The sequence below is a fragment of the Patiriisocius sp. 208BN25-11 genome (assembly GCF_058147145.1).
Genome location: NZ_JBYVJY010000001.1, coordinates 403,701 through 461,371 on the forward strand (window position 1 = coordinate 403,701; position 57,671 = coordinate 461,371).

At 35.7% G+C, this 57,671-nt stretch carries 26 protein-coding genes (2 of these 26 cut by a window edge); 5 read left to right on the top strand and 21 right to left on the bottom strand.

From position 1 onward, the window contains the following. The 3 genes from ACY2RS_RS02015 to ACY2RS_RS02025 form a co-directional block, all read left to right on the top strand. Nucleotides 1–440 carry the 3' portion of a YceI family protein gene (locus ACY2RS_RS02015; RefSeq protein WP_490096923.1) on the top strand. 106 nt of this gene lie to the left of the window's left edge, so only the last 440 of its 546 coding nucleotides appear in the window; its start codon lies beyond the left edge, outside the window; the stop codon is at nucleotides 438–440. Next, a complete protein-coding gene (locus ACY2RS_RS02020) occupies nucleotides 430–1,326 on the top strand; it encodes a DUF5777 family beta-barrel protein (protein WP_490096924.1) in 897 nt (298 codons plus the stop codon). Before ACY2RS_RS02015 ends, ACY2RS_RS02020 begins: the two co-directional genes overlap by 11 nt. 293 nt (nucleotides 1,327–1,619) lie before the next feature. Then, nucleotides 1,620–3,320, top strand: coding sequence for a helix-turn-helix domain-containing protein (locus ACY2RS_RS02025; protein ID WP_490096925.1), 1,701 nt, complete (start codon nucleotides 1,620–1,622; stop codon nucleotides 3,318–3,320). Nucleotides 3,321–3,382: 62 nt separating this feature from the next. Here the strand turns inward: ACY2RS_RS02025 and ACY2RS_RS02030 are convergent, their stop codons facing one another. The 3 genes from ACY2RS_RS02030 to ACY2RS_RS02040 all read right to left on the bottom strand — a co-directional run bounded on the left by ACY2RS_RS02030 (nucleotide 3,383) and on the right by ACY2RS_RS02040 (nucleotide 10,830). Beyond that, nucleotides 3,383–8,272 carry a zinc-dependent metalloprotease gene (locus ACY2RS_RS02030; protein WP_490096926.1) on the bottom strand — a complete coding sequence of 1,630 codons (4,890 nt, stop codon included), beginning with the start codon at nucleotides 8,270–8,272 and terminating at the stop codon, nucleotides 3,383–3,385. Between the two features lie 6 nt (nucleotides 8,273–8,278). Beyond that, the gene (locus ACY2RS_RS02035) at nucleotides 8,279–10,006 is read right to left on the bottom strand and encodes a S8 family serine peptidase (protein WP_490096927.1); all 1,728 of its coding nucleotides are present in this window, start codon (nucleotides 10,004–10,006) and stop codon (nucleotides 8,279–8,281) included. Between the two features lie 89 nt (nucleotides 10,007–10,095). Continuing rightward, the gene (locus ACY2RS_RS02040) at nucleotides 10,096–10,830 is read right to left on the bottom strand and encodes a hypothetical protein (protein ID WP_490096928.1); all 735 of its coding nucleotides are present in this window, start codon (nucleotides 10,828–10,830) and stop codon (nucleotides 10,096–10,098) included. Between the two features lie 301 nt (nucleotides 10,831–11,131). On the opposite strand from ACY2RS_RS02040, the gene ACY2RS_RS02045 reads away from it, so the two are divergent. Continuing rightward, nucleotides 11,132–11,887 (top strand): DUF481 domain-containing protein, encoded by a 756-nt coding sequence (locus tag ACY2RS_RS02045; protein WP_490096929.1) that lies wholly within the window; start codon nucleotides 11,132–11,134, stop codon nucleotides 11,885–11,887. 75 nt (nucleotides 11,888–11,962) lie between these two features. Here ACY2RS_RS02045 and ACY2RS_RS02050 read toward each other — a convergent pair whose 3' ends face one another. The 3 genes from ACY2RS_RS02050 to ACY2RS_RS02060 form a co-directional block, all read right to left on the bottom strand. Continuing rightward, on the bottom strand, nucleotides 11,963–14,254 hold the full coding sequence (locus tag ACY2RS_RS02050; RefSeq protein ID WP_490096930.1) for a T9SS type A sorting domain-containing protein: 2,292 nt from the start codon (nucleotides 14,252–14,254) through the stop codon (nucleotides 11,963–11,965). A gap of 23 nt (nucleotides 14,255–14,277) precedes the next feature. Continuing rightward, entirely contained in the window at nucleotides 14,278–16,494 is a 2,217-nt protein-coding gene (locus ACY2RS_RS02055) for a leucine-rich repeat domain-containing protein (RefSeq protein WP_490096931.1), read from the bottom strand. A gap of 472 nt (nucleotides 16,495–16,966) precedes the next feature. Then, nucleotides 16,967–19,483, bottom strand: a complete 2,517-nt coding sequence (locus ACY2RS_RS02060) for a beta strand repeat-containing protein (protein WP_490096932.1) — start codon at nucleotides 19,481–19,483, stop codon at nucleotides 16,967–16,969. Between the two features lie 419 nt (nucleotides 19,484–19,902). On the opposite strand from ACY2RS_RS02060, the gene ACY2RS_RS02065 reads away from it, so the two are divergent. Then, nucleotides 19,903–21,561, top strand: a complete 1,659-nt coding sequence (locus tag ACY2RS_RS02065) for a 7TM diverse intracellular signaling domain-containing protein (RefSeq protein WP_490096933.1) — start codon at nucleotides 19,903–19,905, stop codon at nucleotides 21,559–21,561. Nucleotides 21,562–21,906: 345 nt separating this feature from the next. Here ACY2RS_RS02065 and ACY2RS_RS02070 read toward each other — a convergent pair whose 3' ends face one another. From ACY2RS_RS02070 to ACY2RS_RS02140, 15 genes are all read right to left on the bottom strand, one after another. Beyond that, nucleotides 21,907–24,240 carry a T9SS type A sorting domain-containing protein gene (locus ACY2RS_RS02070; RefSeq protein ID WP_490096934.1) on the bottom strand — a complete coding sequence of 778 codons (2,334 nt, stop codon included), beginning with the start codon at nucleotides 24,238–24,240 and terminating at the stop codon, nucleotides 21,907–21,909. A gap of 258 nt (nucleotides 24,241–24,498) precedes the next feature. Further along, nucleotides 24,499–28,653: a T9SS type A sorting domain-containing protein gene (locus ACY2RS_RS02075; RefSeq protein WP_490096935.1), complete on the bottom strand. Its 4,155-nt coding sequence runs from the start codon at nucleotides 28,651–28,653 to the stop codon at nucleotides 24,499–24,501. Between the two features lie 377 nt (nucleotides 28,654–29,030). Then, on the bottom strand, nucleotides 29,031–31,649 hold the full coding sequence (locus ACY2RS_RS02080) for a leucine-rich repeat domain-containing protein (protein ID WP_490096936.1): 2,619 nt from the start codon (nucleotides 31,647–31,649) through the stop codon (nucleotides 29,031–29,033). Between the two features lie 352 nt (nucleotides 31,650–32,001). After that, nucleotides 32,002–33,663, bottom strand: coding sequence for a hypothetical protein (locus ACY2RS_RS02085; protein ID WP_490096937.1), 1,662 nt, complete (start codon nucleotides 33,661–33,663; stop codon nucleotides 32,002–32,004). A gap of 144 nt (nucleotides 33,664–33,807) precedes the next feature. Continuing rightward, nucleotides 33,808–34,167 (bottom strand): hypothetical protein, encoded by a 360-nt coding sequence (locus ACY2RS_RS02090; RefSeq protein ID WP_490096938.1) that lies wholly within the window; start codon nucleotides 34,165–34,167, stop codon nucleotides 33,808–33,810. 143 nt (nucleotides 34,168–34,310) lie between these two features. After that, nucleotides 34,311–40,040 carry a leucine-rich repeat protein gene (locus tag ACY2RS_RS02095; RefSeq protein WP_490096939.1) on the bottom strand — a complete coding sequence of 1,910 codons (5,730 nt, stop codon included), beginning with the start codon at nucleotides 40,038–40,040 and terminating at the stop codon, nucleotides 34,311–34,313. Nucleotides 40,041–40,474: 434 nt separating this feature from the next. Then, nucleotides 40,475–45,526, bottom strand: a complete 5,052-nt coding sequence (locus ACY2RS_RS02100) for a leucine-rich repeat protein (RefSeq protein WP_490096940.1) — start codon at nucleotides 45,524–45,526, stop codon at nucleotides 40,475–40,477. 333 nt (nucleotides 45,527–45,859) lie between these two features. Next, a complete protein-coding gene (locus ACY2RS_RS02105; RefSeq protein WP_490096941.1) occupies nucleotides 45,860–52,540 on the bottom strand; it encodes a leucine-rich repeat protein in 6,681 nt (2,226 codons plus the stop codon). A 362-nt stretch (nucleotides 52,541–52,902) separates the two neighbouring features. After that, complete coding sequence (locus ACY2RS_RS02110; RefSeq protein ID WP_490096942.1) at nucleotides 52,903–54,552, bottom strand: tetratricopeptide repeat protein; 1,650 nt, start codon at nucleotides 54,550–54,552, stop codon at nucleotides 52,903–52,905. A gap of 245 nt (nucleotides 54,553–54,797) precedes the next feature. Continuing rightward, nucleotides 54,798–55,193, bottom strand: coding sequence for a hypothetical protein (locus ACY2RS_RS02115; protein WP_490096943.1), 396 nt, complete (start codon nucleotides 55,191–55,193; stop codon nucleotides 54,798–54,800). Between the two features lie 165 nt (nucleotides 55,194–55,358). Continuing rightward, on the bottom strand, nucleotides 55,359–55,580 hold the full coding sequence (locus tag ACY2RS_RS02120; RefSeq protein WP_490096944.1) for a hypothetical protein: 222 nt from the start codon (nucleotides 55,578–55,580) through the stop codon (nucleotides 55,359–55,361). A gap of 13 nt (nucleotides 55,581–55,593) precedes the next feature. Then, on the bottom strand, nucleotides 55,594–56,466 hold the full coding sequence (locus ACY2RS_RS02125; RefSeq protein ID WP_490096945.1) for a DUF5777 family beta-barrel protein: 873 nt from the start codon (nucleotides 56,464–56,466) through the stop codon (nucleotides 55,594–55,596). 21 nt (nucleotides 56,467–56,487) lie between these two features. Continuing rightward, entirely contained in the window at nucleotides 56,488–56,886 is a 399-nt protein-coding gene (locus ACY2RS_RS02130) for an OB-fold protein (RefSeq protein WP_490096946.1), read from the bottom strand. Nucleotides 56,887–56,892: 6 nt separating this feature from the next. Continuing rightward, nucleotides 56,893–57,432, bottom strand: a complete 540-nt coding sequence (locus tag ACY2RS_RS02135; RefSeq protein ID WP_490096947.1) for a YceI family protein — start codon at nucleotides 57,430–57,432, stop codon at nucleotides 56,893–56,895. 32 nt (nucleotides 57,433–57,464) lie between these two features. Next, a protein-coding gene (locus ACY2RS_RS02140; protein WP_490096948.1) for a c-type cytochrome domain-containing protein crosses the window boundary here: on the bottom strand, nucleotides 57,465–57,671 show its 3' portion. Its footprint extends 180 nt past the window's final position; only the last 207 of its 387 coding nucleotides appear in the window; its start codon lies beyond the right edge, outside the window; it ends in the stop codon at nucleotides 57,465–57,467.

Here is a 57,671-nt window from a genome sequence, read left to right on the forward strand (position 1 = left end):
CTTCTGTTGAAAACATAAAAGCAGAAAACAATCAAGTGCTAAGCATCATTGATCTAAGCGATGGAAGTATTGCGATAAGCATGCTTATGAATACCTTTATTTTTGAGAAAGCTTTAATGAAAGAACATTTCAATGAAAGCTATATCGAATCAGATTTGTATCCTACCGCTACTTTTGAAGGCACTATTCTGAAATTTGATCCAACCATAGAAGGGAAGCAAATTAAAATGATTGAAGGCGAGTTTAAAATGCACGGGGTTACGAAAAATCTTGAAATAAAAGCAATGATCGAAAATAAGAAAGGTACCTATGCCATCACTGGAACTTTTGAAACATTCGTTAAAGATTACAATATTAATATACCCCCATTATTGGCAGGAAATATTGCGAAAAGCATTGAAGTGAATTTTAATTTTGAATACCAGCCTTATGAAAACTAAAAAATTCATCTTCACAGCTGCACTGCTCCTTGGAAGCATTCATTTTTCGTATTCTCAAGATCTTTTAGACATTCTAAAAGAAAAGCAAAAAGACACTTTAGGATATGTAACGCCAGCCTTTAAAATGACACGTATTGCTTTTGGTCATTCTACCGAAGTGCGTACTAAAAATGTCCTAGAACTAGTCACCTCAACCCGCTTTTGGAATACTCCAGCAGAACGATCTCAAAGTTTTGCTGCCGATAAAATGAGTACCAGAATAGCCTTAGAATATGGTATTACAGATCGCTTATCTGCAGGGGTTGGAGGCACCACTTTTGATGGACTTTTTGATGGCTATTTAAAATACAAACTATTTTCACAAAAAAAGGGGAAGAATAGATCTCCATTTAACATAACGCTTTTTCAAAATGTGAGTTATAATAGCAGTGGTATTCCAAATCCAGCTATTGCTGATGACACTTCAGATCGACTCGCTTTTACATCACAAGTGTTAGTCTCAAGGAAAATTTCTCCAAAATTTTCGGTGCAAGTGGCACCAAGTTTTGTTCGCAAGCGTCTTTTCTTATCTGAAGAAGACCCAGAAAACATTTTTGCTGTGGGTATTGGAGCGCGCTATAAATTAGGACCGCACCTATCGGTGATGTCCGAATATTATGCTGTAGCAAATCCAGTCACCTCTTTTGATACCTATGGCCCTTTTGCTATAGGAGCCAATTGGGAACTTGGAGATATATTGCTACAATTTATGCTCACCAATGCATTGCCTATGGTAGAAGATGCTTTTATTACACAAACGCGTAATAATTTCAATTTCAGAAACCCGAACCTTAATTTTGGGTTTAATGCTACCTATGTATTTCACTTTGAAAATAAATTAAAATAATAAGCATAGCCAAATAATAGTTTAAAAAGCGATGTTGTATTGGTTTTATTAAAAAAAATTATTTGTACAAAATTTAGGATTATTTTAAAACATCAATTATAAACTACATTGATGCTGTTCTAACTAAAGAAAGTCAATTAGAATTTTCCTCATAAGACTAGCCTGTCTTTTTCTTACAATTTTCATCAATTATTTGATGCTAATTTTAGTAGCGTAATAGTTACTCCCCATATATAGATTTTTACAATATTTTTTTTAATGCATGACCTACATTAAATATGCTCACCAAACTCATGAAGAAGAATTACTTATACTTTTTTTTATTCACTAACCTCTTATTCTCTCAAGATAATAAAACGCAAATTTCTTATAAAGATTCTATCAAAACATATCAATTTACAGATACTTCAAAAGCAATTTTTTTTGCAAATTCGAACTTAAGTCAAATTGATCAAAAAGCAACTATTATTGAGAAATTTGAAAGTCTTAATCTAATTTTTAAAATCTATTATAACAACATCATTTTTAAAAATAAAAATGATCTGATACCAAAAGCAATAAGACAAATTGAAATTTTAGAAGCTTTCGCCAAAAAACATAAACTAAAGAAAGAATTAGCAGAAATTTATTACCAAAAATCTAATGTCATTTTAGCGAAAAATTCAAAAGAAGAAATCTATGAAATATATCAATGGCTTTACTCGTCCATAGAACTAGCAAAAGAAATAAACGATTATCCACTTGAATTAAAAGCGCAAACTAGTCTCCTCAATCTAAAAATGATGGGAGATAATTTCTTAGAGGTGATTAATGAACTTAACATATTGCAAATAGAAATCAAACGAAAAAAAGTTGACATCTTATTTACTCCTAAAATTAAGTTTGAATATTTAAGTTGGGTCTATAACAATTTAATTAAAAATTACTTAGACATAAAAAATACTGAACTAGCTGAAATCTATAATGAAGAACTTCATAATCATTTTCGTAGCACTTCCGTTTCGCACTTTAAAAGTTCTAGTAGTCAAAAACGCTTTATGCATTTTTACAATAAAAATAAAGGCGAAATTCACTTTGTAAAAAATGAATTTGATGATGCCGAAAAATACTTTAAGAAATGTGTTGCAAACAAAATAGCAAACCACAATATTAGTCTTGATAGTATTCGATTATTAGGTAAGGTAGCTTGTATGAAGCAGGAATATGAGAATGCAATTGCATTTTTAAAACCTTATGAAGATATTAATTCTGATGTGTCACTTAATGATTTATACCACACAAAAGATGAAATTAAATACTTGGGGTTATCTTATAAGGGACTTTCTAAATACAAAAAAGCAAATTTTTTTCTTGAAAAATATATTGAATTAATATCTATTAATAACATTTATAAGGACAGTATTAATTCTAGCATTAAAAACATGGAAATCAATGCAATGCATGATAGGATTAATGAAATTAAAAGTTTGGCTTTTAAAAAAAACATTTCAAATATTTTTATAATATTAATTTCGTTTCTGATTACAACTAGCTTGATTTATTATTTTTCTGAATCGAAAAAAAAGAAACAAAAACACGAAGAGTTACTAAAAAAACAGATCGTAAAACCAATACCCAAAAACAGTTTTACAATTAGTGATTCAGAAATACAACGAGTACTATCAAAATTGAAACAATTAGAATTAAAAGAATTTTACTTAAAGCAAAATTGCACATTAATAAACACTGCTAAATCAATTAAAACAAACACAAGCTACCTTTCTAAAATTGTAAATATTTACTTTGAAAAAACTTTTAATTCGTATATAAATGAATTAAGAATTAACTATGTATTAGCAAAGCTAAAAAATGACTCCAAATTTAGAAAATACACTATTAAATCTATTGCTAATGATGTAGGCTTTAGAAGTACAGAATCATTTAATTATAATTTTAAAAAACAAACTGGTATTTTACCATCAAATTATATTAAGAAGATAGATAAGATGCTTTAGGGCCATTAGTTATTAAAAAAAGTAATGCAGCATTTGCTGCATTACTTTTTAGCAAAAATGAATTAGTGTTTTATAATACGCTTAGTATAAAGTCGGTTTTTATGGGTATATAATTTAAAGAAATAAACACCGTTTTCAAAAGTTGAAATGTTTAGGGATTTTTGATTTTGTTTCTCTATTCGCCTTATGACTCTTCCATTAATATCATAAACCTCAACCAAAGTAATGATATCGCCAAAATCACTCAATATGAACTCTACATCACCTTTTGTAGGGTTTGGATACAAGACAAGAGTATTATTTGCATAAATACTTTCTTGTATTTCAAGATTATTATCACTTCTTGGCAAACTACTAGAACCTTCTATACACTCTTCAATATAGGCTTCAAAAGAAGTACCTTCTTCTGCTAAAAACCCAGGAAGTAATTCTATACTTGTATTAGCAACATAATTTGATGATGCTCCTGACTCAATTATATTTGTCGCAGTGATAGTTGTAAATCCAGAAAAGTCAATACTATTGGTTGTCAATACATCGTAATTTGGAGAAGTCAATACTATAGATTCATCCCAATCACAAGGCTCTGATGATGTGCAATTTCCAGAAAAAACGAATTGCAACTGAACTTGATTTCCTGCAGGATACATTTGACACCACTGAGACCATTCATCGCAACCCTCAACTCGTATTCTCCAGCTAAAACATTTTCTCTGTAGATCATTAACAACATCTAATAAATCTATGCTATTATCATTTTGAATGTATGTCTGACTTGTAATTATTCCAATATCATCATTTGGACAATCATTATTAGACATAAATTCAATGACATAATCATCATCAGTAATGTCGGGCCAAGAAAGAACTGTTCCTTCTATGCTACCATTAATTGATAAAATAGATGCTTCACAAGGATCTATACAATTCTCAATAGTAATAGTTATAACAGAGGTAGCACGATCGCAATATTCATCTCCAGGAATTGTGTAAGACACTAAGATTAATTCTTCAATACCATCTAAAGTAGGAGTAAACAAACCTGGACCATTAGCACCATGTGACCAAATACCTCCTTCATCATATTCGCCTATATATTCTGTCAAATCATATGTAGTATCATCATTATTACAAAAAGTTATAGTATTGTTTGTACCTGCATTTTGAGAATTATTTACTTCAATAATTAAGCTTACAGATTGAGCACAACCATTATCGTCTGGAGTGAATGTATATGTAGTGGTCTCTTGATTATTTATTACTGGAGACCAATCTCCTGTTATTCCATTTGTGGATACTGTTGGTAATGGTTCTAATGGTTCACCAACACAGATTGGGTCTACTGGATTAAAAGTAGGAACCAAAAGATCGACATCATCAATTGGCACTACATTACTATACGAACCATCATCTGGACAATCGTCTGTAGTAGGAAAAGGTTGCGAAAAACGTCTTATATAAACCGGAAGTGAATTAAACATACTTGTATCTACATTTTCTATAGTACTATTCAATTCTCCAGGAATCACAAAAATATCAGAGTTAAAATTTTGATCATATGAATATTCCCATAAGTAACCTCCATTAGTGAGTCCATCGTCTATACTTTCAATACTTATTCCACAATCTACAACTGGAAAAATTTCTCCTCCCACAGATATGGGTGCAACATTAATAGTACTATCATATCCAGAAAGAACCCTATTAGATGTATTTTCACAACCGTTAAAATTTGTACTTACTTGATAACTGATGATATGCTCACCAAGACTTAAATCATTTATTGATTCAAAACTTACTGTTTGTGGATCGAAATTAAGTCCATTTGGATATTGCACCTCAACACTATCATATGGTACATCATCTATAAGAAGCGTGTAAATTGCATTACCTGGAATTTCATCAAGGTTGTTAGTTTCCACAAATCCTTCAAATATATTATTTATACAACCACCTGTAATATTTGCATCTATAGTCAAATCAAAAGAATTACCTAAGCAAATATCATCAATACCTTGACCAGTATCAATATTTATGGTGTAGGCATTTAAATCATAAAAATTAAAATATTCACTTTGATAGTAAATTAGACTACTACAACTAGGGTCTGTGTATTTTACTCTTCTATAAAAATATGTCCTGCACCTGTTAGCTGGTAAATCATTCACAGATACTGTTAATGATGCACTATTAGCCCCAGGAATTTGACTTCCGTTTGAAAACCAACTAAATTCATATCCTTCTGAATCAGGATTAAAACAAGGGTCTGTAAGATTCAGCGTTATTTCTGTAGGATCATCATCATCTGGATCCACACATATAAAATAATTTTCTTGGCTTAAACCATCTATAATATCTCCTCCAATATTGTTTAAACCTATTGTATCACAAATATCAGTATTATCGTATGCAAAATTTCTTACTACTAAAAAAGTGTCAGATACTTCATCATGCATTGATTTTGCTGTTACTCTATAGAATCTGCTTGGTGGATCATCTGGACCAAGACAAGGCTTAACATACATTCTATTTTTTCTTATTCGACTTGTATCTATTGTAACAAAATCTACTGAAGAAGGTATAAATGTAATATTATCATCAGATTCTTCTATAGTAATAGTGGTATAATTGTAGGTATCTAAATTTATATAGTACGCATAGAAATTATCAGTTTCTACACAGCCTATATTTGTATCACTTTGACAAGGCATTACCATGTCTACAAATTCCATCGATGTTTCTTGAGGTAATCCACCTCCTAAGCATTCTACTCCAAAATAGGCATAAGCATGTGCTTTAGCAACGGGGTCATTATTCGTTCTTGCAACAAAAGTAATTGTAATACCCGTATTCAAACCATCATCAGTAAGTGAATTTGGATCATTAATAAACTCACTAAAATCAAGATCAATATATTCCCAATCTTCCATCACTTTGTATTCTAAACCAGCAATTGTAGTTGAAGATAATCCATTAATAAAAGAATTGTTCGTGTACAATGTAGCATTAGTATTTCCGAACAAAAAATCATTAAAAGGATGTCTATTTTCATCACTTGCATTATTCTCTACAGCTCCTATTTTTGTAGTACCTCCAGATGGATCTAAAGGACTATTATATTGATATTCACAAAACCATCCAAACGTAGCAGGAAAATTAGGATCTGTAAAATATTCGCCAGGTCTAACAAAAGAAAATGAAGATTGATTACCAGCCATGCCTGTATAATGAATTCTAAAACGAGCATTTTCTGCAGTAGGAAAGAATGTATAAGAAACATAATTAGCAGCTCCATCTTCCAGATTAGTTTGTCCGTCTATAAAATTTCCAACTCTAATAATGTTACTGCCATTTAATACCTCTGGTGGACTGGCAAAATTAGAATCATTAAAATCAAGAGCTGGTATAATTTCAAAATTGTCGGAATCAACAGATGCTCCTATTTCGAAACGACTTGTATTTGGAAAAGCATAGTCACTTTGATTTGCAGCTCCAGGATCCCAAAAACCTTCAAAGTCTTCTCTTAATGCCCAACCATCTGTATAAGAAACTCGATTCCACTCATTCCAGTTATTAATTTCAAAAGCACAACTACCTTCTATAAATTCTGGAATAACTTGAAAATAAATATTTGACTCAATGTTTTCAAAACATGTACCGTTACTTGCTACAACAGAAACAGCATAATTTCCAACTAAATTTGGTGTAAATGATACCGTTTCACCATTTCCCTGAGCCATAACTGTATCTGTTGTTAAGTTTGTTAGAACCCAGTCATAATTCACTACAATTTCATCAAATAAACAGTTACTTTGCTCTATAGTAAAATTAATTTCTTGATCCACTTCGATATGTTGATTAATATCAGAAATAACTTCAAAGTCACACCCATCTAATATAGAACAGTCTTGACATGTTTCAGTACCTAATAATGTTTTTCTAGGACCAAATTCAGGATCTAACATAAATCGCATTCTATCTATTTGTCCAGGAGTAAATACATTTCTACAAGACAGATTATAATAATTCATATAATTCTCGGCAATATTAGAAATATCTGTAGCAGATGCCCCCGCACTTTCATCAGGACAGATAGTATTTTGAGGGCAGCCACCATCTATTAACGGAGGTAAACTTGGCAAGGTATCCTCAACCATATCGCCATGAAATAGGGGATTGGAATTCTCGCAAAAACAACTTTCGTCACTTGAATCCACATCACAAAGACCAAACGTATGAAAAAGGCCTAAGTAATGTCCCATTTCATGAGCTAGAACAGAGATATTTTCTTGAAAATCAGTATCATTTTGCAATACATCTCTTTCTATATAAATTCCATCTCTTTGAGTACCATGTGATGGAGGCAATGTAGAAAAACCTACTTGACTTCCCAATATACTATCTACTATATATAAATTTATATAGGAATTTTGATTAAAATCTAATGTTGAAGAAGTAATTGATACCAGATCATTCCATCCTGCTATAGAAGATTGATCAAGGTTTTCTCCAGTATCTGAATCTATCTGTAACTCATCAAGTTGGTACGTATCACCATTAGATTTTATTTGAGCCAAACAAAATTGAATATGTGTATTATTAGAATTTCCAGATTGATTCATAAATCTCACATTTAAAGCCTCCACAATATATTCGTAATCTAAAATAGTTGTTGCCGGAATATGGCCTCCAGAAGCAGAAATATCATGCATTGCAATAGTGACATTTATAGTTTCAAGCTCTTCAAAATTCACCAATTGTGATCTATTATTCATGTAGGTTTCCCACAAGCTATTTATATCATTAAATTTATTTTGATATTCATTCGATTCATTCAAATTATATAAATGAATTGCATCTGTTTTACATTCCTGATTTACAACCGATTGAGCATCACTCAAATTGGGTAAGAAACTAAAAAAAATCACTAAAAAAAATACATTATACTTCATAAGGTTCTAGGTTTTTAATATTTGTTTATTGAAGACATGCCCCTGAACTGTAAAGATTTTTAAAAAGTAAATCCCTGTTTCTAAACTAGAAACATTCATCACAGATTGACCATCCATATCATAATCAGCAAGTACTAGTTCAGATTGGAAGTTATAAATTAAGACTTGAGTAACTGCATCGTCATCATCATATTCTAAACTAATCGTAAATGAATCTCTAACCGGATTGGGAGCAATAGAAACATCCTGGTCTGTTGGTCCACCAGTACCAGGATTTACGGGTGGTGTTGGATTAGTATATGGTACAACTGGGTCTGGACCATCACAACTTAATGCGATTGTACTATCAATACTTAAATCAATAAAGCCTGTTAAATCTGGAGCATACTCCCCACTTAAAATTTCAATAGTGTTTTTAGCTTTAAACTCTAGTTGAGCACCACTAGTTACATTATTATTCGTCATTTTAATTTCATAAGGCGCAGTTTCAAGCACATATCTCCACCGATACAAAACCCTATCTTTAACTTCAACTATTCCATAGTTATTTGCCATGTCTTCAGACATTTTCACAGCCTCATAAGCATCTAAAACACCAGAGCCAATTTGCCCATAGTATGCATTGTTTACAGGTAAATCATCAATCTTTCTTGAAGATAATTTTAGTATGGTTTCTATTTCATCTTGGCTTAGGCAATAGTTCTTATCTAACATAAGTCCAACCGTACCTGCTACCATTGGTGCTGCAAATGAAGTACCTCCTCCATAATAATATGTTCCATCTGGATCACCTATACGTTGAGTCAGTACTCCTTTACCTGGTGCACTAAGGTCTACCCTATCATTATAGGTAGTAGTAAGATTAGGACTTCCAACAGATTCGAATCTATCTTTTTGATTATTGTGGGCTGGATCAGGATCATTTAATTCATAAAGATGTCCAACACTTGTAACAGCAATAACATTATCATTTGCTGCTGGAAAATGGTAAAGATTTGCTCCATCGGGACAACTAAACTCTCCATTACCAGCTGCAGCAATTAAAACCGCTCCAAGTGCATGAGCTTCATTCATTGCCATTTGATAGTTATTAAGTGTAAAACTAGTTGGATTACAATGTCCCCAACTCATATTAATCACCTTAACACCATCTTGAGCAAGTTGAACTACCGCATTTGGACCTCCAGCCCTACCTCGAATAAAGCTATTAAAACCAATAGCAGAAATCCCGGTATTATTATCTGTAATACCTCCAGCCAAAAGAGCTACACTCGTACCATGTCCGTTATAAGAACTGGTAGACGTACCATATAAGGCGTCAGATTGGGTAACTAAATCTTCATGGTTAATATTCACGCTTTCTGAAATTCCAATGATTATATCACTATTCCCTTCTGAAATTTCCCAAGCTTCAGGTCCACGTATGTAATTAAGTTCTTCTTGCTCTTGAAGCTCTCCTCCATTTGTTCCAAAATCATCAGGAATATAGAGTAATTGAATTTCTGGTTTTTCTTCAATGTTCAAAAAAACATGTGAAAATTTTTCTTTGATATCTGCAACTAATTGTACATCCATCGTTGTAAACTCATAAACTTCTAACAAAAGTGGATTCTTAGAAGAAGGTATAGATTGCTGAAACTTCAAAACATCATATTTTGAAAACATCTTATTAAGTTCAGGCTGTCCAAAATCTAAAGAAATATATGGGTTCCCTTCAACTACAACTGGAATCATTGTAGGGTCTTTTAAACTAAACCAATAGGTCGAGCTTTTTGCATAGTTAAAAACTAGCAAAAAACAACATAAAGTTAACACTCTCATAATTAGTCAAATTTAGATTTAAGTGCCTCAATCTCTTTATTCAACTCTATTGTATATAGTGTTAACTCCTCTACTTTTTGTAATAATAGTTTATTCATTTCACCAACATCAATTCCTTTCTCTTCAACTTCTTTCGCACTTGGAATATCCATTAAATGACCATTTTTTTGAATGAAATTTTCAACTTCAATTAAAGAAGGTAACTCATAGTCTTTTTCAAAAACATAATCTGCCCAATCTGTATATACCCTTACCGCATGGGCTCTTACTCTTCCATTAACAGACAGCAAATAGTCATGATTTTCATCTTGAAAAGAACTCATTCCAATACCAACATTTCCATTCGGAAACAATACATTATCTATATTGGCACCAGTTCTATTAACCATTAAAGCTTCTTCTAATGAAGATAAGTCGTCGTTTTGCGCGAAAAGTCTGAAAGTGCCATTAATAGCAGACCAACCCCAAAGCTTTTCATTCGTTGCAGAAATTTCTGAATTAAAATATAATTGAGCAGCAAAATCAGAATTTAACCAAGCCGTTGCGAAGAAAGGAATTTCATCTCGATCTCCTACTATCAATTGACTTGTCCTTGAAGTTCCTGTAACATCTAATTTATGGTCGGGATCAGGAGTGCCACCAATACCTACATTATTGGTTGTAGGATCTACATTAATTTGCGCATTTAATGTCATAGCCATTAAACATAAAATCATCATAATTGTAAGTTTTCTCATCTTTATTATTTTTTTAGAATTAAAATTATTTGAGAACTAAAGCAACTACTAAAAAGAGAATAAAACAAATAGTAAATGCCTGTTTTTATAAAAACAAGCATCTATTACATGATTTCAATTTATTGATTTTCAGTTTATTACATTACAAACGTTTTAAAATATCACTTTGCTTATGTTGTAAGTATATATGACTGAAAAATGAAAAAAAATAGTATATGCCGACAAAGAGTTTCTTTAAAAAAAATAATTATACTTGTTGGAGCTTTAGATTTGTATGATTAAATTAACGTCAAAGTCCTATATGAAAGTTGTTACTGTTTTATTTTTATTAATGTTTTCTATTAGTTCAAGTTTTGCCCAAATCCTTAATGCAGAATCGCTTCGTAAGGTAACAGATACTTCTGGCTTTTCTGGAAATGCTACGATCGGTTTTGCTTTAAAGCGAAATGTTAATGACATCATTAAATTGTCTAATAACATTCATGTGCAATACAAAACAAAGAAGCATTTAATCTTGTTTAAAAATGACATTGCATTTCAGAAATTAGAAACAGAAGATTTTGAGAATAGTGGGATACAGCACTTACGTTATAATTATAAAATTTCAGAAAGAATTATTTGGGAAGCATTTACACAAACCCAATACAACAAAGTCTCTAAAATTGATTTTAGAGGGCTGCTAGGAACGGGACCAAGATTTAAACTCACCAAAAGTAAAAACTACAAAGTGTATCTGGGTACGCTAGCTATGTATGAATATGAAGAAGTGGATGATGGTATTACACCCATACAAAGAAACCTTAGGGGAAGCGCCTATGCATCTTGTAGTCTCTACCCAAGTGAAACGGTTAGTTTTATTAGCACGACCTATTACCAACCTAGACTAAATAGTGTAGATGATTATCGCATTTCTAGTCAGTCATCATTAGCAGTCGCCCTCTTTAAAAATTTCGCCATCGAATTGCAATACACCTTTACCTACGATGCCTTTCCTGCCATAGGGATTCCTAATTCCCAATACGATTTTAGTACAGGGCTTAATTATGCTTTTGATTAAAAAAAGCCTGCTAGCAAGAGGATTATGCTAACAGACTTTTCAACTCAATCTAACTAATTAATCTTGAACAGATTATTATTCTTTTATAATTCTCTCTACCACAGATCCATTTTCTGTATGCATTGTTAGAAAATATATTGCGCTATCTAAATCACTTATATCAAAACTGAAACTGTTCTTTTGGATTCCTTTTTCTTTTTTGATAACTCTACCCTGTATATCTAACAAATAAACATCTTGAATCAAAACATTTGGGGATTGAATGTTTACAATTCCATTTGTTGGATTAGGATATACAGCAATAGCAGTATCTGCTAAGTTTTCTTGTGTATTTAAAACAGTTTCGTTCTCAAATTGTAATACAAAACGGTCTTTGTGATTGCCTGCTACTGCAGTAAATGTGTAACCACTTTCATTTAAGTTGGTTACCGTATTTGTTGCTCTGTCTGCTAAATACACTGTATTTGTATCCAAAGCCAATCCTTCCAAATCGGCTAGTGTAATGGTATAGGTAGCATTTTCTTCCACTAAGGTTTGGAAGCCTAATGGGATGGTCATTGAACTTTCAAAAGCTTCTCTTCCTTGAATGGCATAGCCTTGGTCTTCTCCTGCAATCATAGAATATAAAGAAACGCTTGCCGTAAGACGTTTGCTATCATAGGCAGCTTCGTATCCTGCGGTAGCCTCTGGGGTAAAACCTACTAACATATTGCTCTTTAAATCGTATGCCTCGTTGGTGACTTCTAGCCATAGTTTGTTTGTGGTTTCTTCTGGGTTTCTAAGGGTTGTATTTCCTGTAAGCACACGCATGGCGTTGTTAAATACAATTGGGTCATCGTTCACTGCTTTCACTCCAAATCCTTGTCCGGTTGCAATAACAGAGGGTCCTGTTTGCGAACCACCTAACGTATTAAATACTGAAATGTCTGCCATATTATAATACGAATCATCTGAACCAGGATAGCTTGTACTTGGGTTGGTGTCATGATTCCAGAAATACACCTCATTTACTGCCGTATTTCCATTGATAAATAAAGCAGTATCAATTCCTGAAGGGTATGGATTTGCTAGTATATTTGGACTGTCATTTTGATCAGTACCAAAGGTGGTGGCATAGTTTACAATACCATTATTTAGAGTTCCTGTATTAAAAGCTAAGTCATAACTCCCTCCTGTTTGTAAATCTGGTCCTGGAATATAGTAGAACCCTTCTCCTGGAGCTAGCATCCCAGTTTTTGTTGTCCAATCAAAACCAGCTTGGCCTGCAAGATCATCATCTGTAAAGTTCGTTCCATCGGCAAATAAGGCTTGAATGGCTGGATTTGGGTTAAAATTACTCGTACTGTGTTGTAACATTCTAAAACCTGCTAGGTCTTCTCTCACTTCTGCCGTCATAGGGCTCCCTATTAGCATAAAATCTCTCGCTTCTAGATTTGGAGTTGTTACTTGTACTTCAATACTTCCATTGTTTGTTACTGATGCCGTATCATCTATTTGTACCAAGCTTCCTTGGTGTGCAATCACAATGGCACCTCCAACATCTACAGTAACATCGTTATCTACAAGTATATGTTCTCCAGCATTGATGGTTAACGTAGCACCATTTGCTACCACAATTTGGCAGGCTGTAATATTTCCGAGGGACGTATCATAACTATCTTGAAAGATAGCTTCTGTCATGTTATCTGGTGTACCATTGTCCCACCCACCCATGATTGTGTAGGTACTGGTGGTAGCACATGAAACTGGGAGCCCTGCATTGTCACAGGTATACATATCATCTTCTATCACCACAGGTAAGTTTGCGCCTGTACAATCTGCAGTCTCAAAAGGATTGGCAGAGCTAAAAGGACCACAGGCTTCTGTATTTTGACCATCGCTTAAGTCTACATCAAAACAAATCATAGGGTCTTGACTTGTGTCTGCATATTGTATTCTGAAATGTAATAACAACCTTGGTGTAGCTGTGACATTATCATTGGCTATGGTCGATGCAGCAAAGGCAGGCTGCCAATTTATAGAGATGATACCAGGGGTATTATCAAGCTGATTAAAACCAGTATAAAATTTTGCTAAATCGGTCGCATCAATCCCTTGATCTAATAAAGATCCAGTAGGTCGGGTATATTCAAACCCGCCACTATCAACTGGGGTTGTGATAAAAGCATCGGTGTTATAGGTAATGTACAATTGACCAAAACCATATTTAAATTCGCTGGTACTTGATATATACACATCGGCTTCGTAATAATCGTTCATACCATCGTTGGTGATCTGTGGATTTTCAATGGTAAACAACACATCTTCTACCTGGCCTGTGACGGCTAAGGATAGAAACAAAGAGAGTACTAGTAGGTAATTTTTCATAATATATAATTTAAGGGGTATACTTAATCGTTAAACTGTTGGGCTTTTCCAACATTAGGTAATGTTAATAAGATATCTGAGTTTTGTGTTTGTCCATTGAGGTCTACGTCTTCTAATAGATATCCAGGGGAGCCAACTAGTGATAGGATATTTAAAATATCTGAATTCTGGATCTGTCCATTACTATCAGAATTCCCTGCATGCATCGCGTAGAGGCCATTATCAAGCTCGCTAAGAGAGAGGCTGCCTCCTTGTGTTACCGTTACATCTTGTGTAAAATCTACTACATTTGTTGTATAAGATAATGCAACTGTATTTGCCGTCATTACTCCTAAATGGTTTCGATGTTTGATGGCTACATAATAGTTACCGTGTGCAACATCAAATTCGAGTGTTTCATATGCTGCATTTAGTACATCTCCATCACGTTGTAACAATGCAGATTGACCAGCCACCACTTGTGTAGTATCGTTTCCATCTCTCAACTCTATCCAAACCCAATCTACAATGGCATTATCTCCTGTGGTGTTAAATAGTGAGGCATCACAGGTTACCCCATCTGTATACGGACTTGTAGTTGGAAGTAATCCTGCCACACGTAAATCATCACGCATTAAATTCTCTTCTCCCATGTATGGGTTTAGAGCAGCACCTTGTAAAAACACTTTTGGATTTACAAGAACAGAGTTACAGGACGCACTAAAACTAGTTTGTGGATCAATGTTTGTCCAGTTTGCAGCACTATATGCTGGGTCATCTACAGTTATACAGCTTAGGTTTGAATTTCCCGTAGCATTAAAGGTCGTTATGTTTGTATTGTTACCATTTTTAACATTCAATATCTCAAGATTAGGACAATTACTAGCTTGAATAAAACTTAGGCTTGAATTGGTTATTAGAGAGAGTGATGCAATAGCAGTATTACTAACAAATAATTGATCAAGGTCTATATTGTTAGTCGTGTTAATTTCTGAAATAGCAGTACCGTTAACTCGAAGCCTTATCAGGCTTGGATTATTTGTTACGTCCAGTTGTGCTAAAGGTGATACATTGGTTAAGTACAACTCACGTAGCATAGAAAATTGAGTGACATCAATTGCACTTATTTTACTATTACTTAATCTTAAGTTTCTTAAATCAGAGTTATTCCCATGAACAAAATTTGTTAAAGAAAAATTATTTGAAGCAAAAAGCGTCCGTAAGTTTGTTTGTGCAGATATATCTAATGATGTAATGTCATTATCCCCTATATTTAAAGTAGTTAAAGCCACAAAATCTTCTATACCAGTAAGATCAGAAATGTTTTTGTTAGAAATATTTAATGAAGTTAAGGTGTTAATGTTTTCTGTTAGTACATAATCATCTAATATATCGTCATAGCCTAAATCGATTAATGCTTGCTCAAAATTATCGTCTGGCACGTACGTGAATTGATTTAAACAAAACTCACTAAAACTAGTTTGCGCATCAATATTTGTCCAGTTAGCGGTACTATATACTGGGTCATCTACAGTTATACAGCTTAGGTTTGAATTTCCCGTAGCATTAAAGGTTGTTATGTTTGTATTGTTACCATTTTTAACATTCAATATCTCAAGATTAGGACAATTACTAACTTGAATAAAACTTAGGCTTGAATTGGTTATTAAAGAAAGCGATGCAATAGCAGTATTACTAACAAATAATTGATCAAGGTCTGTATTGTTAATCGTATTAATTTCTGAAATAGTAGTACCGTTAACTCGAAGCCTTATTAGGCTCGGGTTATTTGTTACGTCCAGCTGTGATAAAGGTGAGACATTCGTCAAGTACAACTCACGTAGCATAGAAAATTGAGTGACATCAATTGCACTTATGTTACTATTGCTTAATCTTAATTGTCGTAAATCAGAGTTATTCCCATGAACAAAATTTGTTAAAAGAAAATTATTTGACGCTAAAAGCGTCCGTAAGTTTGTTTGTGCAGATATATCTAATGATGTAATGTTATTATCCCCTACAACTAAATTAATTAAAGCTGTAAAATCTTCTATACCAGTAAGGTCAGAAATGTTTTTATTAGAAATATTTAATGAAGTTAAGGTGTTAATATTTTCTGTTAATACATAATCATCTAATATATCGTCATAGCCTAGATCGATTAATGTTTGCTCAAAATTATCGTCTGGAATATTTGTTGTTTGAGCAAAAGTTGAGGATGTTAAAATTGTAAAGAAAAAAAATAGCAATGCTTTGTTCATAATATGAAAGTTTAAGAAAAGAGTTTTGTTTTATTTATTTAGGCAGTGGTTGTATACATATTTGACTGAGCCAATTTATTGTTTGAAAGTTGATGTACTTGGATTAGTACATCTGTAAAAAAACTTGAATAAAAAATCAAAGCCCTAAAGCTTGACGAACAGAAAATAAAAATGCAATGCATCTAAAAAAATAAAACGGTCTCATAATAAAAATGGGGTTTTGTGTGTTGCAAAAATAAATACTGAAGCTAGGCACCTATGTTAAAAACCTATTTATTTCAAGAAAGAAACACCTTTGTTTATAGGAGTTTAGACAATGTACCCTTGTTTGTACCCTATGTCAAATTTTGAAACAATACTCATTCTAGGGCTATCGATTTTAATGTATGATAATTTTAAAATGCTTACAGCTCATCTTTTTGAGTGAAAACAAAAAAAGAGATTTTCCATTTTGATTTAGAAATACTACATTTTAATCAACTCTAAATGAAATACCATCTAGCGACACCCAATTTTGCCCTCCATTTTGGTTGCCCGCAATCATACGCACTTGTCCATTCGGGAAGACATCCACACGGACGGCTCCAAACTGAGAATGTAAACTGAATATACGGCGCTTTACAGGACGATATCCCGGAGGTAATGTAACGATATGATCATTATTGTTAATCGCAGAAGATTTGCGCACTAAGCCCGCTAGATGCACTCTACTATCGTGTCTATAATATCTAGCATTCTCGTAGTCTGTACCAAAATTCACACTATAGTTTTCCCAGTTTCCAGCAAAAGAGGGTGTAGAGACAGCCTCTACGGAATTGTCATATTCTACAAGATCGCCATCGGCTTGCACCCCTACAAGATATGCAGGAGCTGTATCTGTATTATTGCCTAGGCCGTAATCGTGTAGTCGTATGGTTCCGTCATCCTTAAAGGTTGCAGTAGTGCCAAGGTCGGTTGCCGTGGCTTGATTCCCTATAGTCGCAATCGCAATACCATTTTCGAAGCCATCTGCAGGAATAGTATGGTAAATCATCGCTCCGTGCGCCCCTCCAGAATTTTGGAAAGCAATCCCTTGTCTATTGTTGTTATCAGTACGGCGCATCGTAAAGGCCGTAACATCATCTGAGTTGGTATTGATATGTATGGCGCCATTCCCAGTTTCTTCATCAATTTGCAATTGCGCACTTTGATTTGCCGCCGTACCTCCTATGACCAGTTGCCCCTGCGTATAGATATTGTCTGTAATGGCATCTGGCGCATTAGAAGTTCCTATTTCGTAAAAATCTACATCACTCCCTGGAAGAGCCTGCGTACTTAGATCCCCATCATTATCAACCACCACCATTTGATCTCCAGATCCTCCCAGACTGGTCATACGAACATCCCCTATAAAATACCCTGCGAAACTGCCTGTTTTTTGAACATCTAAATATACACCATAATGCGTTCCACCTGCCGTAGTTGCTATTTCTGCCCAATACCCAAATTTATTACCATTTGCAGTTCCTGCAAGACTCGTCCAATGTCCATAATGTCCACCATTTCCTGTATTTTGGATACTCGTGTATGTACCGTATTGTTGTCCAGTAGCAGTTCCTATAAGGTTGGAAAATAGACCTCTTTGTGTTGTACTGCCTCCATTGTTAAGCAAAGTTTCCATTCCAGTAGCAGTACCTCTTGAACTGCGTGACATAGTGTTTTCAATACCAATTTTAGTTGGATTTGTACCCGCTGCAATATGATTCAAAAGATTAAAAACACCTACACGTTTTCCGTTATTCGCAGTAGCGAAAGTATTCGCTATCCCAAATCGAGTATCCGAAGCACCACTAGCATTAAATGTATGTATACTGCGGTTTCCTCCAGTTTGTATATCCAAAGGATAATCTGCCGTATTTTTTCCGATGGCCACATTTCCTTGGGTGTAGATATCGTCTGTAATGGCATCTGGTTTTGTAGTAGTACCTTCCTCGTACCAGTCAACTTCATCAGTAGGTAATCCTTGGGTGCTTAAATCTCCATCATTATCCACCACGACCACTTGATTTCCTGACCCTCCTAAACTTGTCATACGTACATCCCCTATAAAATATCCGGCAAAACTTCCTGTTTTTTGAACATCTGAGTATACCCCATAGTGCGTTCCTCCTGCAGAGTTCGCTATTTGTGTCCAGTATCCATATTTATTACCTGTTCCAGTTCCTAGTATTCTAGCCCAATGACCATAATGCGCGCCATCTCCAGAGTTGCTAATTTCCGTGTAAGTTCCATATTGTAGTCCAGGTGAATTTCCAACAAGTTGGGCAAATAAACCTGTTTGTGCTGTGGTACCCGAGTTGGAAAGTAAGGTTCGTATGCCAATAGCACTCCCCCTTGAACTATTTGTAAGGACATTTGAAATACCCAATTTGGTTGGATCTCCTGAAGGTGTATTATAATTCATAAAGTTAAAAACACCAGTACGAATTCCATTATTCGAGGCGAAAGTATTGATCAATCCAGCTCTAGAACTACCAGCGGTACTGGTATTGTGTGTATTTATACTACGATCTCCATCAGTTTGTATGTCCAAAGGATAATCTGCCGTATTTTTCCCAATAGCTACATTTCCTTGAGTATAGATGTCATCCGTAATAGCATCTGGTGAGGTAGTGGTACCTTCTTCGTAAAAATCTGCATCGGCACTTACTTCATTAGAAGTAACCAATTTTGACCAAGCACTCCCATTAAAAATATAAAAGCCTGTTCCGTTGCCCCCAGTTACTGAAGCATTGGTATTGTAAATTAACAGTCCTTCTGCTGCTGTATTGACTCCATCAATAGAGGCTGTTGAAATAGTAGACAAAGAAACTCTAGGAATTAAAATTCCCTTATTGCTGGATGCAATATCGAGTATTGAAGAAGGGTCTGGAGTAGAAGTATCTATACCAACCTGTGCGTGAACACTGTGTATAATAAGTAGGAAAAAAAGTACTATGAGTTTATTCATTTTTCTATATTTTTTTTGGGCGCTTTACATTTTTTGGTAGCTGCATAAAATTTATAGGCTCAACATTGTAAGCATAGTTGTAGGGATGAATAGCTACAAGAATTACAGACACTTCATTAGGTTTTGTAATTCGAATAATAAAAATCTTGCACTTCCCTAGCAGAAAATACAAACGCTTAGCGTTTGAAAAGGCAAAGCTTTCTAGTGATACATTTGGGATTTTATACCTTGCAAAAATAAAAACCGAAGGCAGGTACTTGTGTTAACATTTCAACTATTTTAGAAACTCAATCCCTTTATTTATAGGGGTTTTGATAATGTGCCCTTATTTGTACCCTAGGAGTAACATCTTGTTATCGTTGTTTTTAAGAAAAAAGATGCTAGTTCATGTATTTTTGTATTTCCAATACACCCGACTCTTGAAAACATCTTATCACTTTTTATTTATATCCCTTTTTTGTTTTTCGGTAGCTTGTATCTCTCAAAATGTAGCCTATGATGTTATTCCGATAGATAAAGTATCCTCTGAAGATGTGCTAGGAAAATATATATCTGTGGCTGAAGACCCCACATTAAAGGTAAGTATCGAAGAAGCTGAGACTATTGAGTTTAAAAAATCTAAAAAAGATATTATCAATCTAGGATTTACAGATACTAATGTTTGGCTGAAATTTAAAATTAAGAATGAGAGTGCTAGACCAATACAGCGGTTGCTTAGAGTTAGAAAGCCTTTGTTAGACTCGGTGAGTTTATATTTCAAACAAGGAAATCATTGGAAAGTATACCACACAGGTGTGATGGTAAATCAAAAAGACAAGCTTATTAAAGCGACATCTTTGTATTTTCCATTAGAATTTGAGGAAGGTGAGGCCAAGACTTTTTATATGAGAACGTACAGTCAATATGGAAAGGCTTATGCCATAACACTCGTAAAAGAATCAGAATATTTGGAAAGCGAGCAAAATGAATTATTAGCGATTGCTTTGATCATTGGGGCGCTGGTTATTATTATTTTTTACAACATTTTATTAAGTGTAGGCCTAAGGGATAGTGTCTATTTTTTGTATGCTGGCACCATCTTAGGAGGTCTTTTGGTTCAGATAACCGTTCGCGGTTTTATGAAGAAATATTTGTTAGATGGAATGCCTTTTTTTCAGGAATGGTGTACTCCAATATTTCTGACATTTGGAACTGTAATCACAGCACAATTTTGTATTCGCTTCTTGGAAACAAAGAAGTATAGTACGTCATCACATTGGTTATTGAAGGGTATTTTATATTATGAACTTATCGCCTTGGCTTATGTTATGATTCGACAAGAACTATTTGGACATCCCCCCAACAATAGTCCTGTAGCGTTGGGACTAATGCTTTGTAGCTTATTAGCCTTGTATTCAGGAATTAGGACGTACATACGAGGAAATTCATTTGCAAAATATTTGGTAATTGCTTGGGCTTGTTATTGTACCACAGTTATTATTTACACACTTACGGTATTTGTTATTCTTCCAGAAAACATATTTACGCTAAATGCCTATATGATTGGCTCTGTATTAGAGGCTATTCTTCTCTCACTCGCTATTGTAGATCGATACAAAACGTTAGAAAGAGAAAAACTAGATGTAGTTACTCAGTTAATTTCAAAGGAAAAGGATATTTCATTAAAAACGAAGGAAATTATGTCGTTACAAATGGAAAGCGTAAAGCAATTGAGAGCTAAGCTAAAGATCGCAGAAGATTTACAAAAAATTGTAAAACAAGACACTGAAGTTGATATTCAATCTACACTAGCAGATATTCGCTCTAGCAAATTAGAAGACAAAAAAATACTGGTTATTAATGAGCAAATTGCAAACTACAACAAAAGTTTCATCTTTCAACTTACTTCTAAGCATCCTAATTTATCAAAAACAGATATAGAGATTGCCACATTTACTAAAATGAAACTAACTCGTAAAGAAATTGCAGAACTTAGAGGAACCACAGTACATGCAGTAAAAATAGCCAAGGCACGTTTAAAAAAGAAACTCAATCTTGGTTCAAAAGAGGTGTTAGAAGATTTTTTAGACGGGGTTTGAAAGAATTATATACCAGATTACTACAAACAGTGAAAGTATTCACTACCAAGAAGTTTTACTCGACACCTAAATATGACATTATATATATTGCTTTTACATTAAAATTGGATGAAATCCTAGTACCTCATGGAAATGCTATAGTTGAAAATGGATTAAAAGGATAAACACCTAGAATATAATATAGACTTGTTCCATCACTTGACGGTTGTATTAGGAAATCTATATATTCATAATTAGACTTTAGCACCAGACTTAACTAAGCTTTTGATAAAAAAGCCTGATAGCAAGAGGAGTATGCTACCAGACTTTCAACTCAATCTAACAAATTAACCTTTCAACAGATTATTATTCCTTGAGAAACCTTTTTACTAAAGTGCCATATTCCGTAGTGATGGTTACAAAATATACTGCACTATTAAGAGTACTTATATCCAAATGCAATGCATTGTTTTGGATGTTTTGTTGCTGCATCATAATTCTACCCTGTATGTCTACCAAAGAAACATCTTGAATCAAAACATTTGGGGAATGAATGTTTATAATTCCATTCGTTGGATTAGGGTATACAGCAACAGAATTATCTAATGCATTTTCTAGTGTATTTAAAACTTCTTCGTCAACAAATTGTATGGTAAAACGATCGTTGTGAACACCATAATCTCCAGTAAATGTATAACTTCCTTCAGACATATTTGTTAGAATTCCAGTGGCATGATCCTTTAAGTATATTGTTTCATTAGCAATAACATCTCCATCAAAATTACTGAGGCTTATAGTATACGTCTCTGTTCCTTCAATTAAAGTAGAAAAGCCCAAAGAAACAGTGATTTGATTGTTAAATGCCTCTCTAGATTGAATGGCAAACGCCTTATCTTCATTTGGTATTCTTGAAAATAAAGAAACATATTTTCCAATTTGTTCACTGTCGTATCCAGCATCAAAACCTAACGTAGCACTAGGTGTAAAAGCAATAAGTGTTTCTGTGTTTAAATCATAGGTTTGGTTTTCAATTTGCAACCAAATTCTATCTCTATTTATACTAGGATTTCTTAGCGTAGTATTACCCTCTGTAACTCTCATACTATTATTAAATGTTGCTGTTCCAGCTGCAGAAGCTTTTACACCAAATCCTTGAGAAGTTGCTATAATTCCGTTGGGTGCTGTGCCGCCATTTGCAGCCGCAGTACCTGTACCAACACCACCTGCTAAATTATACATAGAAATATCTTCCATACTAAAGTTAGCTGAATTTCCGCCTGGAAACGTTGTATTAGGCTCGGTAATATGCTCCCAAAAATAGATTTCATCAATTTCATCATTTGCTTGAATAAACAGGTCGGCATTTATTGCAGAAGGATATGGATTTGCAAGCATACTCGGACTTGAATTTTGGTCTATAGTAAATTCCATATTGTACGTAATAATACCGTTATTCAGGGTTCCATTTGTATAACTAAGATCATAGGTTGTATTACCATCTTGTATATCTGCTTGAGGAGATACTAAATAGCCTTCGGCTGGATTGATAGTTCCAGAATAGGTTAACCAATCGTTAAAATTATCATCCATGAAGTTTACTACTGTATTTGGTAGATAGAAGTCTTCTACATCTGGATGTGGCAAAAAATTTGTTGTTGAGTGTTCTAATACCCTAAAAGCATCTGCATAAACACCATCTCTAGTCTCTGTAGACATTGGGCTTCCCATAATCATAAAATCTCTTGGTTTTAATGTAGGGGTTGTAACTTGTACTTCAATGCTTCCATTATTAGCTACAACTGCCATATCATCAACCTGCACCAAGCTTCCTTGATGTGCTATTACTATTGCACCACCCGTATCGACAGTAATATTACCCTCTATTTCAGCAAAATCACCAGCATTAATTGTTAGGGTAGCACCATTTTGTACTACAAGCTCACATGCATTAATATTTCCGAGAGAAGTATCATAATTTTCAGCAATGATAGCTTCTGTTGTACTGTCTGGATCCCCATTATCCCAATCTCCGTCTATAGTATAGGTCGTTGTTGAAGCACAATTTGCCCCTCCAGGCAATAATGCTCCAGAGCAATCGCTACCATCATAATCCAGTATAGTTTCGCCAGGAGCACCGCTGCAATCTGGAAAAGGATTTCCTCCACAAGCCGTTTGAAATTGATCATCAAAGTTAGTTCCTAAGGTATTGAAGCATACTTCTGGAGCGATAGACGCATTTTCATAACGCATCCTCACTAGGCCCAATAAAGTAGGAGTGGTTAACACATTGTCACTAAAAACATCACCTCCTATCGCTTGTTGGAAAGCAATTGAAATAGTTGCTAAATCACCATCAGGTACTCCGTTATTACTAATTATAAAATCATTGTATACAGGAAATGCACCCGCAAATGTTTGCGCCAAAATACTGCCTGAATTAGCAACTAGCTCCACACGAGCTCCATTGGCATCTGGGGTCGCAATACTATTGCCAAAAGCATTAACATCGTAGAATAAATAAAATTGGCCACGACCTTGTTTGTAGGCTACATCGCTAGTAAGGTATACTTCTACTTCGTACCAATCAAAGGTACCGTCGTTTACTATTTGAGCATTGTCAAATGTGGCAGCAATATTCTGCGAAAACACAGTAGCACTAAACAATAAAGTTAGCATAAAAAATAAGGCTCTTTTTTTCATAATTTATAGTGTTTATTTTTTAATAATTTGGGGTACGACCTCTAGTTATAAGGTTTTATAATAATTAGTAAATACTTTTGCAGGTATTAAGGAGATGCTAATACACTCATAGCTACAAAAATATCTTTAGGCTCAATAAAAGGCTATAACAAAACCGCACAATGCTATTACAGAAACGACATGTTTTTGACATTTTAAATCATTGATTTGAGATGATATTACATCAAAACCCTCTGCGTATTCACAAAATTCCTAGTATCACTCTATAATTAGTTGTTTAGTTAGCATGCCGCTATCTGTCTCTATGTGCACTAGATACATCGCTGCATTTAAATGAGCAACATTGATACTATAGATACTAGAAACAGCTACAGTATTATAGGAGTTTATAAGTCTTCCTGTGACATCATACATGGTTATACTTTTAAGTAGAATTCCATCTGGATTTGCAAAATTCACAATAGTACTAGCAGGATTAGGATACATTTTTATACTGCTTAATGCAAGAATATTATCCCCTATTTCAAGAGCAGGTTCAAGGGTTAAGTCAAACTCACAACAGGTTTCGTTACCCGATGCATCTATAGCACATATGGTAATTGTTTCTGTGCCTTCTTCAACTATAGTGCCTGGCGATGGATCTTGTGTTGTGGTTACACCATCTTCACAGTTATCTGTTATTAATATTTCACCAAGGGCAACGTAATCTGGAATCTCAAAAGTTGTAGTACCTTCTTCCAAAACAACAGTTTCATCTTCAGGACATTCAAGTTCTGGAGAAAGAGTATCAATAATGTTTACAAGGGCTTCACAAGTAGCGGTATTTCCGCTACTATCCGTAACCGTTAGGATCACCGTATTTGCCCCAATGGTAGTACAATCAAAAGATGTTATGTCAATATCAAGATTTACATCACAATTATCTGTTGAACCATTATCTATAAGATCTGGTGTAATGGTAGCTTCTCCGTTTTCATCTAATAGTAATGTTATATTTTGACATTGAGCAATTGGTGAAATACTATCTTCTACAGTTATTATTGCAGTACAAGTATCAACATTTCCACTTGTATCTGTTACCGTTAGCGTCACCGTATTCGCTCCTAAATTTGAGCAATCAAAACTGGTTTGGTCTATTACTATTGAAGCAATACCTACATTATCTATAGAACCGCCATCAATTTCGGCTGCAGTAATAGTTGCAACCCCTGAGGCATTTAATTGCAGGGTAGTATTTTGACACACCGCTACTGGGGCACTGTTGTCTACCACTGTTACCGTAGATTCACAAGTAGCTGTATTTCCGTTGGAATCAGTTACTGTGAGTACTACTGTATTAATTCCTAAATTAGATTCGTCAAAAGTATTTGGGAACACAGTAATAGTGGCAATATCGCAATTATCTGAACTTCCATTGTCTATTTGTCCAGTGGTAATGGTTGCTTGTCCATTAGCATCTAGGGCTGCAGTTATATCTTGGCAAACTGCATCTGGCGCCATGCTGTCTTCAACGGTTACTGTGGCAGTGCATGTATCTGTATTTCCACTAGTATCTATTACAGTAAGGGTTACAGTATTTACTCCAATATCTGAACAATCAAAATTTGTTTGATCTATTGTTAAGGATGCAATACTTGTATTATCTGTAGAACCTCCATCAATATCTGAAGCTGCAATAGATGCATTTCCATTAGCATCTAAACCAAGTGTGATGTTTTGACATACGGCAATAGGTGCTATGTTATCAATAACGGTAATAGTAGCTTGGCAGGTATTGGTATTTCCATTAATATCTGTAACGACTAAGACCACTGTGTTTGTTCCTATATTATCTCCGTCAAAAGTATTAGGCGAAACTGCTAAAGAAGCAATTTCACAATTATCTGTACTACCATTATCTATTTGTGCCGCTGTAATACTTGCTTGGCCATTTGCATCTAAAGATATTGTGATGTTTTGACAAAGCGCTTCTGGATCAGTAGAATCTTCTACCGTCACAGTTGCGGTACACGTATCTATATTTCCACTTGTATCGGTAACGGTTAATGTTACTGTATTTGCTCCCACATTAGAGCAATCAAAAATTGTTTGGTCTATTGCGAGTGACGCAATGCTCACATTATCTGTGGAGCCCCCATCAATATCAGCGGCAGCTATTGTGGCATTTCCTGCAGCATCTAGTTGTACGGTAATATCTTGACAAAGGGCAACTGGTGCTTCCGAATCTAATTCTGGTATTGCGCCTGAACAATCGCTACCATCATAATTTAAAATTGTCTCACCTGGAGCACCGCTGCAATCTGGGAAAGGAGCTCCTCCACAAGCGGTTTGAAATTGGTCGTCAAAATTAGTTCCTATCGTATTAAAGCATACATCTGGTGGAATCGTCGCATTTTCAAATCGCATTCTTACTAGACCTAACAAGGTTGGTGTGGTTGCAACATTATCATTAAAAGCATCACCGCCTATTGCTTGCTGGAAAGCAAATGAAACAGTTGCTAAATCACCATCTGGAACTCCATTATTACTAATAATAAACGTATTGTATAAAGGAAAGCCCGATGAAGTTTGTGCTAAAATACTACCTCCAGATGCAACTAGTTCAACACGCGCACCATCTGCATCTTCATTAGCAATGCTATTTCCGAAAGCGTTGATATCATAGAACAAATAAAATTGACCACGACCTTGTTTATAAGCAACGTCACTTCTAAGGTATACTTCCACTTCATACCAATCAAAAGTGCCATCATTTACTATCTGTGCATTATCAAAAGTAGCGGCTAGGTTTGGCAAAACAGGTGTGTCGTTTTCTTCTACCGTTACAGTAGCGTTGCAGGTATCAACATTTCCTTGCACGTCTGTTACGGTGAGTATAACTGTATTAGCTCCAATATCTGAACTATCAAAGTCTGAAGGAGCAACCGAAATAGATGCAATCCCGCAATTATCGGAACTTCCATTGTCTATTTGCGCTGCGGTAATACTAGCTTGACCATTGGTATCTAGCGTTACTGCTACGTTTTGACATAGTGCCTCAGGCGCAATAGTATCTTCTACAGTTATTGTTGCAGTACAAGTGTCTGTGTTTCCACTAGTGTCTGTTACAGTAAGTGTGACAGTATTTGCACCCACAGTTGAACAATCAAAACTAGTTTGATTAATCTCTAATGAAGCTATTGCTATATTATCTGTAGAACCTCCATCAATATCAGCTGCAGTTATTGATACATTTCCAGCAGCATCTAATTGTACTGTGATATCTTGGCAAACCGCCACGGGATCTTCTGTGTCTGCAGCATTTGTAACTGTAACAGTTGCAGTACAAGTATCACTATTCCCATTTACATCTGTTACGGTGAGTGTCACTGTATTGGCTCCAATATCTGAACTATCAAAGTCTGAAGGAGCAACCGTAATAGATGCAATCCCGCAATTATCAAAACTTCCATTATCTATTTGCGCTGCGGTAATACTAGCTTGACCATTGGTATCTAGCGTTACTGCTACGTTTTGACATAGTGCCTCAGGCGCAATAGTATCTTCTACAGTTATTGTTGCAGTACAAGTGTCTGTGTTTTCACTAGTGTCTGTTACAGTAAGCGTGACAGTATTTGCTCCCACGTTTGAACAATCAAAACTAGTTTGGTTAATTTCTAAGGAAGCTATTGCTACATTATCTGTAGAACCTCCATCAATATCAGCCGCAGTTATTGATACATTTCCAGCAGCATCTAATTGTACTGTGATATCCTGGCAAACTGCAACAGGATCTTCTGTGTCTCCGCCACCTAATAAAGCACCGGAACAATCACTACCATCGTAATCGAAAATAGTTACCCCTGGTGCACCACTGCAATCTGGGAAAGGATTTCCTCCACAAGCCGTTTGAAATTGATCATCAAAGTTAGTTCCTATGGTATTAAAGCATACATCTGGAGCGATAGTGACATTTTCAAAACGCATTCTCACAAGGCCCAATAAGGTAGGTGTGGTTAGTACGTTATCACTAAAAACGTCACCACCAATTGCTTGCTGGAAAGCAAATGAAACAGTTGCTAAATCACCATCAGGCACACCGTTATTACTAATTATAAAATCATTATACAGAGGAAATGCACCTGAGAACGTTTGTGCTAAAATACTCCCTGCGCTGGCCACTAACTCCACACGTGCCCCATTTCCATCTGCAGTGGCAATACTATTACCAAAGGCATTGATATCATAAAACAAATAAAATTGACCACGGCCTTGTTTGTATGTTACATCACTGGTAAGATATACCTCAACCTCATACCAATCAAAGGTACCGTCGTTTACTATTTGAGCATTGTCAAATGTTGCTGTTAAGTTTTGCGAAAACACAAAGGTGCTTGTTAAACAAAATAGACTTAGGAGTAGTATTTTTTTCATGATCTTAATTTTGAAGTAGATTCAATGTTGAGCGCTGGCTTTTCTGAAATATTCTGGGGTTTTTTAATATGTTTAGAATAATGTAAACACATCTTGTGATTCCAAAAACTTCGTTTTGAAGCCGAAATTTTAAACCAAAAAGGATTTCAAACAGATACATCGTTTCCTTTTTTTGTTCCTATTTTAAGGGGTTCCCTTTTCAGAAGAAAATTCAATGCAAACCTAGGACACACTTTAGTCGATCACTATAACAAAAACGAAAAATGCTAGCACAAAACCGACGTCTTAGCGATTAGGTTGCACTAGCATTTTTCGTTTTTATTATAGTACCAAGAGAATTTGCTTGTTACAATTTCTCTATAATAGTGCATGTGTTATTACCCCCTCCCAAGATTAGGAATCACAATATCTGATAAATCTTGGTTTTGTATTTGTCCGTTCATATCTGTATCTACACCCAAATAACCAGAGGTTCCCAATACATTAATCAATACAGATATATCATCGTTTTGTATTTGCGTGTTTCCATCAGCATCACCAGCAAAAATTGCGAATGAGCCATTTAATACTACTGTTACTACATCTGCACCACCTTGAATGAGACTGGCATCTGTAGTGAGATCTAATAGTTCTGAAGTTGATGATAGCGCCACAGGAGTTGCAGTTACTATCCCTATATGGTTTCGGTGACTTATTTTTATAAAATAACTACCTTCATCCACCGTAAACGTTATTTGTGAACTCCCATCGGTACCCACCACATCGCCATCACGTTGAAGCAATCCAGAAGTACTTGCTACCACTTGCGTTTGGTCTGCTGCATCACGTAACTCAATAAATACCCAATCTACGATGGCATCTGCGCCTGTAGCATCAAAGACAGAGGGATCTACAGTCGTGCCATCGCCGTAGGGAGAGATTGAAGGTAAGAGGCCACTTTCGCGCAAGCTATCACGCATTAAATCTTCTTCTCCTGCAATAGGATTTAAACTGGCGCCTTGTAAGAATACTTTTGGAGCCACCGTAATATTAATTGGTATCTCGTTTATAGAATTAAAACCTGTCCAACCTGCATTGATATATGCTTGTGTCGTGCCTTCTGGAATGAATAAATCGATATTACTTCTATTTCCTGTAAATGTGTTTGTTTGAATAGACGCAGGTATATTGCCAACTGCCGTTATTGTAGCTAAAGGATTAGCTCCAAAGGCACTTTCGCCTATGGACAATACAGTATTTGGAAAAATGAGATCCGATAAGTTGTTAAATCTAAAGGCTCTTTGACCAATGGTTTCTAGACCTTTAGGGAATTCAATCGTAGCAAGTCCATTATCATCAAAAGCAAAATCTCCGATACTTCTTATACTACTAGGTAAGCTTACACTTGCAAGCTCTGCATTTTGAAAAGCACTCTCAGCTACGTGTATTAGTGTATAATCAATACCATTAACAGTAACTACTTCTGACAAAACCAAATCTGTAGAGATTGATGAACCCCCTATAACTTCAACTTCATTGGGTGCTAATAAAGTTACTGTATAGGATAATCCGTTGACTTCAAAATCTTCGCCTACTAAAAATGTCCCAATACTATTTACAGAATTAAAGCCTGTCCAAGTGGCATCTATATGAGCTTGTTCTGTGCCTTCTGGAATAAACAAATCAGTATTACTTCTATTTCCAAAAGAATTGCCTTGTATCACAGGTGGCACTAAAGCTTCTGAGGTAATCCGATTTATAGGATTAGCATCAAATGCTTCTGCACCTATTGTTGTTAGATTTGCTGGTAAGGTAAGTTCTGTTATATTGTTATCCTCAAAAGCAACCCCTTGAATTTCGGTGACTGTATTAGGAATAGCAATGTTTTCAATTTCATTTCTTTCAAAAGAGCGAAAATCAATGCGTTGTAGGCCTTCGGGTAGTGTTACATTTACTAAATCATTATTACCAAAGGCACGTTGAGAAATCTGCGTAACACTATTTGGTATGACAACCTCTGTCAACGCATTGAATCTAAATGCCGCGCCTCCGATGATTCTTAAAGTCATTGGAAATGTAACACTAGTGATACCTTCGTTTTCAAAAGCACTCGCACCAATACTAACAACACTAAATACTATGTCTTGAATGGTAACAGATTCTGGTATCATTAAATTAGCAGGTATAGATGTGCCTCCAGTAATAGTGACCTCGTTAGGTACTAAAGCTGTAATTGTATAATTCAATCCAGCTACAGTAAATGAATTTCCAATTTCTAAAGGGATTTCTCCGTTTATTGTAGCAAAACCAGTCCAACCATTATCAATATAATCACTTTCTGTACCAAGAGGTACGGTTAAATTTATATTAGCTCTAATACCGAAAAAAGGATCATCACTACCTCCTTGAATACTTGGAGGTGTGGTATTTAAAACGATTACTTCTGTTAATGGGTTACTTCTAAAACAACTTACATCTAGTGCATTTACGTTTGCGGGAATAGTTACTGTAGTTAATTCATTATTTCGAAAAGCGTTTTCATTTATGGTTGTTATATTTTCAGATATAGTAAGATTCGAAACGTTATTTGCTTCAAACACTCCATTACCTAGCGTAGTGACGCTATTTGGGATAACCAGATTTTCAATTTGATTCAAACGGAAAGCTCTAAAACTTATACTTGTTAAGTTTTCTGGTAGTACCAGTGAAGAAATTAAGTTATTTTGAAACGACCTTGCTCTTATTTCTCGCAATGTACTTGGAAATTGTACACTTGTTAAATTGGTATTTTCAAAAGCATTATTTGAAACAATGACCAATGTATAATTTTCACCTTCGAAGGAAACTATTTCTGGCAACACCAAATCTGTTGGTATAGCTGTACCACCCGTCACGCGCACTTCATTCGGGTTTATAGAAGTCACTACATAATCAAGACCATCAACGGTAAAGGTTTGTGCTAATGAAGTTGTGATACCAAAAAATAAAAAACATATAATCGTAATTCTTGTTTTCATCATCATTGAGTTTTTAGTCTAGTCAAAATTTTCAGGGAATTATTTTGTGAAATACTTTTTCACAAAACCCAATAAATAGCGCTAGAATTCTTCAATTCAAAATTAGGTGCAAAAACAATTTATTACCTAGAAAACAAGGGCCTCAAATAAGCCTCGTTTGTTTTAATTAATTGACATTATGTGTTTTATGAATTTAAAAAAGAGATAATTGTTGGTGTGAAGACGAATAATTAGGGTTAAAGCGGAAGATCTTGCTGTTTTTTTTTTGACTTCTGTTTTATTCAGGCTAAGGCGAATATAAAACGTCACAATCCACTCTTATTGCGAGGAGCGTATGCAATATAAAATAAGATTAGTTATACTGTTCAATATGGGGTATAATATCTGCTTCAGGTTCGATAGCCAATTTCTTACGGATTCGATATCGTTTTGATTTTACTGAAGAAAGTGTGGTGTTAAGCAACTTCGTGATCTCATTCGTGGTTAATCCTATCTTTATTAAACATAATAGTTGCTTTTCATTGGTGTTTAGTTTAGGAAACTTCTGATCTAGCAAAATTTTAAACTCCATCTCAACTTCATCCAAATAAGATTGTAAGCTCAACGTATCTTTTTGTGCCGATTTTTCAGACAGTAGCGAAACAGATAAGGAACGTAAGGCCATTTTTCGTTCACGCTCATTCTCAAAAGTGATAATTTCCTTGATATCATCTAATGTTTTATTCAATACTTCTTCGGTAATGGAATTTTCAATAACAACTTTTTTAAGTTCATTTTCTCTATTCGCTAAAGCGAGTTCTGATTTTATTTTTTCTGTTTCTTTAAGGGCTACTTCTTTTTTTGCCAGTGCTACTTTTTGTTTTTTATCCTTTATTAAAAAATACACAGTGAGCAATCCTAATAGCAGTACTACAAATAGTAAGATAAAGTACAGTCGTTTTTTGGATTCTTGTGATTGTAATTCTAACGCGGCAAGTTCCTTTTCTTTCTCGAATTGGTAATTGAGATCTAATGCTGTAAATCGTTTTACTTCATCGATATTGGTTAACGAATCAGAATAAATTTTGTACTGTTGGTGTGCTAAAAAAGCTTCTTCAAATTGCTTTGATTGTGCACTTATATAATATTTCCATCTATAATTATCCTTTAATCTACTTTTATCATTCTGTTTTTTAGAATAGAAAATGGCACTATCTATAGCTATTAGTGCATTATCATAATCTTTAAGGGCCGAATACGAACTTGCCAAATTATTGTATATAGAGCTAATATTTAAATGATTAGAGGGGTCAATAATTTTGAGATTATCTTTTTGAATCGCGATTGCTTTGTCATATTCTTCTCCATAAATGTAGGAGGTACCAATGTTTGCATTGGCTCGGACAATTCCAAGTGTTGTGGGATTATACCTTTTAGCTTGTGTAAAGAAATATCGTGCAGAGTCTAGTTTTCGATAGCTGTTATAAATATGGCCTAATTTGGTATAGGAAAATGCAAGGTCTTTAGGCTTCCCTTTTTTTAGTTGAAGCGCTATGGCTTTCCTAAAATACTTTTCCGCATTTATGGTATCATCCTTTCTTTGATAGATTGTACCTCTTCCGGTATAGGCCTTCCCTAAACCTATAGTATCCTTAATTTTTTGACAAAAATCAATCGTTTTTTGTTGATATTTTAAAGCGTCGACTAAATCACCTCTAATGATCCCACAATTAGCAAGACTTTGTAGAATTTCGACTTTTAATTTTTGAAATCTAAAATCACTGTAGGTAGTTTGATCTGCGATTTTTTTGGCCTTTAGAATAGTATTACAACCTAGGTCTATATCGTAGGTATACACTTCATCAGACAAATTAAGGAGCAATTGCACCTTAGTAGAATCTAGGGTTGCAGTTTCGATCTGATCTCTAAGTGCTTTAACAATGCTGTCTTTTGCTGATTTTTGACCAAACATAAAGAAGTGAGAAAAGCAAAGTAAAAGCGAAATCAAAACTTTAAATATCAAATTTCTATTCATACCTACTTTTTAAAATGAGCCTTAATAATTGATACTATCGTTAGGGCTCGATTCTTAATTGAGCCTCAAAAATAGGTTATTACTAGGCTTAATGTATGTATAAAATGTAAAACGAGGCCTAATTGAGGCCTCGTTTTATTCAATTTACTTTCCTTTTCCAAGGTTAGGAATCACAATATCTGATAAATCTTGGTTTTGTATTTGCGTGTTTCCATCACTATCTCCGGCAAAAATGCCAAACGAGCCGTTTACTAACACCGTGAGTGCTTCTGTACCACCTTGAATGAGACTGGCATCTTTAGTGAGATCTAATAGTTCCGAAGTTGATGATAGCGCCACAGGAGTTGTAGTTACTATCCCTATATGGTTACGGTGGCTAATTTTCACAAAATAGTTACCTGCATCTACGATAAACGTTATTTGTGAACTTCCATCGGCATCACCTACGATCATTGCAAAGGTGCCATTCACTTCGGTGAGGACGTGGTTGGTCCCGGCGTCCAAAGCGGTATCTTACCTTTACTTTGTGTGACAACTTCTAAAAGTACACATAGTAAATATGTGTAGTGAGAAATAGTATGTCATAAACATAAAAAAGCCCTAACTATTTTAATAGCTAGGACTTCTTACCTTTATATAGCTTACAACTACTTGATAAACTTTTTAACTACTATTGGCGCATCTACAAACTGCATATGTACCATATACAGCCCTGGTAATAAATGACCCACTGAGACAATCTCGTTTGTACCGCGTGCCACTTCTTCTCCAGAAACACTATAGATCGTGTATTGCTCTAATCTAGCTTCTGTAGTGATAATGCTTAACATCTTATCTGCTGAAATAGCTAAAACGACCTCGTTGTTTGTACTACGACCCAGTGCAGCTCCATCACTCGAAACCCCAGTTTGATCCTGTTCATTTGAAAGTGTTATAATATTTACATTGTTAAGATTTGTTGGTTCTATCTCGGTAACAGATCTAAAGCCTGTCCACGCTGCTGCTTCATAAACTTCTGAAGTGCCAAAAGGAATAAACAAATCTGTTTGGTCTCGATCTCCAAAACTATCAAATTCTATACTCGCAGGATTTAAGGATAAAGAAGTTAGTTCGCTTAAAGGATTTTTAGCAAAGGACTCTCTGCCTATAGAAACTACACTTTCTGGAATAATTAGGGTCTCAATATTATTAGCACCAAAGGCCCTATCTCCAATATTTAAAACGTTTTCTGAAATACGTACCCTATTGATATTACTATCTATAAAAGCTTCTTCTGCAACAGAGGTCACGGTAAATTGATTCTCGTTAGGGTCTAGCACTGTATTTGGCATATTGATATCTTGTATAAACTCTGCAAAACCAATTATTGCAACAGTATTAGGACTTACTCCTGTTACTTCGTATCTAAAATTTCCGAAGTCAAAGATATCTCCTATTACAATTTGGTTTTCATTAATGTTTGCAAATCCTGTCCAATCGGCAGCAAGATACGCTTCTAGTCTTCCACTAGGAATCGTTAAATCTATCACACTTCTATTGCCAAAACTATCATTTGTTCCTGTAACAATTGTCGCCGGGTCAATACCTGTGGCAATTACTTGGGTTAATGGGTTGTCGGCAAAGGCCTCAAATCGAATTATGCTTACACTATTTCCTAGTGTTACACTGTTTATTTGATTACTGGTAAAACTAATAGCGCCTATATCTATAACACTATCTGGAATGGTAACACTTGTAAGATTGTTGCCAAAAAAAGCGGCTTTACCAATAGAAGTAAGATTATTGCTTAATGATATGGCTACTAAATCATTGTTTTCAAAAGCCAATTCGCCTATTTTAATAATGCTATTTGGAAGTACAGCACTTATGAGTTGTCTTTCTTGAAATGCACCTTCTCCAATAGATGTTACTGCAAACTCAGTATCACTATCAACTACGCCGCTTGGTATTACAATGTCTTGAATAAAGGATGTTAAACCAATTACAGCAACCTCATTAGGACTCAAACTTGTGATTCTGTATAAAAAATCTCCAGACTCAAACGTATCGCCTACAGCAATCGAACCATCATCGATACTATTAAAATCTGTCCATTCTGCTGCTAGATATACCTGTGTGGTCCCTTCTGGAATAAACAAATCTATAGCGCCTCTATCATCAAAAGCATTATCTGGTAAGTTGGCAGGGTTTACACTCAATGATGTGACTGTTGTGATATCTGGATTACCTTCAAAAACTCGAGCCCCTATAGTAGTGACCGATGTACCAAAAGAAACAGTAGTTGTAGGATTAAAAGCAAAAACTTGATCTCCAAGAACAGTAACAGTATCTGGTATTATAATACTTTCTAATAAATTATTAGCAAATGCAGCTCTCTTTATAGTGGTTACAGAAGCCCCTATCTCAATACTAGACAACGCATTGGTATTAAAAGAAAATTCTCCTATAGTGGTTATAGAATTAGGAATTATAGCACTCGTTAATCCGTCCTGAAGAAAAGCATTATCACCTACTGATGTTACTGTAAATGAAGTATCGCTAGCATCTACTACCTCACTAGGGATCTCTATAGCAGTAATTGCACTTACCAAATCGACCACAGCAACCTCATTAGGCGCTAAACTTGTGATCTCATATAGAAAGTCTCCTGCTTCAAACGTATCTCCCACAGCAACTTCACCATCAGTGATACTTGCAAAACCAGTCCAATCTGCGTCTAGATAATCTTGCACTAAACCTGTAGGTACCGTTAAGTCTATCACACTACGATCTCCAAAACTATCTCCGGATCCAGTAACAATACTAGCTGGTATGGTGCCTTGAGCAATAACTGCTGTCAATGGGTTATTATTAAAAGCTAAAAAATCAATCGTTGTAACACTATCAGGTATAGTAACACTCGTTAACTCATTATTTGCAAATGCAGTATTACCAATGATCGTTACACCATTTGGAATACTTACACTGGTTAACTCATTATTAGCAAACGTAAACTGTTCTATAACAGTAATATTGTTTGAGATAACAACGGTGGCTAATTGATTGTCTGTAAAAGCAAGACCTCCAAGACTCGTTACACTGTTAGGTATAGCAACATTAGTTAATTGATTATTTGAAAAAGCACCTGATCCTATAGTAGTCAAACCATCAGATAGAGTAATGCTCGTTAATTGATTTGCACTAAAAGCAGATTGACCAATACTTGTTACACTAGTAGGGATAGAAACACTCCCTAATAGGTTATTGGTAAAAGCAGAACCTTCAATAGTTATAACACTATTAGGAATGACAACACCCGGTAATTCATTATTTTCAAAAACAGCAAATTCGATACTCGTAAGACTCTCAGATAGAACAATACTCGTTAAGTCATTATCCTTAAAAGCAGATTGACCAATACTTGTAACACTATTTGGAATAACAACACTGGTTAAAGCATTTGTGAAAAATGCCAAAGCACCAATACTAGTCACACTAGCAGGAATAGTAACACTTGTTAAGCTTTTTGCCAAAAAAGCATTATCCCCTACAGAAGTTACACTAAAAGAATCATCACCACTAGGTTCAACTGCAATATTTGGGATAACGATATCGGTAATTGGGTTCACTAAATCGACCACAGCGACCTCATTAGGACCTACACTCGTTACTTCAAATAGAAAATCTCCAGAGGCAAAAGTATCTCCAATAGCAATACCATCTTCTGTAATACTCGCGAATCCTGTCCAATCTGCGTCTAGATAGTCTTGTGCTAAACCAGAGGGTACTATTAAATCTATCACACTACGATCTCCAAAGGTGTCTTCTCCACCAGTTGTAATACTTGCAGGAACTAATCCCTCTGAAATCACCTCTGTTAATGGATTAAGTCTAAAAGCACTGAACCCAATACTTGTAACACTATTAGGAATAGTAACACTGTTTAAATTATTGCTAAAAAAAGCTCCATTACCAATAGAAGTAACACTATTAGGAATGACAACACTCTGTAATTGATTATTTCTAAAAACAGCTCTGCCAATAGAAGTAATACTATTAGGGATAGTAACACTTGTTAATTCATTAAATGCAAAAGCACTATCACCAATACTTGTAACACTATCAGGGATAGTAACACTCGTTAACTCATTAGTTTCAAAAGCAGCATTTCCAATAGAAGTAACACTATTTGGTATACTAACACTGGTCAAATTATTGAAGCCAAAAGCGAATCCATCTATAACGGTAACACTATTCGGAATGACAACACTCTCTATATCATTGTTAAAAAAAGCTCCCGGTCCTATAGACGTTACAGAAAATGAATTATCACCACTAGGTTCAACTGCAATATTTGGTATAACGATATCGGTAATTGGGTTCACTAAATCGATCACCGCCACTTCATTAGGCTCTACACTCGTCACTTCAAATAGAAAATCTCCAGAGGTAAAAGTATCTCCAATAGCAATATCATCTTCTGTAATACTCGCAAAATTTATCCAGTCTGCGTCTAGATAGTCTTGTGTTAATCCATTAGGTACCGTTAAGTCTATCACACTACGATCTCCAAAGCTGTCCTCTTCTCCACCAGTTGTAATACTTGCAGGAACTGTCCCTTCTGCAGTAATAGAAATTAATGGGTTGTTGAAAAATACACCAGGACCAATACTCGTGACACTACTAGGGATCACAACACTAGTTAATGCATTAAATCCAAAAGCTAAACGTTCAATACTTGTCACACTATTAGGGATAGTAACACTTGTTAATTCATTAAATCCAAAAGCTAAATCTTCAATACTTGTAACACTATCAGGAATGACAACACTAGTTAATGTATTAGAATGAAAAGCGCTTTGACCAATTGTTGTCACACTATCAGGGATAGTAACACTCGTTAACTCATTGACTTCAAAAGCAGCTCTTCCAATAGAAGTAACACTATTCGGAATGATAACACTCTCTATACCATTGTTAAAAAAAGCTGCAAATCCTATAGACGTTACAGAAAATGAATTATCACCATCATCTAACACAATACTTGGTATCTCTATATCTTTATTGGCACTTATTAAATCGAAGACCTTAACCGTATTAGGGTTTGCACTCGTTACTTCAAATAGCAAATCTCCTGAAGCAAACCTGTCTCCAACAGCAAAAACATCTTCAGAAATACTAGCAAAACCTGACCAGCCTGCATTCAAGTAAGCTTGTATAGTTCCTATAGGTACAAATAAATCTATTGTATTACGATTACTAAACGAACTACCTGCTATACTTGGAGGGGTCGTATTAAAAGATGTGACTTCTGTTATAGGGTTGTTTTCAAACGCTTGTATTCCTACAGTATTTACGTTGGCCGGCAAAAGGACCTCTGTGAGTTGATTGTCTCTAAAGGCGTTGTTATCTACTTTGGTGGTAGTACTAGGAAGGTGAATACTGCTCAATTGATTAAACTGAAATGATTGCTTTCTTATGATGGTAATTCCTTCAGGTAAGAAAACGCTCGTTATATCATTCGTACTAAAGGCCCCAAAACCTGTTGTTGTTAACGTATTTGGTAATACGACACTTGCTAAATTTTTATTGGTCAGGGCATTGTTTGCAATAGCAGTGACTGTAAATTCTTCAGCATTAATAGTAACCGTATCTGGTATCACCAAATTGCCCGTTGTTAGACCACCTATAACTGCTACCTCATTGGGATTGGTCGCGGTTATTTCATAAATCAAATCCCCCACTATAATACCCGAAGTAATACTAGCAAAACCTGTCCAACCTGCATCTTCATAAGCGGCTGTAGTTCCTAGAGGCACTACTAAATCTATCGTATTACGATTACTAAACGAACTACCCGCTATACTTGGTGGCGTAGTATTTTCTGAAATGACCGTCTCTATATTGTTGTCTTTAAAAGCAAATAGCCCGATAGATGTTACACCCGATGGAATAGTAATTTCGCTAAGCTGATTATCTCGTAAAGCATTATTAGCTATCGTAGTTAACCCCGAAGGAAGATCAATACTAGTCAATGCATTTGATGAAAAAACTTGCTTGGATAACACTGTAAGACCTTCTGGAAGAACAACAGCACTGATATTATTATTTGAAAAACTTGCGCGACCAATACTGGTGACACTATTGGGAATCACCACACTGGTAAGCCCATTATTTTTAAAAGCTTCGCTACCAATGGCAGTCACACTAAATTCTAAATCAACAACATTTACTGTTTCTGGTATCACCAGATCGCCAGTGATTGTACCGCCTACAACTGTTACCTCGTTGGGATTGGCATTAGTAACGTCGTACGTGAGTCCGTCTTTATCAAAGGTTTGTGTGTAGCCTGTGGCTATACACAAAAACAACAAAACATGGAATAATTTAAATTTCATAATAAAAAGTTTTAAGAAGGGTTTATAAATACTGTATGATTATCATCAGCTTTAGTTGGATATTTTTCGTTTGTGCTATTTTCTTTTTTTTAAGGCTATTTTATATGCTGTAATGCTACGCTTTCGCGAAATCGAACTTGTGAGATTCACGACCAGCGGGAGAGCGTAGCGTTAAAGTGTACTTAGAACATTTATAATTCATAGCTCCCGCTAGATACTGAAACGAGTTCAGCAAACAGCGTTTCATTACTCAAACTGCTGCACTGTACCAGATTTTACTAGCACCAATAATTGTATATCTAAATTCAATACAAAGCCATTTATATTGGTATCTAAGGTTTAACAACTTCTTTCATATTTCCGAAGCATAGCGTATTAAATCAAATTATTTCTTCCTTCGGAAATTTTAAACTTAAATACCGTAGCTATTCAATTTACTCCCCCCTCCCAAGATTAGGAATCACAATATCTGATAAATCTTGGTTTTGTATTTGTCCGTTCATATCTGTATCTACACCCAAATAACCAGAGGTTCCCAATACATTTATCAATACAGATATATCATCGTTTTGTATTTGCGTGTTTCCATCTGCATCACCAGCAAAAATTGCGAATGAGCCATTTAATACTACTGTTAATGCATCTGTACCACCTTGAATGAGACTGGCATCTGTAGTGAGATCTAATAGTTCTGAAGTTGATGATAGCGCCACAGGAGTTGCAGTTACTATCCCTATATGGTTACGGTGGCTTATTTTTATAAAATAATTACCTTCATCCACCGTAAACGTTATTTGAGAACTCCCATCTGTACCCACCACATCGCCATCACGTTGTAGCAATCCAGAAGTACTTGCTACCACTTGAGTTTGGTCTGCTGCATCACGTAACTCAATAAATACCCAATCTACGATGGCATCTGCGCCTGTAGCATCAAAGACAGAGGGATCTACAGTCGTGCCATCGCCATAGGGAGAGATGGTAGGTAAGAGGCCACTTTCGCGTAAGCTATCACGCATTAAATCTTCTTCTCCTGCAATAGGGTTAATGGCAGCACCTTGTAGGAATACTTTTGTTGCTACCGTGATATTGATCTCAAATTCTACAATACTTGCAAATCCCGTCCAACCTTCATCTATATAGTCCTGTCTCGTCCCTTCTGGTACGTTTAAGGTAATTTGATCGCGATTGGTAAAACTACTCCCTGCAATACTTGGTGGTGTAGTATTAAAAGACGTGACTTCGTTGATAGGGTTATTTTCAAATGTTTGTGAACCTATGGTGTTTATAGTAGCTGGTAAGGTGACCTTAGTGAGTCGATTATTTCGAAAGGCGTTGTTATCTACTATAATGGTTGTACTAGGAAGCTCAATACTACCGATTTGATTATCCTGGAAGCTTTGCTTACTTATCGTGGTAATCCCTTCAGGAAGCACAACACTCGTTAAATTATTATTACTAAAGGCTGCAAAACCAGTTGCAGTAATTGTATTAGGCAACACCACACTGGTTAAATTAAGCTCAGATAAGGCATTGTTTGCGATGGAAGTCACGGTAAACGTTTCTACTCCGTTAGATACCGTACTTGGAATGCTAAGATCAGAAAGAGGAATCCCACCAATTACCTGTACCTCATTAGGAGCTGTGGAAGTAATCCTATAGAATATAAATGCATCTGTTATAAATTCTTCAATACCTGCAAATCCAGTCCAACCAGCCTCTATATAGGCCTGTGTAGTTCCTTGGGGTACGTTTAAGGTAATTTGATTGCGATTGCTAAAACTACTCCCTGCGATACTTGGTGGTGTCGTGTTTAAAGACGTAACTTGTGTTATCGGGTTGTTTTCAAATGTTTGTGAACCTATGGTGTTTATAGTAGCTGGTAAGGTGACCTCTGTGAGTTGATTGTTTCTAAAGGCGTTGTTATCTATTAAAGTGGTTGTACTAGGCAGTTTAATACTACCGATTTGATTGTTCTGGAAGGATTGCTTGCTTATGGTGGTAATACCCTCAGGAAGCACAACACTGGTTAATACATTATTGCTGAAGGCCGCAAAACCTGTTGCAGATACTGTATTAGGTAATGTGACACTCGTTAAATTATTATTAGTTAAGGCATTGTTTGCAATAGAAGTGACGGTAAAATCTTCTGTCCCGTTAGATACCGTACTTGGAATGCTAATAGTAACACCCGTTGTAGGAGGAACCCCACCTATAAGAACTACCTCATTAGGAGTTGTGGAAGTAATGTCATAGAATAAAAAGCCATCTGTAATATCACCTCTGTCCACTTCATCAATAGTCTCAAAATCTGTCCAACCCGCATCTAGATAGGCTTCTTGGGTGCCTTGTGGTACTATAAGTTCGATGCTTGCTCTTGAATCAAAAGGGTCTTCGCTTCCACCTTGAATAGAAGGTGGTATAATACCTAAAGGAATTACAAAATCTAATAAATTATCTTTAAAGGCCTCAGCACCCATAGATACAAGTCCTGCAGGAATAAAAAGGACCTCTAATTCATTATTTTGAAAAGCGAGTGCACCAATCTCTGTAATATTAGCAGATAAATTAAGCTCGGTTAAGCCATTTCCTCGAAAAGCCCGATCACCTATCGTTGTCAATCCCTCAGGAAGGGTAAGACTAGCTAATTGATTATTTTGAAAAGCTCGAAAACCTATAGTTACGAGACTAGAGGGTAAGTCTACACTTGTGAATTGATTATTTTCAAATGCTCGGCTATCTATAACTCTAATACTAGAAGGCAAATCAACCGATGTAAGACCCGCACCTTCAAAAGCTTCATTACCCACACTAGTCACCGTATACGTAACAGTACCATCAGAAACAGTTTCTGGAATACTCAAATCTAGTGATGCTGGTGTACCCCCTATAATTTCTACTTCACTAGGTACTATTGAGGTGACTGTATAATCAAAATTATTTTCTGTAAATGTACTACCCACTATAAAATTACTACCATTTATAGAATTAAACCCTGTCCAAGTAGCAGCTTCGTAGGCGGCTTCGCTTCCTGATGGTATGGTAAGGTCAATAGTGAGCCTGTTTGTGCCAAACGTATCGTTAGCTCCTGTGGTTATAGTTGCGGGAGTACTTCCTTGGGCATTGATGGTCTCTAAAGAATTATCTTCAAAAGCTCGGGCTCCTATCTCTGCAATACTTGCTGGTAGTGTAAGACTTTCTAATTGATTATCCTCAAAAGCGCGGTCTCCAATCGTTATCAATCCTTCAGTAAAGGTAAGATCGGTTAATTGATTATTTTGAAAAGCTTGATTGCCTATACTTATCAATCCTTCAGGAAAAGCAACGTTAGCTAATTGATTATTTAAAAAAGCTTGAAACCCTATGCTTACGATACTGGAAGGTAAGTCAACACTTGTGATTTGACTACCTCTAAAAGCAGTAGCACCTATTTCAGTAAGGCCGTCGGACAATACTAGTGTTGCTAATGAAATTTCACGAAAAGCGCCATTTCCAACACGAGTGACCGTAAAATCACTTCCTTCACTAGGTACAGATCCTACAATAGTCAGATCTTCAGGGACATTTGTACCGCCTGTAATTTCAACTTCATTGGGATTTAACCCGATCACCCTATAATTAAAGTTGTTTTCTGTAAATGTATTACCTACTTCAAAATTACGAATACCATTTACAGATCGAAACCCCGTCCAAGTAGCAGCTTCATAGGCGGCTTCGCTTCCCGTTGGTATTTCTAAATCTATGGCATTTCTGTTTGTTCCATAGGTGTCATCAGCACCTGTGGTTATAGTTGCTGGAGTACTTCCTAAAGCAATAATTGTATCTAAAGTAGTATTATCTTCAAAAGCACGGCCTTCTATATTCGTAATGCTTGCTGGTAGTGTAATACTTACTAATAAATTATCTTCGAAAGCTTGGTCTCCTATCGTTACCAATCCTTCTGGTAAACTAAGACTTACAATTTCATTATTTTTAAACGTCTGGTTTGCGATGTTCGTTATGCCGTCTGGGATGCTCAGACTCGATATTTGGTTGTTTTCAAAAGATCGACCTTCTATTGTCATAATCCCAGCTGGCAAAACAAGATCGTCTATTTGATTAGTAAAAAAAGCTTGAAACCCAATAGTTATAAGACTAGCAGGTAAGTCAATACTTGTGAGTTGATTGTCTCTAAACGCTGCAGTACCTATTTCAGTAAGACCATCAGGTAACACTAGTGTTGCTAATGAAATTTCACTAAAAGCATTATCTCCAACACGAGTGACTGCAAAATCACTTCCTTCACTACTTACAGATCCTGCAATAGTTAACTCTTGAGGAACATCTGTACCCCCTGTAATTTCAACTTCATTGGGATTTAACGCGATCACCCTATAATTGAAGTTGTTTTCTGTAAATGTATTACCCACTTCAAAATCACGAATACCATTTACAGATCGAAATCCTGTCCAAGTAGCCGCTTCGTATTCGGCTTCGCTTCCAGGTGGTATTTCTAAATCTATGGCATTTCTGTTTGTTCCAAACGTATCGTTAGCACCTGTGGTTATAGTTGCTGGAGTACTTCCTAAAGCAATAATTGTATCTAAAGTAGTATTATCTTCAAAAGCACGGCCTTCTATATTCGTAATGCTTGCTGGTAAGATAAGACTTGTTAAATCGTTACCTCTAAAAGCTTGACTACCTATGGTTGTCAATCCTTCTGGTAAACTAAGACTAGTAATTTCATTATTTTCAAACGCTTGATTCTCGATGACGGTGATACCGTCTGGAATATTCAGACTAGATATTTGGTTGTTTTGAAAAGATCGACCTCCTATCGTCACAATCCCATCTGGTAAAACAAGACTGGCTATTTGATTATTTAAAAAAGCACGATCACGTATGATGGTGACAGTTTGTGGCAACTCTAGCGTGGTTATTTGATTCTCACGAAAGGCATCCTCATCTATTTCAATAAGCGCAGTGGGTAGTGTCACACTGGTCAATTGGTTATTTTCAAATGTCCTTTCACCAATTGAAGTAATCGCGTTTGATATAACAACACTTTCTAATTGATTGACTCTAAAAGCTAATCGCCCTAAATTTGATACGCTATTAGGAATGATTAGGTTTCCTGCTATACTATTATTACCAAAAGCATTTTGTCCAATACTCGTAATTCCATCAGGCAGTAGCAGACTAGTTAGTTGATTATCGAGAAAACTATTTCCTCCTATGGTTACTATTGTCGGTGGGATTGTCACAGCCGTTAGTGCTAGGTTTCTAAAAGCATCATTTCCCACACTCGTTACGGTAAAGGTATTTACCCCATCAGAAACGGTTTGTGGGATAACCAAATCTGTAGTTGCTGGTGTTCCACCTGTGATGGCCACCTCGTTAGGGTTTGTGGAGGTGACTTCATACTCCAAACCATCTACGGTAAAGGTTTGGGCAACGCCCGTAAGGATACCAAATAAACAAAGTAAAAGTGTTGTTACATTTTTCATAGTTATTTTATTTATTACGCTGTCGCGAAATCGAACTTGTGAGATTCACGACCAGCGGGAGAGCGTAGCGTTAAAGTGTACTTAGAACATTTATAATTCATAGCTCCCGCTAGATACTGAAACGAGTTCAGCAAACAGGGTTTCATTACTCAAACTGCTGCACCGTTCCAAAATTTGTTAGCATCAATAATTGTATATCTAAATTCAATACAAAGCCATTTATATTGGTATCTAAGGTTTAACAACTTCTTTCATATTTCCGAAGCATAGCGTATTAAATCAAATTATTTCTTCCTTCGGAAATTTTAAACTTAAATACCGTAGCTATTCAATTTACTCCCCCCTCCCAAGATTAGGGATCACAATATCTGATAAATCTTGGTTTTGTATTTGTCCGTTCATATCTGTATCTACACCCAAATAACCAGAGGTACCCAATACATTAATCAATACAGATATATCATCGTTTTGTATTTGCGTGTTTCCATCTGCATCACCAGCAAAAATTGCGAATGAGCCATTTAATACTACTGTTAATGCATCTGTACCACCTTGAATGAGACTGGCATCTGTAGTGAGATCTAATAGTTCTGAAGTTGATGATAGCGCCACAGGAGTTGCAGTTACTATCCCTATATGGTTACGGTGGCTTATTTTTATAAAATAATTCCCTTCATCCACCGTAAACATTATTTGAGAACTCCCATCGGTACCCACCACATCGCCATCACGTTGTAGCAATCCAGAAGTACTTGCTACCAATTGCGTTTGGTCTGCTGCATCACGTAACTCAACAAATACCCAATCTACGATGGCATCTGCGCCTGTAGTGTCAAAGACAGAGGGATCTACCAACGTGTCATCGCCATAAGGAGAGGTGGTAGGGAGAAGGCCACTTTCGCGTAAGCTATCACGCATCAAGTCTTCTTCTCCTGCAATAGGGTTAATGGCAGCACCTTGTAGGAATACTTTGGGTGCAACCGTGATATTGATGGTAAATTCTTCAATTCTTGCAAAGCCCGTCCAACCTTCAGCTTCATAAGCCGCTGTAGTCCCTTCTGGTACGTTTAAGGTGATTAGATTGCGATTGCTAAAACTACTCCCTTCTATACTTGGTGGCGTGGTATTAAAAGACGTGACTTCTGTTATTGGGTTATTTTCAAATGTTTGCGAACCTATAACGCTCACATTAGCTGGTAAGATAAGCTCCGTAAGTCCATTATTTCGAAAGGCGTTGTTATCTATAATCGTTACACTATTTGGAAAATCAATAGTACTAAGTTGTTCATTATTCTGGAAGGATTGTTTTCTTATCGTAGTAATCCCTTCAGGAAGTACAACACTCGTTAAATTATTATCACTAAAGGCTGCAAAACCTGTATCAGTAAACGTATCAGGTAATTCGACACTGGTTAGATTTTTATTGGATAAGGCATTGTTTGCTATGGAAGTCACGGTAAACGTTTCTGCTCCATTAGATACTGTAGCTGGGATTACTATATCTAATGTTGATGTGTCTACATTTACGACTTGCGCTTCATTAGGGTTAAGTGAAGTTTCGGTATAAAATATTCCATCTATCACAGCGGTCTCAACACTTCCAAAGCCTGTCCAGGTAGCATCTGCATAGGCTTGTTGAGTCCCTAGCGGTACGATTAAATCAATACTATCTCTATTTGTTCCAAACGTATCGTTAGCTCCTGTGGTTATAGTAGCAGGAGTACTTCCTAAGGCAATAACCCTAGTTAAGAAATCATCATTTTCAAAAGCACGGGCTCCTATATTGGTAATGCTAGCTGGTAGTGTAATGCTAGTTAATTGATTACCAATAAAAGCTAGGTTCCCTATGGTTGTGATTCCTGCTGGTAAACTAAGAGTTGTGATTTGATTATTTTGAAAAGCTTGGTTCCCTATGGTTGTGATTCCTGCTGGTAAACTAAGAGTTGTGATTAGATTATTTCGAAAAGCTTGGTTCCCTATGGTTGTGATTCCTGCTGGTAAACTAAGACTAGAGATTTGATTATCTTTAAAAGCACCTTCACCTATTTCGGTAATACTATCTGGTAGTGTAATACTAGTTAATTGATTACCAATAAAAGCTTCGTTCCCTACACGAGTCACCGTAAAATCACGTCCTCCACTAGGTACAGATTCTACAATAGTTAAATCTTCAGGAACATTTGTACCGCCTGTAATTTCTACTTCATTGGGATTTAAAGCGATCACCCTATAATTGAAGTTGTTTTCTGTAAATGTATCACCCACTTCAAAATTAAAAATACCATTTACGCTTCTAAACCCAGTCCACGTAGCTGCTTCATAAGCAGCTGTGGCACCTTCTGGCACAATTAAATCAATACTATCTCTATCTCCAAAAGTAGTATCGTTAGTATCTGTACTAATAGTAGGTGGTGTAGTCCCAAGAGCCGTGATTGTTTGTAAGGGATTGTTATTAAAAGCACCAGATTCTATTTCTGTGATACTTTCAGGTAGTAAAAGTTGTGTTAACTCGTTATTTAAAAAAGCAGCAGTTCCTATCGTTGTGATTCCCACTGTTAAACTAAGAGTTGTGATTTGATTATCCCTAAAAGCTGAAGCTCCTATCGTTGTGATTGCCGCTGGTAAAGTGAGAGTTGTGATTTGATTATCCCTAAAGGCTGTAGCTCCTATTTCTGTAAGACTATTAGGTAGACTCACACTTGTTAATAAGTTTTCGTTAAAAGCTTCGTTTCCAACACGAGTGACGGTAAAATCACGTCCTCCACTAGGTACAGATTCTACAATAGTTAAATCTTCAGGAACATTTGTACCGCCTGTAATTTCAACTTCATTGGGATTTAACGTGATCACCCTATAATTGAAGTTGTTTTCTGTAAATGTATCACCCACTTCAAAATTAAAAATACCATTTACGCTTCTAAACCCAGTCCACGTAGCAGCTTCATAGGCAGCTGTGGCACTTTCAGGCACAATTAAATCAATACTATCTCTATTACTAAAAGTATCGTTAGCACCCGTTATTATAGAAGGTGGTGTAGTCCCAAGAGCCGTGATTGTTGTTAAGGGATTACTTGCAAAAGTACCAAGGTTTAAGGTCGTTACGCTACCAGGAATTTCCAGAATTTCTAATTGATTTTGACGAAACGCTCTACTATTTATTGTTGTGACACTAGTAGGAATCGTTAAACTTGTGAGTAAATTGTTTTGAAATGCTTTATTATCTATAACTCTAATACTAGATGGCAAATCAACCGATGTAAGACCCACACCTTCAAACGCTTCATTACCCACACTAGTTACCGTATATGTAATAGTTCCGTCAGAAACAGTTTCTGGAATACTTAAATCTGTTGATGCCAGTGTGCCCCCTATAATTTCTACTTCATCTGGTGAGAATGAAGTTCTCCTATAATCAAAATCATTTTCAGTAAATACAGTACCTATCTCTGTATTAACTACTCCATTTATTGAGTTAAACCCTGTCCAAGTAGCAGCATCGTAGGCGGCTTCGCTTCCTGATGGTATGGTAAGGTCAATATCTGATCTGTTTGTTCCAAACGTATCGTTAGCACCTGTGGTTATAGTTGCCGGAGTACTTCCTTGGGCATCAATAGTTTCTAAAGAATTATTTTCAAAAGCACGGGCTCCTATATTGGTTATACTTGCTGGAAATGTAATATTTGTTAATTGATTATTTACAAAAGCTTGAACATCTATCGTTGTCAATCCTTCAGGAAAAGCAACGTTAGCTAATTGATTATTTACAAAAGCTTGAAACCCTATGGCTACAAGACTAGTAGGTAAGTCAACACTTGTGAGTTGTGTGTCTCTAAAGGCAGCAGCACTTATTTCAGTAAGGCCTTCTGACAATACTAACATTGCTAATGGAATTTCGCGGAAAGCGTCATTTCCAACACGAGTGACCGTAAAATCTGTTCCTCCACTAGGTACAGATCCTACAATAGTTAGCTCTTGAGGGACATTTGTACCCCCTGTAATTTCAACTTCATTGGGATTTAACGCGATCACCCTATAATTGAAGTTGTTTTCTGTAAATGTATCACCCACTTCAAAATCACGAATACCATTTACAGAACGAAACCCTGTCCAAGTAGCAGCTTCATAGGCGGCTTCACTTCCTGACGGTATGGTTAAATTAATGTCATTTCTATTTGTGCCAAACGTATCGTTAGCTCCCGTGGTTATAGTTGCCGGAGTACTTCCTAAGGCAACAATCGTTTCTAAAGGATTATCTTCAAAAGTACGGGCTCCTATATTGGTTATACTTGCTGGAAATGTAATACTTGCTAATTGATTATTTTGAAAAGCTTGACCATCTATCGTTGTCAATCCTTCAGGAAAAGCAACGTTAGTTAATTGATTATTTACAAAAGCTTGAAACCCTATGCTTACGATACTAGTAGGTAAGTCAACACTTGTGAGTTGTGTGTCTCTAAAGGCAGCAGCACTTATTTCAGTAAGACCTTCTGACAATACTAACATTGCTAATGGAATTTCGCGGAAAGCGTCATTTCCAACACGAGTGACCGTAAAATCTGTTCCTCCACTAGTTACAGATCCTACAATAGTTAGCTCTTGAGGGACATTTGTACCCCCTGTAATTTCAACTTCATTGGGATTTAACGCGATCACCCTATAATTGAAGTTGTTTTCTGTAAATGTATCACCCACTTCAAAATCACGAATACCATTTACAGAACGAAACCCTGTCCAAGTAGCAGCTTCATAGGCGGCTTCACTTCCTGACGGTATTTCTAAATCTATGGCATTTCTATTTGTGCCAAACGTATCGTTAGCTCCCGTGGTTATAGTTGCCGGAGTACTTCCTAAGGCAACAATCGTTTCTAAAGGATTATCTTCAAAAGTACGGGCTCCTATATTGGTTATACTTGCTGGAAATGTAATACTTGCTAATTGATTATTTTGAAAAGCTTGACCATCTATCGTTGTCAATCCTTCAGGAAAAGCAACGTTAGTTAATTGATTATTTACAAAAGCTTGAAACCCTATGCTTACGATACTGGAAGGCAAGTCAACACTTGTGATTTGATTACCTCTAAACGCTGAAGCACCTATTTCAGAAAGGCCATCAGGTAATACTAGGGTTGCTAATAAAATTTCACTAAAAGCGTCATTTCCAACACGAGTGACCGTAAAATCTGTTCCTCCACTAGTTACAGATCCTACAATAGTTAGCTCTTGAGGGACATTTGTACCCCCTGTAATTTCAACTTCATTGGGATTTAACGAGATCACCCTATAATTAAAGTTGTTTTCTGTAAATGTATTACCCACTTCAAAATCACGAATACCATTTACAGATCGAAACCCTGTCCAAGTAGCAGCTTCATAGGCGGCTTCACTTCCTGGTGGAATGTTTAAATCTACGGCATTTCTGCTTGTTCCAAACGTGTCATCAGCTCCTGTGGTTATAGTCGCCGGAGTACTTCCTGAGGCAACAATCGTTTCTAAAGGATTATCTTCAAAAGCACGGGCTCCTATATTGGTTATACTTGCTGGAAATGTAATACTTGTTAATTGATTATTTTGAAAAGCTTGACCATCTATCGTTGTCAATCCTTCAGGAAAAGCAACGTTGGCTAATTGATTATTTAAAAAAGCTTGAAACCCTATGCTTACGATACTGGAAGGCAAGTCAACACTTGTGATTTGATTACCTCTAAACGCTGAAGCACCTATTTCAGAAAGGCCATCAGGTAATACTAGGGTTGCTAATAAAATTTCACTAAAAGCGTCATTTCCAACACGAGTGACCGTAAAATCACTTCCTTCACTAGGTACGGATCCTGCAATAGTTAACGCTTGAGGGACATCTGTACCCCCTGTAATTTCAACTTCATTGGGATTTAACGCGATCACCTTATAATTGAAGTTATTTTCTGTAAATGTATTACCCACTTCAAAATTACGAATACCATTTACAGATCGAAACCCTGTCCAAGTTGCAGCTACATAGGCGGCTTCGCTTCCTGGTGGTATTTCTAAATCTATGGCATTTCTGTTTGTTCCAAACGTATCGTTAGTACCTGTGGTTATAGTAGCAGGAGTACTTCCTAAGGCAACAATCGTTTCTAAAGGATTATCTTCAAAAGCACGGGCTCCTATATTGGTTATACTTGCTGGAAATGTAATATTTGTTAATTGATTATTTTGAAAAGCTTGACCACCGATCGTTGTCAATCCTTCTGGTAAACTTAGCGTTGCTATTTCATTATTTTGAAACGCCTGATTCTCGATGACGGTGATACCATCTGGAATGCTCAGACTCGGTATTTGGTTGTTTTGAAAAGATCGACCTCCTATCGTCACAATGCCATCTGGTAAAACAAGACTGGCTATTTGATTATTTAAAAAAGCACGATCTCGTATGATGGTGACAGTTTCTGGTAACTCTAGCGTCGTAATTTGATTCTCACGAAAGGCATCCTCATCTATTTCAATAAGCGCAGTGGGAAGCGTCACACTAGTCAATTGGTTATTTTCAAATGTTTCATCACTAATCAAAGTAATCGCGTTGGATATAACAACACTTTCTAATTGATTGTCTTTAAAAGCAGCTCGACCTAAACTTGATACGCTATTAGGAATGATTAAGTTTCCCTGTATACTATTATTTGCAAAAGCAGCTGTTCCAATACTCGTAATTCCATTAGGTAGTACCAGACTACTTAGTTGATTGTTGCTAAAACTACTTACTCCTATAGTTACTATCGTTGTGGGGATTGTCAAAGCCGTTAGTGTTAGGTTTTTAAAAGCATCATTTCCCACACTCGTTACGGTAAAGGTATTTACCCCATCAGAAACGGTTGGTGGGATAACCAGATCTATAGTTGCTGGCGTTCCTCCTGTGATGGCTACCTCGTTAGGGTTTGTGGAGGTGACTTGATACTCCAAACCATCTACGGTGAAGGTTTGGGCGTAGCTTGTAGCTGTAATGCTAAAAATTGCTATTAAAAATAAGATCTGTTTCATAGGATTGTTTTTACAGTACTTGGGTTGTATTCAATTTTTTAATAATCTTCATAAGAGACCTTCTCATCTAAAAACACAAGATGGATCTTTATTAGATTTGTAAAGTAAAAACACCAAAACTAGCTTAGCAATAAAACAGGGGTTACACAGGGGTATCACGAATTTAATTGATTGATTATCAATGATTAAAACTTGTGAAGCATTCCGATGTTGTGGGTGTTTTTTTTACCTTAAAGCAGTGCTTTTCGCAGGTTCGCGAATGTAAATTGATCGAAGCACTAAAGCCAATACATCATCTACACCACACGCTCACCAATTGTGGGTATAGAGAGAGATAAATAAAAATGGAAATAATAGAAGAACTATTGAATACTTACTAGATGGGCAATAATATCCTCTCTAGAATCGAGCTCAAGTTTCTTACGAATACGGGAGCGCATAGACTTTACCGCAGGGAGCGAAGTCCCTTTCAACTTTCCTATTTGTGGCGCGTTTAGACCAGCTTTCATTAGATATAAAAGCTCTTTTTCTACTGGAAGTAGCATTGGGAAATTGGTGTCTAAGTGTACTTTAAAATCAAGCGATACTTGGTCTAAATATTCTTGCAAGGTTACGGTTGTTTTTTGTGTCATTTTTTCAGAAAGTAAGGTAGCAGATAAAGAACGAAGCCCTTGCTGGCGTTCATTTTCATTATCTGCTAAAATAATATTTTTGATATCATCTAACGTTTTGTTCAATACTTCTTCTGTAATGGAACTTTCTATCAATACTTTTTTGAGTTCGCTTTCCCGATTAGCCAGTGCAAGCTTCGTCTTTACTTTCTCCATTTGCTCCAGTTCAATTTGGTTTTGAGCCAGCGCTATTTTTTGTTTTTTATTCTTTAGAATAAAATAAATAAAGACAAGTCCTAATATAATCGCAATGATGAGTAGGATTACATAGAGCTGTTTTTTTGAATTAGCATTGGCAAGTTGGATAGCAGCAATTTGTTTTTCTTTTTCAAATTGATAATTGAGCTCTAATTCTGTAAAACGCTTGATCTCATTACTATCATTTAAAGAATCAGCATATACTTTATACAATTTATGTGCTTGAAATGCTTTTTTATAATCCCCAACATTAGAACTTATTTTAAATTTTAATTCATATTGATCTCTTAGACGTATTTTTTGCTTTGTCTTTTTTGCATACACAAGAGCGCTATCTATATGTGCCAAAGCATTATCATAGGATTGCAAAGAATTATATGAACTGGCAATATTATTATGTATAGAACTAAGAACGTAGTCATTTTCAGTACCTGCAATTTTCAAATTCTCTTTGAGTACTTCTATAGCCTTTTCATACTTTTCTTCATAGATATAGGTTGTTCCAATATTTGCGTTTGCATTGACTAATCCCGCCCTCGTTGGATTCGCCTCTTTAGCCCGTCTATAAAAATAACGTGCCGAATCCATTTTTCTATATTTATTACAAATATGACCTAACTTCAAATAGGTAAGCGCTAGGTCATAGGGTTCACTCTTTTTTTCCTGAATTTTTAAAGCGAGTCTATAATAACGCTCTGCATTAACCGTATCATTTTTCTTTTGATAAATGATTCCTCTTCCTTGGTAGGCATTACCGATACCTATGGAATCATTTATTTTAATACTTAAATCGAGTGCTTCTTGTTGATATTCTAGCGCTTCGGCTAGATCTCCTTTATGAGATGCACAAATGCTAAGGCTTTGGGCTATTTCAACTTTTTGTTTTTGAAAGTAAAAACTTTCATATCCATTATCATCAATAATTTTTTGAGCGTCTAGAACAAGTTGACACGCTACATCCATATCATCACTACTCTTACGGTCTGATAATTTTAATAGCAACGGGATTTTAATAGAATCTGAGGTTGCCTGTGCTATTTCTGTCTCAAGTTGGGCTATTAAGGCTTCTCTTTCTTGAGCTTGAATCCATAGGACACAAAAAAAGGCAATGATGCATAGGTGGATTTTCTTTTTAAAAACCATAGATGGAGATATTTTAGGCAAATATAGTGCTACCCAAAAAAAATACCCAATTGTTACCATAGTGATACCTCTGTGATACCTTTCAAAAAATTAATAATCGCAGCTAGTAAAACACATAAAAGCATTAATAGTAATTAGTTGATCTACATCGTAAGCCTACGTTTCCCGAAGTGATTTCTTTAGCCATCGGGACAGTATAAACATCCTTTTTGCTTCAGAAATCAACAATCGTCAATCGTCAAGCATTACTCCCCTCTACCAAGATTAGGGATCACAATATCTGATAAATCTTGATTTTGTATTTGTCCGTTCATATCTGTATCTACACCCAAATAACCAGAGGTTCCCAATACATTAATCAATGCAGATATATCATCATTTTGTATTTGCGTGTTTCCATCAGCATCTCCCGCAAAAATTGCGAATGAGCCATTTAATACTACTGTTAATGCATCTGTACCACCTTGAATGAGACTGGCATCTGTAGTGAGATCTAATATTTCCGAAGTTGATGATAGCGCCACAGTAACAACCGTTACTACACGTTTACCATATGGAATTGAGGAGTTAAACTTATGCTTAAGACGTAAAAATATGGAATTGCTACCTAGATGAGTACAAAAAGATAAAATGAGACTCATTTGAGGCCTTACCTTTAGAAATCTTTATTAGATATAAAATCCATAGACCTTGTAAGGGCTTTAAGTGAATCTCAATTTTTATCTACTAGAAACAACCATCATTTTACTCTTTATTAAATGCTTTACCAAATATATGATCAACCATTTGTACGTAGTATATCCTTTTTAAATTAGATCTTCTTTAGGAGGATATCCCAACCTTGTTAATAAATTTAATACTTCAGACACTTCGTTGGCAGTATAAAAATTAAACACCACCAATGCCTCTAAAGGATATACTTTTACGATATTAGAAGAAACCACATTTAAAATTTCAGAACGTACCTTTGCCACACTTTTTGTACAAAAAGATTGCTGAACAAATACTCTTGCAATGGCAGGCTCCATACTAACTATCTTACTATTTTTTAAGACTAAATGCTCTTGAAATGTTAAACCCTAAAAATATATTCCCATCAGTAAAATCTCCTCTCGCTTGTCCAAGAAACCCATTTTCGAAAATGGCCTGGCTATTAGAGGCATGTATTTGAAAAACATGACCTCCTGTTTCTATTTCTATACCCACAGCTAATGCATTATTAAATGCAGAATTAGCTACTCTATTAAGATGGAGTCCATAATCTGCAACCAAAGCAATACGTTTTGTAAACTTAAATCTTCCTGCAAAACCAAGAGCAAATTGAGAATTATCTTGACCATCTTCACCCACTGTGTTATCATGAAAATACGTGGGAGCAAACTGCAACGATAACCAATCGTTAAATTTTCTAGAGAATAAAAACTGTGTTGTATAACCCAAGCGGTCACTAAAGGTAAGCTCTGGAAATAAATCTTTATCCAAATCTGTGTTTATGGTAAGTAAATTATAACCTACCAAACTAAAAGGAAAGCCATTTTTTTCTTGACGTAACAACCTATATTTTAAGGCACCATCATAGGTTTTATTAAACCCAGATCTAGAAATACTCATATTAAGCCATGTAGTAGGAGCATACAAAAACTGTATACGTACTGAGGCTTCGTCAAGACCAATAAAATTGTCTATTCCATCTTTTAGGCTCCCAAAACGGTGCGCTATTACAAAATAAAACTGATCTTTACCAATAAGCTTAGTGCTTTCAAAATTGATGATTTTTATTCCTTTAAAAACAGAAGTTACAGGTTCATTGGTTACTGGAACTTCACTTTCTAATTCATCAAGCAAATCATCTTGGGCCCACAAAGATAGCGGCAAAAACATAAGTGAAAGGGCGAAAAGTCTTAACATTTTCATAGGTTGGTTTGTTGTATGTTATTAGTTGTAAATGATAACAGATTGGTCAAATTTTATTTCTTCTAGGAGACTATCATATCCTATACAGCGTCCTTTTATATTAATAATATCTCCGCTTTTAACTGGCTTTGAAAATGAAACATTTTCGTCTATCGCAAAAAATATGCCCGGAGCAATAGTGACAGCATCCTTGCTAACTTCGCTAATAACACCCGTAACAAGTACTGTTTTGTTTAAGTACAGTTGTGTAGCATCATTTTCATTTTGCTTGAAAGCATTACTAATATCTTTAGAAGTCAATGTAAATGCCGGTGTTTCTGAACCTATATCTCTGTGATCTTGGTATACATAATTATAGACTACTATTGCCACTAAGACTGCGATAGCAGAGAGTATCATTGGCCATCTTCTTATTTTCATGGTATGCTATTTTTGAATTAGAGGTAGGTTTGCTGAAATTTGTATTTCATCAGAAATTTTATCACTTACAACACTTGGTATTTCAATGTTAAAATCATTTGGTGCCACAGAAAAATTTGTTGTTAAAACGTAGGCTTCACCACTATTCTTTGTATTTAGCGTCACTACAATATCTTTAGTTTCTCCATGTAATGATAAAGATCCTTTTACTTCGTATGATTTTGATGTTGCCATATCATCTTTTGAAAAGTTTTCTATAACACCTTTAAAAACTGCTTTTGGATAGGTATCACTTTCCATGTAGTTTTCATTAAAATGCTCTTCCATCAAAGCATTTTTAAAACGAAATCCTTTCATAAGTGCAAGAACCGCAATTTCGCCTGTATCCGTATTTAATAATGCCGTTACAGTAGCATGTTCTGCCTTTACAGGCTCAAAGGCTGGAACAGAAGCTTCAAAGTTAATTTGTCCTGTTTTAGTAATCATTTTTTGTGCAAAGCTTTGTGTCACTAAAGCAAGTGCAAGAAGTGTATATACAAGTTTCATAATACTATTTATTTGAATTTAATTTTGTTGTTTTAATTTTCTAAGAGACCATCATCAATCCAATCTCTTAGCCTTTGTATGATTGCATCTGGTAAGTTACCTGTTGGCGGCATTGGATTTGATGAACTTGTCATTCGCGTGAGCATTCTGCCGCTATCTGCTACTGCAAAAGCGTTTTCATAAGTATGCAATTGCACACCACCATTTGTATTTGATGGATTGTGACATTGAACACAAGA

Bases quoted from the DNA above. Each gene is read 5' to 3' on its own strand.
- ACY2RS_RS02020 (WP_490096924.1), top strand. From the start codon at position 430: ATGAAAACTAAAAAATTCATCTTCACAGCTGCACTGCTCCTTGGAAGC.
- ACY2RS_RS02025 (WP_490096925.1), top strand. From the start codon at position 1,620: ATGAAGAAGAATTACTTATACTTTTTTTTATTCACTAACCTCTTATTC.
- ACY2RS_RS02030 (WP_490096926.1), bottom strand. From the start codon at position 8,272: ATGAAGTATAATGTATTTTTTTTAGTGATTTTTTTTAGTTTCTTACCC.
- ACY2RS_RS02035 (WP_490096927.1), bottom strand. From the start codon at position 10,006: ATGATTCCAGTTGTAGTTGAAGGGAACCCATATATTTCTTTAGATTTT.
- ACY2RS_RS02040 (WP_490096928.1), bottom strand. From the start codon at position 10,830: ATGAGAAAACTTACAATTATGATGATTTTATGTTTAATGGCTATGACA.
- ACY2RS_RS02045 (WP_490096929.1), top strand. From the start codon at position 11,132: ATGAAAGTTGTTACTGTTTTATTTTTATTAATGTTTTCTATTAGTTCA.
- ACY2RS_RS02050 (WP_490096930.1), bottom strand. From the start codon at position 14,254: ATGAAAAATTACCTACTAGTACTCTCTTTGTTTCTATCCTTAGCCGTC.
- ACY2RS_RS02055 (WP_490096931.1), bottom strand. From the start codon at position 16,494: ATGAACAAAGCATTGCTATTTTTTTTCTTTACAATTTTAACATCCTCA.
- ACY2RS_RS02060 (WP_490096932.1), bottom strand. From the start codon at position 19,483: ATGAATAAACTCATAGTACTTTTTTTCCTACTTATTATACACAGTGTT.
- ACY2RS_RS02070 (WP_490096934.1), bottom strand. From the start codon at position 24,240: ATGAAAAAAAGAGCCTTATTTTTTATGCTAACTTTATTGTTTAGTGCT.
- ACY2RS_RS02075 (WP_490096935.1), bottom strand. From the start codon at position 28,653: ATGAAAAAAATACTACTCCTAAGTCTATTTTGTTTAACAAGCACCTTT.
- ACY2RS_RS02080 (WP_490096936.1), bottom strand. From the start codon at position 31,649: ATGAAAACAAGAATTACGATTATATGTTTTTTATTTTTTGGTATCACA.
- ACY2RS_RS02085 (WP_490096937.1), bottom strand. From the start codon at position 33,663: ATGAATAGAAATTTGATATTTAAAGTTTTGATTTCGCTTTTACTTTGC.
- ACY2RS_RS02095 (WP_490096939.1), bottom strand. From the start codon at position 40,040: ATGAAATTTAAATTATTCCATGTTTTGTTGTTTTTGTGTATAGCCACA.
- ACY2RS_RS02100 (WP_490096940.1), bottom strand. From the start codon at position 45,526: ATGAAAAATGTAACAACACTTTTACTTTGTTTATTTGGTATCCTTACG.
- ACY2RS_RS02105 (WP_490096941.1), bottom strand. From the start codon at position 52,540: ATGAAACAGATCTTATTTTTAATAGCAATTTTTAGCATTACAGCTACA.
- ACY2RS_RS02110 (WP_490096942.1), bottom strand. From the start codon at position 54,552: ATGGTTTTTAAAAAGAAAATCCACCTATGCATCATTGCCTTTTTTTGT.
- ACY2RS_RS02115 (WP_490096943.1), bottom strand. From the start codon at position 55,193: ATGAGTCTCATTTTATCTTTTTGTACTCATCTAGGTAGCAATTCCATA.
- ACY2RS_RS02120 (WP_490096944.1), bottom strand. From the start codon at position 55,580: ATGGAGCCTGCCATTGCAAGAGTATTTGTTCAGCAATCTTTTTGTACA.
- ACY2RS_RS02125 (WP_490096945.1), bottom strand. From the start codon at position 56,466: ATGAAAATGTTAAGACTTTTCGCCCTTTCACTTATGTTTTTGCCGCTA.
- ACY2RS_RS02130 (WP_490096946.1), bottom strand. From the start codon at position 56,886: ATGAAAATAAGAAGATGGCCAATGATACTCTCTGCTATCGCAGTCTTA.
- ACY2RS_RS02135 (WP_490096947.1), bottom strand. From the start codon at position 57,432: ATGAAACTTGTATATACACTTCTTGCACTTGCTTTAGTGACACAAAGC.